The 57,479-nt window shown below is 67.6% G+C and carries 51 protein-coding genes (2 of these 51 running past the window's edge); 12 read left to right on the forward strand and 39 right to left on the reverse strand.

The window, feature by feature from the left end:
- The 3 genes in view from arsB to H4W27_RS10975 are tightly spaced (at most 60 nt apart) and all read left to right on the forward strand, a layout consistent with a single transcriptional unit that may run on beyond the window.
- On the forward strand, window positions 1-202 hold the 3' end of the coding sequence (gene arsB / locus H4W27_RS10965; protein ID WP_225939458.1) for an ACR3 family arsenite efflux transporter. Its footprint begins 905 nt before the window's first position; the window shows 202 of its 1,107 coding nt (coding positions 906-1,107); the start codon falls outside the window, past its left edge; it ends in the stop codon at window positions 200-202.
- A 60-nt stretch (window positions 203-262) separates the two neighbouring features.
- A complete protein-coding gene (locus H4W27_RS10970; RefSeq protein WP_192595962.1) occupies window positions 263-673 on the forward strand; it encodes an arsenate reductase ArsC in 411 nt (136 codons plus the stop codon).
- A 60-nt stretch (window positions 674-733) separates the two neighbouring features.
- Complete coding sequence (locus tag H4W27_RS10975) at window positions 734-1,696, forward strand: A/G-specific adenine glycosylase (RefSeq protein WP_192595963.1); 963 nt, start codon at window positions 734-736, stop codon at window positions 1,694-1,696.
- 55 nt (window positions 1,697-1,751) lie between these two features.
- Here the strand turns inward: H4W27_RS10975 and radA are convergent, their stop codons facing one another.
- A complete protein-coding gene (gene radA, locus H4W27_RS10980; RefSeq protein WP_192595964.1) occupies window positions 1,752-3,200 on the reverse strand; it encodes a DNA repair protein RadA in 1,449 nt (482 codons plus the stop codon).
- 142 nt (window positions 3,201-3,342) lie between these two features.
- Between radA and H4W27_RS10985 the strand changes: the two genes are divergently transcribed.
- On the forward strand, window positions 3,343-3,801 hold the full coding sequence (locus H4W27_RS10985; RefSeq protein WP_192595965.1) for a DUF3817 domain-containing protein: 459 nt from the start codon (window positions 3,343-3,345) through the stop codon (window positions 3,799-3,801).
- Between the two features lie 173 nt (window positions 3,802-3,974).
- On the opposite strand, the gene H4W27_RS10990 is transcribed toward H4W27_RS10985, so the two are convergent.
- From H4W27_RS10990 to H4W27_RS11080, 19 genes are all read right to left on the reverse strand, one after another.
- Window positions 3,975-6,491: an ATP-dependent Clp protease ATP-binding subunit gene (locus tag H4W27_RS10990; RefSeq protein WP_192596567.1), complete on the reverse strand. Its 2,517-nt coding sequence runs from the start codon at window positions 6,489-6,491 to the stop codon at window positions 3,975-3,977.
- Between the two features lie 168 nt (window positions 6,492-6,659).
- The gene (locus H4W27_RS10995; protein WP_192596568.1) at window positions 6,660-6,962 is read right to left on the reverse strand and encodes a histone-like nucleoid-structuring protein Lsr2; all 303 of its coding nucleotides are present in this window, start codon (window positions 6,960-6,962) and stop codon (window positions 6,660-6,662) included.
- A 223-nt stretch (window positions 6,963-7,185) separates the two neighbouring features.
- Complete coding sequence (locus tag H4W27_RS11000; protein ID WP_192595966.1) at window positions 7,186-7,395, reverse strand: hypothetical protein; 210 nt, start codon at window positions 7,393-7,395, stop codon at window positions 7,186-7,188.
- Window positions 7,396-7,473: 78 nt separating this feature from the next.
- Window positions 7,474-9,003: a lysine--tRNA ligase gene (gene lysS / locus H4W27_RS11005; protein WP_192595967.1), complete on the reverse strand. Its 1,530-nt coding sequence runs from the start codon at window positions 9,001-9,003 to the stop codon at window positions 7,474-7,476.
- A 67-nt stretch (window positions 9,004-9,070) separates the two neighbouring features.
- On the reverse strand, window positions 9,071-11,143 hold the full coding sequence (locus tag H4W27_RS11010; RefSeq protein WP_192595968.1) for a M13 family metallopeptidase: 2,073 nt from the start codon (window positions 11,141-11,143) through the stop codon (window positions 9,071-9,073).
- Between the two features lie 9 nt (window positions 11,144-11,152).
- Window positions 11,153-12,142: a pantoate--beta-alanine ligase gene (gene panC / locus H4W27_RS11015; RefSeq protein ID WP_192595969.1), complete on the reverse strand. Its 990-nt coding sequence runs from the start codon at window positions 12,140-12,142 to the stop codon at window positions 11,153-11,155.
- 43 nt (window positions 12,143-12,185) lie between these two features.
- Complete coding sequence (locus tag H4W27_RS11020; RefSeq protein WP_318782316.1) at window positions 12,186-13,112, reverse strand: Rossmann-like and DUF2520 domain-containing protein; 927 nt, start codon at window positions 13,110-13,112, stop codon at window positions 12,186-12,188.
- Complete coding sequence (locus H4W27_RS11025; RefSeq protein ID WP_192595970.1) at window positions 13,102-15,024, reverse strand: PH domain-containing protein; 1,923 nt, start codon at window positions 15,022-15,024, stop codon at window positions 13,102-13,104. Before H4W27_RS11025 ends, H4W27_RS11020 begins: the two co-directional genes overlap by 11 nt.
- An 8-nt stretch (window positions 15,025-15,032) precedes the next feature.
- On the reverse strand, window positions 15,033-15,545 hold the full coding sequence (locus H4W27_RS11030; protein WP_192595971.1) for a PH domain-containing protein: 513 nt from the start codon (window positions 15,543-15,545) through the stop codon (window positions 15,033-15,035).
- Window positions 15,526-16,080, reverse strand: coding sequence for a DUF3180 domain-containing protein (locus H4W27_RS11035; RefSeq protein WP_192595972.1), 555 nt, complete (start codon window positions 16,078-16,080; stop codon window positions 15,526-15,528). The genes H4W27_RS11030 and H4W27_RS11035 overlap by 20 nt, the downstream gene beginning before the upstream one ends.
- Window positions 16,077-17,039, reverse strand: coding sequence for a 2-amino-4-hydroxy-6-hydroxymethyldihydropteridine diphosphokinase (gene folK / locus H4W27_RS11040; protein ID WP_192595973.1), 963 nt, complete (start codon window positions 17,037-17,039; stop codon window positions 16,077-16,079). The genes H4W27_RS11035 and folK overlap by 4 nt, the downstream gene beginning before the upstream one ends.
- A 4-nt stretch (window positions 17,040-17,043) precedes the next feature.
- Entirely contained in the window at window positions 17,044-17,940 is an 897-nt protein-coding gene (gene folP / locus H4W27_RS11045; protein ID WP_192595974.1) for a dihydropteroate synthase, read from the reverse strand.
- 130 nt (window positions 17,941-18,070) lie between these two features.
- Window positions 18,071-18,709 carry a GTP cyclohydrolase I FolE gene (gene folE, locus H4W27_RS11050; RefSeq protein WP_192595975.1) on the reverse strand — a complete coding sequence of 213 codons (639 nt, stop codon included), beginning with the start codon at window positions 18,707-18,709 and terminating at the stop codon, window positions 18,071-18,073.
- Complete coding sequence (gene ftsH / locus H4W27_RS11055) at window positions 18,702-20,660, reverse strand: ATP-dependent zinc metalloprotease FtsH (protein ID WP_192595976.1); 1,959 nt, start codon at window positions 20,658-20,660, stop codon at window positions 18,702-18,704. Before ftsH ends, folE begins: the two co-directional genes overlap by 8 nt.
- Before the next feature lie 111 nt (window positions 20,661-20,771).
- Entirely contained in the window at window positions 20,772-21,323 is a 552-nt protein-coding gene (hpt, locus tag H4W27_RS11060; RefSeq protein ID WP_192595977.1) for a hypoxanthine phosphoribosyltransferase, read from the reverse strand.
- A 38-nt stretch (window positions 21,324-21,361) separates the two neighbouring features.
- Window positions 21,362-22,384 (reverse strand): tRNA lysidine(34) synthetase TilS, encoded by a 1,023-nt coding sequence (gene tilS / locus H4W27_RS11065; RefSeq protein ID WP_318782318.1) that lies wholly within the window; start codon window positions 22,382-22,384, stop codon window positions 21,362-21,364.
- Window positions 22,381-23,451, reverse strand: coding sequence for a zinc-dependent metalloprotease (locus H4W27_RS11070; protein ID WP_192595979.1), 1,071 nt, complete (start codon window positions 23,449-23,451; stop codon window positions 22,381-22,383). Before H4W27_RS11070 ends, tilS begins: the two co-directional genes overlap by 4 nt.
- Before the next feature lie 198 nt (window positions 23,452-23,649).
- Window positions 23,650-24,129 carry an inorganic diphosphatase gene (locus tag H4W27_RS11075; protein WP_192596570.1) on the reverse strand — a complete coding sequence of 160 codons (480 nt, stop codon included), beginning with the start codon at window positions 24,127-24,129 and terminating at the stop codon, window positions 23,650-23,652.
- A gap of 248 nt (window positions 24,130-24,377) precedes the next feature.
- Window positions 24,378-25,577, reverse strand: coding sequence for a DNA glycosylase AlkZ-like family protein (locus H4W27_RS11080; RefSeq protein WP_192595980.1), 1,200 nt, complete (start codon window positions 25,575-25,577; stop codon window positions 24,378-24,380).
- A gap of 228 nt (window positions 25,578-25,805) precedes the next feature.
- Between H4W27_RS11080 and H4W27_RS11085 the strand changes: the two genes are divergently transcribed.
- Together H4W27_RS11085 and H4W27_RS11090 are read left to right on the forward strand one after the other, a co-directional pair.
- Window positions 25,806-27,521 carry a carbon starvation CstA family protein gene (locus tag H4W27_RS11085; protein WP_192595981.1) on the forward strand — a complete coding sequence of 572 codons (1,716 nt, stop codon included), beginning with the start codon at window positions 25,806-25,808 and terminating at the stop codon, window positions 27,519-27,521.
- Between the two features lie 128 nt (window positions 27,522-27,649).
- The gene (locus H4W27_RS11090) at window positions 27,650-28,027 is read left to right on the forward strand and encodes a DUF427 domain-containing protein (RefSeq protein WP_192595982.1); all 378 of its coding nucleotides are present in this window, start codon (window positions 27,650-27,652) and stop codon (window positions 28,025-28,027) included.
- Between the two features lie 64 nt (window positions 28,028-28,091).
- Here H4W27_RS11090 and H4W27_RS11095 read toward each other — a convergent pair whose 3' ends face one another.
- A complete protein-coding gene (locus tag H4W27_RS11095) occupies window positions 28,092-28,952 on the reverse strand; it encodes an HAD family hydrolase (RefSeq protein WP_225939092.1) in 861 nt (286 codons plus the stop codon).
- 245 nt (window positions 28,953-29,197) lie between these two features.
- Here H4W27_RS11095 and H4W27_RS11100 point away from each other — a divergent pair, with 245 nt between their 5' ends.
- Window positions 29,198-30,400, forward strand: coding sequence for an aldose epimerase family protein (locus H4W27_RS11100; RefSeq protein WP_192595983.1), 1,203 nt, complete (start codon window positions 29,198-29,200; stop codon window positions 30,398-30,400).
- 22 nt (window positions 30,401-30,422) lie between these two features.
- On the opposite strand, the gene H4W27_RS11105 is transcribed toward H4W27_RS11100, so the two are convergent.
- Entirely contained in the window at window positions 30,423-31,802 is a 1,380-nt protein-coding gene (locus H4W27_RS11105) for an ROK family protein (protein ID WP_318782320.1), read from the reverse strand.
- 109 nt (window positions 31,803-31,911) lie between these two features.
- Here H4W27_RS11105 and xylA point away from each other — a divergent pair, with 109 nt between their 5' ends.
- Window positions 31,912-33,093 carry a xylose isomerase gene (gene xylA / locus H4W27_RS11110; RefSeq protein ID WP_192595984.1) on the forward strand — a complete coding sequence of 394 codons (1,182 nt, stop codon included), beginning with the start codon at window positions 31,912-31,914 and terminating at the stop codon, window positions 33,091-33,093.
- Between the two features lie 135 nt (window positions 33,094-33,228).
- Entirely contained in the window at window positions 33,229-34,674 is a 1,446-nt protein-coding gene (xylB, locus tag H4W27_RS11115) for a xylulokinase (protein ID WP_192595985.1), read from the forward strand.
- Window positions 34,675-34,814: 140 nt separating this feature from the next.
- Here the strand turns inward: xylB and H4W27_RS11120 are convergent, their stop codons facing one another.
- The 10 genes from H4W27_RS11120 to H4W27_RS11165 all read right to left on the reverse strand — a co-directional run bounded on the left by H4W27_RS11120 (window position 34,815) and on the right by H4W27_RS11165 (window position 48,389).
- Entirely contained in the window at window positions 34,815-37,181 is a 2,367-nt protein-coding gene (locus tag H4W27_RS11120) for a glycoside hydrolase family 3 N-terminal domain-containing protein (protein WP_318782321.1), read from the reverse strand.
- A 146-nt stretch (window positions 37,182-37,327) separates the two neighbouring features.
- A complete protein-coding gene (locus H4W27_RS11125; protein ID WP_225939093.1) occupies window positions 37,328-38,266 on the reverse strand; it encodes a carbohydrate ABC transporter permease in 939 nt (312 codons plus the stop codon).
- Window positions 38,266-39,177, reverse strand: a complete 912-nt coding sequence (locus H4W27_RS11130) for a carbohydrate ABC transporter permease (RefSeq protein WP_192595987.1) — start codon at window positions 39,175-39,177, stop codon at window positions 38,266-38,268. The genes H4W27_RS11125 and H4W27_RS11130 overlap by 1 nt, the downstream gene beginning before the upstream one ends.
- Before the next feature lie 84 nt (window positions 39,178-39,261).
- Entirely contained in the window at window positions 39,262-40,557 is a 1,296-nt protein-coding gene (locus tag H4W27_RS11135) for an extracellular solute-binding protein (RefSeq protein ID WP_192595988.1), read from the reverse strand.
- Between the two features lie 458 nt (window positions 40,558-41,015).
- The gene (locus H4W27_RS11140; protein ID WP_192595989.1) at window positions 41,016-42,323 is read right to left on the reverse strand and encodes an extracellular solute-binding protein; all 1,308 of its coding nucleotides are present in this window, start codon (window positions 42,321-42,323) and stop codon (window positions 41,016-41,018) included.
- A 53-nt stretch (window positions 42,324-42,376) separates the two neighbouring features.
- Window positions 42,377-43,780: a GntP family permease gene (locus tag H4W27_RS11145; RefSeq protein ID WP_192595990.1), complete on the reverse strand. Its 1,404-nt coding sequence runs from the start codon at window positions 43,778-43,780 to the stop codon at window positions 42,377-42,379.
- A complete protein-coding gene (locus tag H4W27_RS11150) occupies window positions 43,777-44,745 on the reverse strand; it encodes a 3-hydroxyacyl-CoA dehydrogenase family protein (protein ID WP_192595991.1) in 969 nt (322 codons plus the stop codon). Before H4W27_RS11150 ends, H4W27_RS11145 begins: the two co-directional genes overlap by 4 nt.
- Window positions 44,746-44,821: 76 nt before the next feature.
- Entirely contained in the window at window positions 44,822-45,778 is a 957-nt protein-coding gene (locus H4W27_RS11155; protein ID WP_192595992.1) for a sugar phosphate isomerase/epimerase family protein, read from the reverse strand.
- Window positions 45,779-45,885: 107 nt separating this feature from the next.
- The gene (locus H4W27_RS11160; protein ID WP_192595993.1) at window positions 45,886-46,662 is read right to left on the reverse strand and encodes a triose-phosphate isomerase; all 777 of its coding nucleotides are present in this window, start codon (window positions 46,660-46,662) and stop codon (window positions 45,886-45,888) included.
- Window positions 46,659-48,389: a dihydroxyacetone kinase family protein gene (locus tag H4W27_RS11165; protein WP_192595994.1), complete on the reverse strand. Its 1,731-nt coding sequence runs from the start codon at window positions 48,387-48,389 to the stop codon at window positions 46,659-46,661. The genes H4W27_RS11160 and H4W27_RS11165 overlap by 4 nt, the downstream gene beginning before the upstream one ends.
- A 143-nt stretch (window positions 48,390-48,532) precedes the next feature.
- Here H4W27_RS11165 and H4W27_RS11170 point away from each other — a divergent pair, with 143 nt between their 5' ends.
- Window positions 48,533-49,492: a sugar-binding transcriptional regulator gene (locus H4W27_RS11170; RefSeq protein ID WP_225939094.1), complete on the forward strand. Its 960-nt coding sequence runs from the start codon at window positions 48,533-48,535 to the stop codon at window positions 49,490-49,492.
- Window positions 49,493-49,514: 22 nt separating this feature from the next.
- Here the strand turns inward: H4W27_RS11170 and H4W27_RS11175 are convergent, their stop codons facing one another.
- The 3 genes from H4W27_RS11175 to serS form a co-directional block, all read right to left on the reverse strand.
- Window positions 49,515-49,991: a ribose-5-phosphate isomerase gene (locus H4W27_RS11175; RefSeq protein ID WP_192595995.1), complete on the reverse strand. Its 477-nt coding sequence runs from the start codon at window positions 49,989-49,991 to the stop codon at window positions 49,515-49,517.
- A 167-nt stretch (window positions 49,992-50,158) separates the two neighbouring features.
- Complete coding sequence (locus H4W27_RS11180) at window positions 50,159-50,662, reverse strand: Dps family protein (protein WP_192595996.1); 504 nt, start codon at window positions 50,660-50,662, stop codon at window positions 50,159-50,161.
- 113 nt (window positions 50,663-50,775) lie between these two features.
- Window positions 50,776-52,065 (reverse strand): serine--tRNA ligase, encoded by a 1,290-nt coding sequence (gene serS / locus H4W27_RS11185; protein WP_192595997.1) that lies wholly within the window; start codon window positions 52,063-52,065, stop codon window positions 50,776-50,778.
- A 75-nt stretch (window positions 52,066-52,140) separates the two neighbouring features.
- On the opposite strand from serS, the gene H4W27_RS11190 reads away from it, so the two are divergent.
- Window positions 52,141-53,355: a diacylglycerol/lipid kinase family protein gene (locus tag H4W27_RS11190; protein ID WP_192595998.1), complete on the forward strand. Its 1,215-nt coding sequence runs from the start codon at window positions 52,141-52,143 to the stop codon at window positions 53,353-53,355.
- Window positions 53,356-53,498: 143 nt separating this feature from the next.
- Here the strand turns inward: H4W27_RS11190 and pheA are convergent, their stop codons facing one another.
- Entirely contained in the window at window positions 53,499-54,515 is a 1,017-nt protein-coding gene (gene pheA / locus H4W27_RS11195) for a prephenate dehydratase (RefSeq protein ID WP_192595999.1), read from the reverse strand.
- Window positions 54,512-54,841: a rhodanese-like domain-containing protein gene (locus H4W27_RS11200; protein ID WP_192596000.1), complete on the reverse strand. Its 330-nt coding sequence runs from the start codon at window positions 54,839-54,841 to the stop codon at window positions 54,512-54,514. Before H4W27_RS11200 ends, pheA begins: the two co-directional genes overlap by 4 nt.
- A gap of 88 nt (window positions 54,842-54,929) precedes the next feature.
- Between H4W27_RS11200 and H4W27_RS11205 the strand changes: the two genes are divergently transcribed.
- Window positions 54,930-56,399, forward strand: coding sequence for an amidase (locus H4W27_RS11205; protein ID WP_192596001.1), 1,470 nt, complete (start codon window positions 54,930-54,932; stop codon window positions 56,397-56,399).
- Between the two features lie 99 nt (window positions 56,400-56,498).
- Here H4W27_RS11205 and H4W27_RS11210 read toward each other — a convergent pair whose 3' ends face one another.
- Both H4W27_RS11210 and H4W27_RS11215 read right to left on the reverse strand, forming a co-directional pair.
- Window positions 56,499-56,693 carry a CsbD family protein gene (locus tag H4W27_RS11210; RefSeq protein WP_192596002.1) on the reverse strand — a complete coding sequence of 65 codons (195 nt, stop codon included), beginning with the start codon at window positions 56,691-56,693 and terminating at the stop codon, window positions 56,499-56,501.
- A gap of 113 nt (window positions 56,694-56,806) precedes the next feature.
- Window positions 56,807-57,479 carry the end of a uracil-xanthine permease family protein gene (locus tag H4W27_RS11215; RefSeq protein ID WP_192596003.1) on the reverse strand. 704 nt of this gene lie beyond the right edge of the window, so the window shows 673 of its 1,377 coding nt (coding positions 705-1,377); its start codon lies beyond the right edge, outside the window — the gene reads right to left on this strand; the stop codon is at window positions 56,807-56,809.

Below are 57,479 nucleotides of genomic sequence, written 5' to 3' on the forward strand. Positions count from 1 at the left end.
GCTCGCCATCGCCGTGTCCATCGCCACCTTCGGCGCGACCAGCGGCCAGGCCCTCGCCGGCGTCGTGGGTCCGCTCATCGAGGTGCCGGTGCTCGTCGCCCTGGTCTACGTCGCCCTGTGGACCCGCCGGTTCTTCACCGGCTCGAACACTCCCGCCGCCCAGGAGAGCGCGATCGCCGGGGCCGCCCCCACCACGCTCTGACCCCCTTTCCCCGTCGAGATCGTCTGCCGCCGAATCACCCACCTTTCCAGGAGGAACGTCATGAGCACCGAGAAGCCCACCGTCCTGTTCGTCTGCGTCCACAATGCCGGCCGCTCCCAGATGGCCGCCGGATTCCTGCGCGAGATCGCCGGGGACTCCATCCAGGTCTTCTCCGGCGGCACCCAGCCGGCAGACTCCGTGAACAGCACTGCCGTCGAGGCCATGGCCGAGGTGGGCATCGACATCTCCAAGAACATCCCCGACAAGCTCTCGCCGTACACCGTGCAACAGTCTGATGTCGTCGTGACCATGGGCTGCGGAGACGACTGCCCGTTCTACCCGGGGAAGCGCTATGAGGACTGGAAGCTCGATGATCCGGCCGGTCAGAGCATAGAGAAGGTGCGCGTGATCCGCGATGACATCCGGGGACGCGTGCGCGAGCTGCTCGGCACGCTGAACGTCACGGTCTGATCCCACGCCGCGCCGCTGCTCGAGCCACGGCAGCCGCCGGGAGTCTCTAGACTCATGGCGATGAAAGCCGCCGCACCGAACCCTGCCTCCACCACGTCCGCACGCGCTGATATCAGCTTCACCCCCGAGCCCACGCTGGTCCATGATCGCGTGATCGAGTGGTTCGAGGAGCATGCCCGGACGCTGCCCTGGCGGGAGCCGGACTGCACCCCCTGGGGCGTGATGGTCAGCGAGATCATGCTGCAGCAGACCCCCGTGGTGCGGGTGCTTCCGCGCTGGCAGGAATGGATGCGACGCTGGCCGCGCCCGGCGGATCTGGCGGCGGCGCCGGTCGCTGAGATTCTGCGGGCCTGGGATCGGCTGGGCTATCCGCGCCGCGCGCTGCGTCTGCAGGCCGCCGCTCAGGCGATGGTGGACGACCACGGCGGGGAGGTTCCCGGCACCGCTGACGAGCTGCGGAGACTTCCCGGAGTGGGCGAGTACACCGCCGCCGCTGTGGCCTGCTTCGCGTTCAACCAGCCCGAGGTCGTGGTGGACACCAACATCCGCAGGGTCCACGCGCGGGCCTTCACCGGCCATGCCCTGCCGGGCAAGACCTACACCTCGGCGCAGCGACGACTGGCCCACGACCTGATGCCGGCCACAGCCTCTGACGACGGGGCCACGGCCTGCGCCTGGAACGCCTCGGTCATGGAGCTGGGCGCGCTGATCTGCACCGCGCGTGCTCCACAGTGTGAGGTGTGCCCGGTGGCGGACCTCTGCGCCTGGCGCACCGCAGGTTCGCCGGCGCCCACCGAGGAGCAGCAGACCAAGGGGCAGGCCTGGGCGGGCACTGACCGACAGGTGCGTGGGGCGATCATGGCAGCGCTGCGCACCTCGGCGGCGGTGCCGCGCGCGGAGCTCCTGGACGGGCTGGCGCTGCCCGAGGCATCAGCTCAGCAGCGCTCCCGGTGTCTCGATTCGCTGATCACCGACGGGCTGGCCGCACAGGCCGGAGACCGCGTCAGCCTGCCCGGAGCCTAGGTCCCGACCATCCGTGCCCGGCGGCGCTGCTCCGCTGGGCAGGGATCAGCTCGGCTCAGTCGGACTGGCCTGCGCCTGACTGACCTGCGCCTGACTGCCCTCCGTCGAGGACCAGGCTCAGCGCCTCGGTGAGCGATCCCACCTCGCGGATGCGCATGCCCTCGGGCACCGCCTCCTTCTCGGTCCCGGTGGACCGGCGCGGAACGATGGCGTGGGTGAAGCCCAGCCGCTGGGCCTCCTCCAGGCGCTGGCGCAGGCCGGGCACCGGGCGGACCTCACCAGCCAGACCGACCTCGCCGAAGGCCACGAACCTGTTCGGCAGCGGCTTCTCCAGCGCCGCCGAGGCCACCGCAAGCGCGATCGAGAGGTCCGCCGCAGGCTCGGTGATCTTGACTCCCCCGACCGTCGCCACATAGGCCTCCGACTTCATCAGGGCGGTCAGCTTCGCGCGACGCTGGAGCACCGCCAGGAGCATCGAGACCCGAGGAGAGTCCAGCCCGGAGACGGCGCGGCGGGGCTGGGCGGCCTGGGACTCGGCGACCAGGGCCTGGACCTCGGCGGTCAGCGGGCGTCGTCCTTCCAGCGTGATGGTGATGCAGGTGCCCGGCACGCGTTCGGTCATCGCGGAGACGAACAGCCCGCTGGGATCAGCCAGGGAGGTCAGTCCGTCCTCATTGAGATCGAAGCAGCCCACGTCATCGGTGGGCCCGTAGCGGTTCTTCACCGCGCGGAGCAGTCGCAGCCGCGAGTGCCGGTCACCTTCGAACTGACAGACCACGTCCACCAGATGCTCGAGCATCCGGGGCCCGGCGATGTTGCCATCCTTGGTGACATGTCCCACCAGGATGGTGGTCATGTTCTTGCGCTTGGCGGCCTCGATCATCGAGGCGGTGACCTCACGGATCTGCGTGACTCCCCCCGCGGCGCCGTCCACCTCCGCCGAGGAGAAGGTCTGCACCGAGTCCATGATGGTCAGCTGGGGGGAGAGCTTCTCGACCTGGCCCAGCGCCTGGCCCAGATCCGACTCGGCCGCGAGGTAGAGCCCGTCCGAGATCGCATCGATGCGCTCGGCACGCTTCTTGACCTGCGCCGCAGACTCCTCGCCGGTCATGTACAGCACCGGTGAGCCGGTGTGTGCGCGGGCCACGGCGGCGGCCACCTGGAGCAGCAGCGTGGACTTGCCGACACCGGGCTCCCCCGCCATGAGGATCACGGCACCGGGCACCAGCCCGCCGCCGAGGACTCGATCCAGCTCCCCGATGGAGGTGGGCCTGAACTCGGCCTCCGAGGCGTCCACCTCATGGATGACTCTGGCCGGGGCAGCGAGCTGGCTGGCCGCGGTCGTCCGGGCGGTGACCTGGCCCTTCTCCTGGACTGAGCCCCAGGCCTGGCATTCGGGGCAGCGTCCCACCCACTTGACGGTCTGCCAGCCGCATTCGGTGCATTCGAAGGCCGGGGACCCCTTGGAGCGGGAGCTGCTCCGTGCAGCGGTGCGAGTTGCCATGCCCCTACGTTACCGCCGGGCCATGACATGTTCCGGCGCATCCAGCGGGACGCCGTACGATGCTCGGAGCGGGGCTGCGTCGCACCTGACCAGGGTGATCGGCATCCTCGCGCCCCCCCCTGCCGCCCACCCCAGGAGACTCGTGTTCCGCTCCCCCAAGATCTTCTTCCGCGTGATGGCCTTCGCCGAGGCCGTCTCCTGGACACTGCTCATCGGTGGGATGATCCTGCGGGCCACCAGCGGCCTGGACGTCGCCGTGAGCATCGGCGGCGGCATCCACGGCTTCGTGTTCCTGGCCTACGCCGCCACCGCGGTGATCGTCGCGAAGAACCAGCGCTGGCCGGGCGGACCCACGGCGATCGCGCTGATCAGCGCCGTCATCCCCTATGCCACGGTGCCGGTGGACCTCTGGCTCAAGCGCAGCGATCGGCTCGACGGACCATGGCGCACCCGGGCCACGGCCGACCCCCGTGATCACAGCTGGCACGACCGCGCCCTGCGGGTGCTGCTGAACCGGCCCGCGCTCATCGGTGGTGCGCTGGCCGCCGTCGTCGTCCTGGTCTTCATCGCCCTGCTGGTGATCGGCCCTCCGGGCTCCTAGCCGGGGACGGGGACCTCGCGCCAGGTCCGGCAGGCTTCGGGTCCCCGGGAGGCCGTCTGCACGGCGGCGGACATGAGTGAAGCGCCGCCGGAAGATTCCGACGGCGCTTCACTCATCTGCGGCCCGGGGCCTGGCCTGGGGCAGATCCCCGTTCGGGGCCCGGACCGCGGGGATCAGCTCTCGATCGCGGCCGGCTCGTCTGCAGCTTCGATCTGGTCCTGCGGCTCGTGCCACTCGAAGGTGAGCTTGCGCTCGCGCCCTTCGCCCTCGACGCCGATCTCGATGCCTGCGCCGTGGGGGATCTCGCCGTAGAGGATCCGCTCGGAGAGCTCGTCCTCGATCAGGGTCTGGATGGTGCGGCGCAGCGGCCGGGCACCCATCGCCGGATCGTAGCCGGTCTCGGCGAGGAACACCCGGGCGGGCTGGGTGACCTCGAGGGTCATGGCCTGCTCGGCGAGCCTCGAGCGCAGACGGTTCACGAACAGATCCACGATCTGGACGATCTCCTCCTGCTTGAGCTGCGGGAAGACGATGGTGTCATCCACACGGTTGAGGAACTCCGGCCGGAAGTGCTGACGCAGCTCCTGGCTGACCGTGGCCTTCATCCGCTCGTAGTTGGTGGTGGTGTCTTCACTGGAGGTGAAGCCGGTCATCACGCCCTTGGAGATGTCCCGGGTGCCGAGGTTGGTGGTCATGATGATCACCGTGTTCTTGAAGTCCACCACGCGGCCCTGGGAGTCGGTCAGGCGACCGTCCTCCAGGATCTGCAGCAACGAGTTGAACAGATCCGAGTGGGCCTTCTCGACCTCGTCGAAGAGGACCACGGAGAACGGACGGCGCCGCACCTTCTCGGTGAGCTGCCCGCCCTCCTCGTAGCCGACGTAGCCCGGAGGGGCGCCGAAGAGCCGCGAGACGGTGTGCTTCTCGGAGAACTCGGACATGTCCAGGGTGATCATGGCCTCTTCGTCACCGAAGAGGAACTCTGCCAGGGACTTGGCCAGCTCGGTCTTGCCGACGCCGGTGGGCCCGGCGAAGATGAACGAGCCCGAGGGGCGGTTCGGGTCCTTCAGCCCGGCACGGGTGCGCCGGATGGCCCGGGAGAGCGACTTCACCGCCTCGTCCTGGCCGATGACCCGCTTGTGCAGCTCCTCCTCCATGCGGCGGAGACGATCCGACTCCTGCTCGGTGAGCTTGAACACCGGGATGCCGGTGGAGAAGGCGAGGACCTCCGCGATCAGATCTGCATCGACCTCGGCGATCTCATCATTGGAGCTCGACTTCCACGCGTCCTCCTTGGCCTGACGCTCATCGACAAGCTTCTGCTCCTTGTCGCGCAGGCTGGCGGCGCCCTCGAAGTCCTGGGCGTCGATGGCGGCTTCCTTCTCCCGCCGAACGTCCTCGATCTTCGCGTCGAACTCCTTGAGCTCCGGCGGTGCCGTCATCTTCTGGATGCGCAGCCGGGCGCCGGCCTCATCGATCAGGTCGATGGCCTTGTCCGGCAGGAAGCGATCGTTGATGTAGCGGTTGGCCAGCGAGGCGGCAGCTTCCAGGGCCTCCTCGGTGATGGAGACCTTGTGGTGGGCCTCATAGCGGTCGCGCAGCCCGCGCAGGATCTGCACGGTCACCTCCACTGAAGGCTCCGCCACCTGGATCGGCTGGAAGCGGCGTTCCAGCGCAGCATCTTTCTCGATGTGCTTGCGGTACTCATCAAGCGTGGTGGCGCCGATGGTCTGCAGCTCACCTCGGGCCAGCAGGGGCTTGAGGATGTTGGCGGCGTCGATGGCACCCTCAGCGGCGCCTGCTCCGACCAGCGTGTGGATCTCGTCGATGAACAGGATGATGTCTCCGCGGGTGCGGATCTCCTTGAGCACCTTCTTGAGCCGCTCCTCGAAGTCACCGCGGTAGCGCGAGCCGGCCACCAGGGATCCGAGGTCAAGCGTGTAGAGCTGCTTGTCCTTGAGCAGCTCCGGGACGTCTCCGTTGACGATGGCCTGGGCCAGGCCTTCGACGACGGCGGTCTTGCCGACACCGGGCTCACCGATCAGCACCGGATTGTTCTTGGTGCGGCGGGAGAGCACCTGCATCACGCGCTCGCGCTCGTAGTCGCGGCCCACCACGGGGTCCAGCTGCGCTTCACGCGCGGCGGCGGTGAGGTTGCGCCCGAACTGGTCGAGCACCACCGAGCCTGCGGGGGTGCCCTCATTCGAGCTGCTCTGTCCGACACCCGCGCCGGCCTTCTCCTGATTTCCACCGGAGTAGCCGGAGAGGAGCTGGATGACCTGCTGGCGGACCTTGTTCAGGTCGGCGTTGAGCTCCACGAGGACCTGGGCTGCGACACCCTCGCCCTCGCGGATCAGACCCAGCAGGATGTGCTCGGTCCCGATGTAGTTGTGGCCCAGCTGGAGCGCCTCGCGCAGCGAGAGCTCCAGGACCTTCTTGGCGCGCGGGGTGAAGGGGATGTGACCGCTCGGCGCGTTCTGGCCGGGACCGATCTTCTCCTGCACCTTCTCGCGCACTCCGGTCAGTGAGATGTCCAGCGACTCAAGGGCCTTGGCCGCGACACCCTCACCTTCATGGATGAGACCGAGCAGAATGTGCTCGGTTCCGATGTAATTGTGGTTCAGCATGCGTGCCTCTTCTTGGGCAAGCACAACCACGCGCCGGGCGCGATCAGTAAATCTCTCGAACATAGCCACAGACACTCCTAGCGTTGGTGCTCTGCCTCAAGGCTACGGGCCTTCAGCGGCCCCGTCGCCGCTGTTCGCCATAGGGGAAAGTTCCGTCCGACATGCGTGGAGCCCGGGAGCAGCGCGATGCTGCTTCCGGGCTCCACGCGTCACGGCGAGGGTTCGCGGGACCTATCGCTTCTTGGCGTTGCGGTAGGCCTCGACGATGTCGCGGTGCAGACGACCCCTGCTGGAGACCTGATATCCGTTCTTCACGGCCCAGTCACGGATCTGGCGCGCTTCGTTCTGGGGTGAGGGCGGAGCGATCGCCCGGCCCTTGCGGATGTATTTCTTCAGCGTCTCGCGCAGCTCTCTCGCGTGGTCATCACTGAGATCTATCTCATAAAACCGGGAGTCCAGGCCGAATGTGACCGTCTCCTTTGCTTCGCTTCCGTCAAGATCATCGACGAGAACCACTTCTACCTTTTGGGCCATTTCAAACACCTCACTGCTCACTCACACGCCGGGAGTCAATCGAACTCATCTCTTTCGGCGCTTTTCGCACGGCGACAGACCAAGAACGATCTATGTATCTCTGAGTATTTCAAGAAATACAATTGACGGTCAAGCTGGAAGCATTCAGGGTTTTCCCAGCTGGGAAGATATTTTCGACCGGCGACCTGGTTGTTCAACCCGCACGGTCAGGGCGGATTCTTTTTCAGTGCGGACTCGCCGAGGAGGCCGCCGGCCCCTGCCGGGTCTCGTGCCGGCGCTCCCCGGCCTGGTGAGAGGCGTCCTCGCGCACCTGCGCCTCGGCCGCACGCTCACTGCGATCGGCGCGGAAGATGGCGCGCATCGCCATCCAGAAGACCAGACCCACCCCTATCGAGGGAGCAAGAACTTCAAAGTATGTCCAGAAGTTTTCCATTAAATTCCTTGCTTACATTCAGGTTTTATCTCAGATGAGCGGCGGTCAGCGCCAGGCTACACCCCCACGGGGGAAGCGTCAGCCCTGCGCCTCTGGCTTCAGGAGCGGGAACAGGATCGTCTCGCGGATGCCTGCTCCGGTGAAGAGCATCACCAGTCGGTCGATGCCGAGGCCGATGCCACCCATCGGCGGGGCGCCGTACTCCAGGGCCCGCAGGAAATCCTCGTCGTGCTGCATGGCCTCGTCGTCGCCGGCGGCGGCCATTCGAGACTGCTCCACGAGACGCTCGCGCTGCAGCACCGGGTCGACAAGCTCGGAGAAGGCCGTGCCGCGTTCCATGCCTCCGATGACCAGGTCCCAGGCCTCGATGACCCCGGGCTTGTCACGGTGGGCCCGGGCGAGCGGCTGCGCGGCGGGTGGATAGTCGCAGACGAACGTCGGCTGGATCAGCTGCGGCTCCACGATCTCGCCGAAGAGCTCGATGACCAGCTTCTGCGCGTCCCAGTCCGGGTCGACGGAGACCTCCTGGGACTGCGCGATCTCGCGCAGCTGCTCCGCAGGGGTCTCGGGAGTGATCTCCCGACCCACCGCCTCGGACAGCGCCGGGTAGACGGAGAGCCACTTCCATTCGCTGTCGAGATCGATGACGCCCTGCTCGGTCTCGATCTGCCGGCTCACGCCCGCGGCATCTGCCGCGCGGAGAATCATCTCGCGCATCCGTTCGGCCATCACGTACATGTCCGCCCACGCCTCGTATGACTCGAGCGTGGTGAACTCCGGGGAATGGGTCGAGTCCACCCCTTCATTGCGAAAGACCCGACCGATCTCGAAGACCCGATCGATGCCGCCGACCACGGCGCGCTTGAGGTAGAGCTCTGTGGCGATGCGCAGCGTCATGTCCTGATCAAAGGCGTTGAGGTGCGTTTGGAAAGGACGCGCCTGTGCGCCGCCATGGATGAGCTGGAGCATGGGAGTCTCCACCTCCACGTAGCCGTGCCCGTGAAGGGTCTCGCGGATGGAGCGGGTCACGGCGGCGCGCTGATAGACCATCTGCCGTGCTTCATCCCGGACGATCAGATCCGCATAGCGCTGGCGGACCCGGGTCTCCTCATTGAGCTCTGCGTGCAGCACCGGCAGCGGGCGCACCGACTTGGACGCGATCTCGAAGGAGCTCGCCATGATGGAGAGCTCTCCGCGGCGGGAGGCGATGACCTCCCCGGTGATGCGCACATGGTCCCCGAGATCCACCAGGGACTTCCACTGGGCGAGCGCCTCCTCCCCGATCTCGGCCAGTGAGAGCATGGCCTGGAGGCGGGTGCCGCTGCCGTCGGGGCCGCCCTCCTGTAGCGTGGCGAAGCACAGCTTGCCGGTGTTGCGCACGAACATCACGCGTCCGGCCACCGAGACGATCTCTCCAGTGGAGGCGCCCGGCTCCAGCTCGGGGAAGCGCTCGCGCACCTCGGTCAGCGAGGCGGTGCGCTCGACCGTGACCGGATAGGGCTGGATCCCGCCTTCGAGCAGGCGCTCGCGCTTGTCCAGACGCACAGCGCGCTGGTCGTTGTTGTCGATGTCTCTTCTGCCGGCTGGGGCGGGATTCTGGTCAGTCACAGTCGGTCATTCTACGTGCCTCGACCCGCCGCCTCTCAGCACTGCCCGCTGCGGCTGCTCGCCGCGGCTACCAGATCGTGACGCGCTCCTGCTCAGGCAGGTACATTCCGTCGCCGGGCTGGGTGCCGAACGCCGCGTGGAAGGCATCGAGGTTCTTGACCACCTGGCTGGCGCGGAACTCGGCCGGGGCGTGCGGATCGATGCTGATCAGCGTGACGGCGCGCTCCGGACGGGTGAGGTTGCGCCACGCCTGCGCCCAGGCGAAGAAGAAGCGCTGATCCGCGGTGTAGCCCTCGAGTTCGGGGGCTTCGATGCCCTGCTGATCCAGCCACAGACGATAGGCCTTGTGCGCGATGCCGAGACCGCCGAGATCCCCGATGTTCTCGCCCAGAGTCAGCTCACCGTTGACGGTGTGCTCCGGGGCCTGGGAGGGGGATAGTGCGCTGTACTGGTCGACGAGCTTCTTCGTGCGCTCCTCGAAGGCCTCCCGATCTGCCTCGGTCCACCAGTTCTGCAGCGAGCCGTCTGCTCCGTAGCGGGATCCCTGATCATCGAAGCCGTGGCCCAGCTCATGGCCGATGACCGCACCGATGGCACCGAAGTTCTGGGCCATATCGCGTTCCGCAGAGAAGAACGGGGGCTGGAGGATCGCGGCCGGGAAGCAGATGACGTTCTCCAGGGGCGAGTAGTAGGCGTTGACCGTCTGCGGGGTCATGTGCCATTCCTCAGGGTCCGGGCCATCGTCGAGCTTGGCGATGTCCCGGCGCCATTCAAACTCGGCCGCACGGCGGACATTGCCCACCGCGTCGTCGGAATCCACCTCGACGCTGCTGTAGTCGATCCAGCGGGAGGGGAAGCCGACCATCGGGGTGAATGCATCCAGCTTCTCCAGCGCCCTGGCCTTGGTGTCCTCCCCCATCCAGCTCAGCGCGCTGATGGACTGCCGATAGGCCTCGATGAGGGCGGCGATCAGGTCATCCATCGCGGCGCGAGCCTGCTCCGGGTAGTGCCGGGCGACGTAGATCTGGGCCACGTCCTCACCCAGATTGGCATTGGTCAGCGCCACCCCGCGCTTCCAGCGCTCCTTGAGCTGCTGCGCCCCGGAGAGCTTCTTGGAATAGAAGTCGAAGTTCTGCTCCACCAGCTCGCCGTGCAGCAGCGGCGCGGCCCAGCGGATGAGCTGCACGCGCAGCCAGAGCTTCCAGGTCTCCAGCGGCCGCTCCATCAGGACGGTCTGCATGCCGGGGAGCGCGTCGGGCTGCGCGAGCACCAGCTGTTCGGTGTGCCGCGGCTCCAGTCCCCACCCGGCGAAGGCCTCACGCAGCAGGGGCATCAGCGCCCGCGACTCGGTCTCGGTCACTAGGTTGTAGCGCTTCTGCGCGTCCCTGGTGGTCACCTTGTCCCAGTGGTGCTCCGCGATGGAGGACTCCAGGCCGACGACGGCGGCCGCCGCCTGCTCGGCATCCTCGACTCCGCTGATCTGCAGGATGTGCACCAGATAGTCCTGATAGGCGCTGAGGATGTCCGCGAGCTTCTCCTCGCGGTAGTAGGACTCATCGGGCAGACCGAGGCCGGACTGCATGATGTGCCAGAGCATCCGGGTCGGGTCTCCCGCGTCCCGCATGGCGCCCGCCACGAAGATGCCGTCCACTCCCTGACGCTGCCAGGCTGAGGAGAGCCGGACCAGCTCTTCGACGCTGCCCACGGCGTCGAGCTCCGCGAGCATCGGTTCGATCGGACTGAGACCACGGCGCTCAGCGGCCCCGGCATCCATGAATGCGGCGTAGAACGCGCCGATGCGGGACACGATGGCCGGGTCCGTGGCCTCCCCGCCGGTCAGATCCGCTTCGGGGAGCACCGTGCCGTTGGTCCCTGCGCCGTCGTCTGCGCGAGCGGCCGCCTGTTCCAGGATCTCGCGCACATCGGCCTCGGCCTTCTCGCGCAGCTCGTGGAAGGATCCGTACGCGTCCATGTCCGCAGGGATCTCGGCGGTCTTGAGCCATTCGCCGTTGACGTGCTTCTGCAGGTCATCCTGCGGGCGCACGCTGTCATCGATGTAGGGAAAGGAACTCGCGGCGCTGGCAGTGCTGGGGATCGTGCTGGGGGTCGTGCTGGCGGTCGTGCTGGCGGTCTCAGTCATTGACTCAGCCTACTCCGGAGGCGCTGCGCTGCTCATCTCGGCTGTGCTCGCGGGACGCAGCACGGCGTTGTCGATCAGCCGCACCGGACCCACCCGGGCGGCGATGAGCGCCAGCGCCTCGCCGCGGAGCACCCCCTGCTCGTCCTGCAGCGGCCCGCCGGGCGCGATCTCCTGGAGCGACGCAGGGTCCAGCACCACCAGGTAGTCCAGTTCCAGGCCCTCGGCGGAGGTGAGCTCGGCGACCTGATCAGCCAGACTGAGCGGTCGGCCCGAGGCGGCCTCCTCGACCAGGTCCGACAGTGCTGCCGGCAGCGCCAGGGCGGCGGCGTAGTCCTGCTCCTGAAGACGCCGGTTGCGGCTGGACAGCGCCAGTCCGTTCGCATCCCGGACGATCGGCACGGTTCTGATGGTCACCGGGAGGTTCAGGTCCGCCACCATGCGAGTGATGATCGCGACCTGTTCGGCGTCCTTGGCGCCGAACCAGGCATGCAGCGCCGCCGGGGCAGGAGCGGCCATGATGTTGAGGAGCTTGGCCACCACGGTGACCACGCCGTCGAAGTGTCCTGGGCGCGCGGCCCCCTCCCAGCGGCGTCCCAGCTCACCGGCGCTGACGCTGACCCGAGGAGACTCGGGGTAGCCGGGGTACATCTCCTCGATCTCGGGGGCGAAGATGAGGTCCGCCCCGTGCTCTGCCAGCAGAGCGACGTCCCGCTCCGGCGTGCGCGGATAGTGGAGGTAGTCGGCGTCGTCGTCGAACTGCAGCGGATTCACGAAGATCGAGGCCACCACGATGTCCGAATGTCTCCGCGCGGCATCGATCAGCGCGGCGTGGCCCGGGTGCAGCGCCCCCATGGTGGGCACCAGCCCGATGACCGGCGCCCGGTCCCCGGATGGGCCGTGGGTGCGGTGGGCGCCGTGGGTGCGCAGATGATCAGCCACGGCATCTGCGAGCGCCGCTCGGAAGGCCGCCGCAGTGGTCAGGACGATGGGTTGAGTCACCGCAACAGTCTAGGACCGCGGACTCCCGCGCAGCTGGTGCGGGTCAGTCCTCGAGGGTGTCGAGCAGTTCGGCGGCCTTCGCCGCGGAGATCAGTCCCCGGTCCAGGGCGCGCTGGGTGGTCGCCCGCGCCATGGTCAGATACGCGGTGCGGATGTCGGCGGGCAGCTCGGAGGAGGCCAGAAGCTGCGCATGGTGCCGGACCGTCCCCACGTCGCCGCGCGCCACCGGGCCGGTCAGCGCTCCCTCCCCCGAGGCGAGCGCGTTGTCCAGCGAGGCCTGCATCAGGGGACGCAGCACGGTCTCCGCGTGGTCCACACCGATCCGGTGCAGCATCTCGGCAGACTGTCCGGTGATCGTGTTCAGGTGGTTCGAGGCATGCGCAAGAGCGGCGTGGTAGGTCAGCCGGTCGGCCTCTCGGATCACCACGGGCTCGCCGCCCATCTCCACGACCAGGGCCTGGGCGATGGGCAGCACGGGGCCCGGCGCGGTCACCCCGAAGGCGCAGGTGTGCAGCTTCTGCAGATCCATGCTCAGACCGGTGAAGGTCATGGCGGGGTGGATGGCCAGACCGATGGCCCCGCGGGCCTGGGCCGGGGCGAGGACCTCGGTGCCGAAGCGCCCGGAGGTGTGCACGATCAGCTGGCCGGCCTGAATGTGCCCGGCCTCGGCCAGTCCGGAGACGAGCTCCCCCAGCGCGTCATCGGGGACTGCCAGCAGCACGAGTTCCGCGCGGCGCATGATCTCCGGAATCTCCAGCACCGGGACACCGCCCAGCAGGGACTCGGCGCGCGTCAGCGAGTCCTCGGAGACTGCATGGACCCCGATGATCGAATGCCCGGCACCGCGCAGCGCGGCCCCGAGCACCGCACCCACCTTGCCGGCAGAGATGATCCCGACGCCGAGGCGGCCCTCCCGCTGGGAGGGCGGCAGCTCCGCCGCGTAGGGATCGACGGGCTGCTCAGCGCTCACGGGGATGCGGCTCCTGTTCGAGGGGGCGTGTGGAGGCGGGTTCCGCCGTTGGGACGGGCCCCCTCTGGTCCGGCTGATCGGGCGCGATGGCCTCTGCGGCCTTGCGCTCGAACTCCTGCAGCTCCTCGGGGCGCATCCAGTGGTTGCGATCGCTGTAGCGCCTGGCCTGCGCCGCCTGGTCCGATTCGTAGGCGAAGAGCTCCTGCACCGCGTCCAGGTCCTGGTTCTTCAGTCTCGCCTGAAAGGGCCCGGCGGGAGAGTGGATGAAGACGTCAGCCACCCGGCGTCCGCGCTGCAGCGGCCCCTGGTGCATGCTCAGCGACTGGATGCGCTCATGCGGGATCATGGTCAGTCGGCGTGCGGCCCGCCCGTCCCGGAACATCAGCGCCGCGGGCGTGGTGCGGAATCCGCGACGACGCCGCACGAAGGGGTCGAACAGCCGGGCTCGGCGGGGCACCTCGGTGAAGTCGAGCTCGGTGCCGCTCTCCAGCAGTCCGGCGGTGAAGACCTCCTCAGGGTTCTCCACCTGCAGATCAGGGAACATCTCTGCGGCCGTGGCCATGACGTCCTCGAGCCTGCCCACCGGCAGCAGCACGGAGCGCTTCTCTCCGATTCCGTAGCCGGCCACGGTGACCACGATCCTGAACCACTTGAAGGGACGCCACAGGACCGGCTGCTGGATCTGCAGCGCCTGGACACGGCCTGGCGGGATGGTCTGATTGGTGGTCTCGAGCAGCCCGTAGCGGATCCGCAGTCCCGCGCTCGTGGCGATGGAGGTGAAGCCGAAGCCGGAGCTGAACTGCTGGTAGTAGATCGTCAGCGCGGCGATGCCCATGGGGATCGCCGCCGGGAGAGACGCTGCGACCAGTGCCGGCCAGATCTCGCCCAGACCTTCGTCGGGGGTGAAGGAGGCGGTGACAGCACCGGCGACGATCGCGACCACGCCGATGATGATCAGCACGCAGAGAAAGACGGTCCCCCAGCCGCTGAGCACGGAACCGATCAGCCGCCCGGTCGGGACCTTGGCGATCAGCCGGTCCTGGCTGGCAGCGGACCCCATGGACGGGGAATGCGCAGCGGCGGGTCGCAGCGGGTCGGTGCCGGAGTCGGTGCCGGAGTCGGTGAGGGGGTCGGTGCGGGGGTCGGTGCGGGGGTCCCCGACGTCGGCGGCTCCGACTTCCTGAGCTCCGCCGGACCCCGTGGATCCGGTGGACAAGTCCGATTCCGCGGTGTGTCCGGAGGGCCGGGCCGCATCTGCGGCGACGCCGGAGGCCCGGTCCATGATCTCGGCGCGCAGCTCTTCAGCCTGGGCCTTCTTCAAGAACGCCAGGGTGGCAGCGGTGCCGTCGCCCTCGGCCACCTCGAATTTGAGCTCTGCCAGTCCGGTCAGGCGTGCGAGCAGCGGCTGACGCAGGTCCACTGCCTGGACACGATCGATGCGTGCCTGGCGGTGCTGTCGCACGAAGACGCCGGACTTCACCATCACATGCTCGGTGGTGATCTTGTAGCGCGTGAACCACCAGGAGAGCACGAAGCTGCCGAAGATCAGCAGGATGATCAGCAGCGCACCCAGTCCGCCGAGGATGAACGGCGTCGGGTTCGCCGAGACATCGCGCTGGATGTCCCCGCTCTGGAATGCCTGCCAGGCATCAGCCCACATCTGCCAGTTGTAGCCGAAGATGATGCCCGGGATCGCGACCACGGTGACCCAGCCGCGCACGAAGGGGCTCAGCGGATGCACCTTGGTCCAGCTGGCGTCGAACCAGCGCTCGGGCTCGCTGTCCTGCCGGCCGGCCGAGTCCTGGGCCGAGCCCTGGGCCGGCGGCTGCGCAGCGGTGCGCTGCTGGCCAGGGTGCTCGTGGCCGGAGTGCTCGTGGCGGGGGTCTGCTGGATCCGTGGGCTCGTCGCTCATCGGTGGGCTCACAGACCGGCCAGCCGGGCCTGGCCGCGGAGGGAGAGCTCTTCCCGCAGCCGCGCGCCCTCTTCGCGCGAGGCGCCGGGGATCACGGCGTCGGTGGCCGCGGCGGCGGTCTTCAGCTGGACTGTGCACAGCCCGAAGCGGCGCATCAGAGGGCCAGCCTCGATGTCCACGTACTGCAGCCGGCCATAGGGCACCGCGACGACTCGCTGGAACAGGATCCCGCGGCGGATGAGCAGGTCATCGGCACGTTCGTGATAGCCGATGGCCCTGATGCGGCGTGGGATCAGCCAGAGGTCCAGCGCCGCCCAGCCGACCACGACGGAGCTCACCAGGATCTCGATCCAGCCCGGGATGTTGCCGATCACGCCCAGGGCATCGAGCACGATGGGCGTCGCCACTGCCGCCAGAGTGATCACCCAGCCGATGATTCCGGTGATGAACTTGACGGTGATGTACCGCTCGTCCACCCGGGTCCAGGTGACACCTGTGGGATCAATGGGTTCCGCGGGCATAGCCCTCCTCTGGTATCGGTCCGGTGCTGCGCCTGGGCTGTCCACGCTTCGCCTCGTCATCACCGGGAGGATTCTCATCCGGAGGTATCCGGCAGAGCAGCTCGACGATGAATCCTATGATCACCCAGATCACGCCCCCCGTGATCATCAGAAGGGATGAGTTCACTGTAGGCGCCGTCAGCGAGGCCGCAGGAACCAGGTCCATGAGGATGCCCGCGTGCCACCCGGCGATCAGTGCCCCCGCATAGGCACCGGCCTGGCCGGCCGCGACGACTCTGACAGCCTGCAGCGGATGGAGCCGGCGCGAGGTCCGGTGTCCCTTCTCGGCGGCGGCTGCGATCTGACGCTGGTCTCGCCAGACCAGCAGACCCAGGGTCAGGAGGATCGCCGCGATGCCCAGCAGCGTGATCAGCGAGGTGCGGGGAAGCACCGGGGAACCGAGACCCTCCGAGACCATGAGCACCGTGGCGAGGAAGCCCGCGAGCGCCGCCGCCGCGGCGATGAACAGCAGCCACAGCGGTCGCAGCCGGCTCATGGCTTCACCTCCACGCGCTGCACGGCGGAGGCATCGGCGGCGCGCTCCGCGAGCTCGGTCACCGGCACGCCTGCGAGGGTCGCCTGCGGATCCATCCACGTCCAGGGCACCAGCACGAAGCCGCGCTGCTCGGCCCGCGGGTGGGGGATCTGCAGCCACGGCGTGGAGACCTGCGCCTCGGCGTAGCTGATGATGTCGATGTCCAGGGTGCGCGGGCCCCAGCGGACCTCGCCGTTCTCCGCACCGCGTACCCGGTGATGGGCATGCTCGACCTGCTGGGTCAGCCGAAGCAGAGCCTCCGGGCTCAGTACGGTGGCGACCTCGATCACCTGGTTGAGGAAATCGGGCTGCCACGGCGGGCCGCCGACGGGACGGGTGCGCGCCAGCGGTGAGGTCGCCACCACGCGCAGTCCGGACTCGCGCTCGAGATCAGCCACTGCGGAGGACAGGGTCCGCGCGGAGTCACCGAGGTTGGAGCCGAGGGCGAGGACGGCGCGCACCTCTGCCGCGGGAGCCTGCGCGGCCTCCCAGGGGCGCAGCGCGGAGAGCGCGGGGATTGCGTGCCACGGGTCCAGGTCTGAGCGGCTGCGGCGCGCGGTCACGGAGACGTCCTGGAAGCTCTGGGTCAGCGGGGCCTGCGGCTTGTGCACGGTGATCTCGGCGGCGAGCAGGCGATCATCGCTGCCCAGCACCTCCCGGGCGAGGTGATCGGCCAGCGTCTCGATGAGGTCGAAGGGCTCACCGGTGATGGCTGCTTCGATCAGCTCCGCGATGCCGACGTAGGAGACCGTGTCGGCGAGCTCATCGCTGCGGCCCGCGGCACGGAGGTCCAGGGTCAGCTCAGCGTCGACCCGGAAGGGCTGACCGTCGCGCTTCTCGAAGTCGAAGACCCCGTGGTGACCGATGGCGGTGAGGCCGGTGAGACGGATGGTGTCGCTGGAGCTGCTCCTGCTGGGCATGCCCCTAGCTTCTCAGCTTGGAGATGACTTGCACAGCATCTCGGCTGCCCTGCACGTCATGGACCCGGACCCCCCAGGCCCCGGCCTGGGCCGCCAACGCCGAGAGCACCGCCGTGGCGTGGTCCCGTGGGTGGGCCAGCGGGTGGGCGGCCCCGGCAGCGGCGGCATCGCCAGAGCCAGCGTCCGGTTCCCGGCCGCCGGTCGGCTCGCCCACCACGGAGCCGAGGAATCCCTTGCGGGAGGCGCCGAAGAGCACGCGGTGCCCGAGCCGGACGAAGCTCTCCAGCTCGCGGATCAGCTCCCAGTTCTGCTCGTGGGTCTTGGAGAAGCCGATGCCAGGGTCCAGGATGATCTGCTCGCGGCGCGCCCCGGCGGCCAGATACCGCTCCCGCAGCTGCAGCAGCTCATCGATGACGTCCTCCACCAGTGAGTCATACACGGTGAGTGAGGACATGGTCTGAGAATCGCCGCGGTTGTGGGTGATGACGATCTGCGCCCCAGTCTCGGCGATCAGCTCGGGCATCGCCGGCTCGGTGAGCAGGCCGGAGACATCATTGATGATCAGCGAGCGCGGATCCGCCCCGGCCTCGTCCGCGCATTTCAGCGCGGCCAGCGCCGTGGCCGCGCGACGGGTGTCCACCGAGACGCTCATCCTGCAGCGCAGCAGCTCCCCCAGCACCGGGAGGATGCGACGCTGCTCCTCCTCGGCGGGCGTGGGCCGAGCCCCGGGGCGGGTGGACTCGCCGCCGACATCGATGATCTCGGCGCCGAGCTGCGCCATCCGCAGCGCCTCGGTGACAGCGGCGACGACGTCGGGCGACCCGGCGCCGTCGTCGAACCGGCCGCCGTCGGAGAAGGAGTCCGGGGTGAGGTTGAGAATCCCCATGATGGTGGTGGGCATCTGGCTCTCGCTTCGGTGTCGCTGAAGTGCTGGTCGCTGAAGTGCTGGTCGCTGAACTGCAGGCTGGATCTCGGGAAGGCTGGGCTTCAATTATGCCCCCAGCTCAGGCTCTGTGGGAGGTCGACGGCGGCTAGTTCGGGCGCCCGTGCAGCATCAGGCTCATCGCCTCGGAGCGGGTGGCGGCGTCGCGGAGCTGGCCGCGCACTGCGGAGGTGATGGTCCGCGCGCCGGGCTTGGAGACCCCGCGCATGGACATGCACAGGTGCTCGGCCTCGACGACGACGATCGCGCCGCGCGGGCAGAGATGCTCCATCAGCGCCTCCACCACCTGTGTGGTGAGCTGCTCCTGCACCTGGGGGCGCTTGGCGAAGATGTCCACCAGCCGGGCGAGCTTGCTCAGGCCGGTGACCCGGCCCTCCGGTGAGGGGATGTAACCGATGTGGGCATGCCCGAAGAACGGCACCAGGTGGTGCTCGCACATGGAGTAGAACGGGACGTCACGCACCAGCACGAGCTCCTCGTGACCGATGTCGAAGGTGGTGGACATCAGCTCGGCGGGATCCTCGCGCAGCCCCTGGAAGGCCTCCTCATAGGCACGGGCCACCCGCGACGGGGTGCCCCTGAGCCCGTCGCGCTCCGGGTCCTCCCCCACGGCGAGCAGGATCTCCCTCACCGCCGCCTCGATCCGGGGCAGGTCCACGGCTCCGGTCACCGGCGCTGGGGGGCTCAGCGGCGATGCCGCGGAGCCCGCTGACGGATGCTCAGTCATCTGCACCCTCGCCGAACCGGCGTTCGGGGTCCCGCTCGTCCTCCGGCACCACCTCGGAGGTGATGGTCACCGGGCGCCCCGGGGAGGACTCCCAGACCTGCCGCACCGGACGCTTGACCACGTCGGTGAAGATCGCGGCCACCTCCTTGGCGTTGAGGGTCTCCACGCGCAGCAGCTCCTCGGCGAGCCGGTCCAGCACATGGCGATTCTCATGCACTGCGTGATAGGCCTCGTCGTGGGCCTCGTCGATGATCGCGCGGACCTCGTCGTCAATGACCGCGGCGAGCTCCTCGGAGTATTCCTTGCCGTTCGACATCTCGCGTCCCAGGAACGGGCTGGTGTCTCCGGTGCCGAGCTTCACCGAGCCGACCCTCGCGCTCATCCCATACTCGGTGACCATCTTGCGGGCAGTGTCGGTCGCCTTCTGGATGTCGTTCGCGGCGCCGGTGGAGGGGTCCTGGAAGACGATCTCCTCGGCCACGCGCCCGCCCATGGCGTAGGCGATGGTGTCCAGCAGCTCGTTGCGGGTGGTCGAGTACTTGTCCTCCTCGGGCACCACCATGGTGTAGCCCAGGGCTCGACCGCGCGGCAGGATCGTGATCTTGGTGACCGGGGCCGAGTAGTTCAGTGCGGCCGCCACCAGCGCGTGTCCGCCCTCGTGATACGCGGTCACCCGACGCTCGTGGTCCTTCATCAGCCGGGTGCGCTTCTGCGGTCCGGCCATGACCCGGTCGATGGCCTCGTCGATCGCGCGGTCGTCGATCAGGTCGGCGTTGGAGCGCGCGGTCAGCAGAGCGGCCTCGTTGAGCACGTTCGCCAGATCCGCGCCGGTGTAGCCCGGGGTCTTGCGGGCCACCGCCTTGAGGTCCACGTCATCGACCATCGGCTTGCCCTTGGCGTGGACCTCGAGGATCGCGCGTCGCCCGGCGAAGTCTGGGGCCTCCACGGGGATCTGGCGGTCGAAGCGGCCGGGACGCAGCAGGGCCGGGTCCAGCACATCCGGTCGGTTGGTGGCGGCGATGACGATGATGTTGGTGTTGGCGTCGAACCCGTCCATCTCCACCAGCAGCTGGTTCAGCGTCTGTTCGCGCTCGTCGTTGCCGCCGCCCACGCCGGCGCCGCGCTGGCGGCCCACCGCGTCGATCTCATCGACGAAGATGATGGCCGGGGCGTTCTCCTTGGCCTGCTTGAAGAGATCGCGCACCCGGGAGGCGCCGACGCCGACGAACATCTCCACGAAGTCTGAGCCGGAGATGGAGTAGAAGGCGCCTCCAGCCTCGCCTGCCACGGCCTTGGCCAGCAGGGTCTTGCCCGTGCCGGGGGCGCCGTAGAGCAGCACGCCCTTGGGGATCTTCGCGCCCAGGCGCTGGAACTTCTCGGGCTCGGAGAGGAACTCCTTGATCTCGTGGAGCTCCTCCACCGCCTCCTCGGCGCCGGCCACGTCGCTGAAGGCGACCTGCGGCATGTCCTTGTCGAACATCTTGGCCTTGGACTTGCCGAACTGCATGACCCGGGAGTTCCCACCAGACATGCGGCTGATCAGGAAGATGAACAGCAGCGCGATGATCAGGAAGGGGATCATGAATCCGAGCATGGAGAGCAGCCAGTTCGACTGCTCCGGCTCGTCGGTGTAGCCCTCGAGGTCGGCCTCGGCGATGGCCTCGACCACGGTCTCCGCCCGAGCGGTGGAGTAGAAGAAGTGGACGACGTCGCCGACCTCCTCCCCGTCCTGCTCGTAGGGGGAGGCCAGGTTCAGATCGACCCGCTGGTCCCCGTCCTCGACCGAGGCCTCTTCGACCTCGCCCTCGGCGAGCAGCTCCATGCCGATGTTGGTGTCCACCCGCTGCCCGTTGGCCGAGGAGGAGAACATCATCGGCACGACGAGCACCAGCAGCACCACCGCCAGGACGATCCAGAACAGTGGCCCGGTGAAGATCTTCTTGAAGTTCATGCAGCTCCGTCAGACGCAGATGTGCCTAGCCGGCGTTGGGTGCTAGGGCCTCTAAAGGTACTCGGGCTCGACGGCGCGCGGGTCACCGCTCAGGCGACTTTCGCCGCCAGCTCACTGGTAGACGTGCGGAGCAAGGATCCCGACGCAGTCGAGGTTGCGATATTTCTCGTCGAAGTCCAGGCCGTAGCCGACCACGAACTTGTTCGGGATGTCCATTCCCACGTACTTCACATCGATGTCCACCTTCACCGCCTCCGGCTTGCGGAACAGGGTGCAGATCTCCAGCGAGGCGGGCCCGCGGGACTCCAAGTTGGTCTTGAGCCAGGACAGGGTCAGCCCCGAGTCGATGATGTCTTCGACGATGAGCACGTGGCGGTTCATCAGATCGGCGTCGAGGTCCTTGAGGATCCGCACCACCCCGGAGGACTTGGTGCCGGAGCCGTAGGAGGACACCGCCATCCAGTCCATCGTCACATGGGACTGCAGCGCGCGGGCCAGATCGGCCATGACCATGATCGCGCCCTTGAGGACTCCGACCAGCAGCACGTCCTTGTCTGCGTAGTCACGATCGATCTGCGCGGCCAGTTCCCTGATCTTCGCGTCGATCTCTTCCTTGGTGTAGAGCACCTCGGTGAGATCTGTACTGACATCCTGAGCGTCCATGGGCGGTGTCCAGCTCCTTATAGATGGTCTCGCGTTCCTCAGTTCAGGCGTGGAACGATGACAAGTTTCCCATAGTCCGCGCTCTCGCGCGTGCCACGGTGCGCGCTGAGGCGCCCTTCCAGCTCCACGGGCCCCGCAGATCCCTGGGCGAGGAGCAGCTTCTCGACCGCACCGAGTCGTTCATAGGAGGGAGTGGCGCCCCCCGCGGCGACGACGGCGAGCGCGATCACTCGGCGGCGGATCGCCGGCGGCGCCCGGTGCAGCGCCGCCAGGTCCATGCGCAGCTGGCCCTGGGCTCCGGGATCCTCGAGCAGGGCGGCGAAGACCTGCTTGGCCTCCTCCTCCAGGTATGCGGCGTCCTCCGCGGCGATCTGGGCGGTGCGGGCCAGCGACTCGCGGATGGATCCGCTGAGCTCGGCCTCCAGGAAGGGAAGGATGCGGGTGCGGACCTTGGAGCGCAGAAACTGTGGGTCGGCATTGGCGGGGTCCTGCCAGGGCACCAGCTGCGCATCGGCGCAGATCTCCTCAGTGTCGGCTCGGGTCAGGCCCAGCAGCGGACGGCGGAAGGGACCCCGGGTGGCGGGGATCCCTGCCAGGGTGCGGGTGCCGGAGCCGCGGGCCAGGCCCAGCAGCACCTGCTCCGCCTGATCGTCGCGGGTATGGGCGAGCATGATCCGGCTGGCTCCGGCCTCGGAGCGCGCCTGCGCGAAGGCCTGGTAGCGGGCCGTGCGTGCGGCGGCCTCTGGACCGACCCCGGAGCTGGGGTCCACGGCTGCCCGCAGCGAGACCAGCGGGGCCAGGCCCAGGGTTGCAAGCTGGGCCAGCGCCGTCGCGGTGACCTGTTCACTCTCCGGGTGCAGCTGGTGATCCACGACGACGGCGCCCACCCGGGCCTGTGCCAGCGGACCGGAGCTGCGCTGGTGGTGGTAGGCGGCGGCGACCGCGAGCGCCAGCGAATCGGCGCCTCCGGAGCAGGCCACCAGAGTCAGACCCTCGGGGTCCAGCATCGCCTCCACGGCGCGTCGGGCGCGGTTGACCGAGTCCGGTCGGCGCGGGCTCACACCAGCCCCATGCGCTCGATCCATTCCTGCGGGTGGTGCAGCTCCTGCTCGGTGGGCAGGTGCTCGGGAGACTCCCAGATGATGTTGAAGGAATCCATGCCCACGGTGTCGACGATGTGGCCCACGAACTTCTGGCCGTCGCGGTACTGGGCCGCCTTGGCGTCGAGCTGCAGCAGCTTCCGGATGAAGTTCTCCAGCGGGGTGCGGGTCTTGCCGCGGGCCTCGAAGCGCCGGCGGATGGTCTTCACGCTCGGCACGATCGAGGAGTCGACCCCGTCCATGATCACGTTGGCATGACCTTCGAGGAGGCTCATCACGGCAGTCAGATGGGACATGGTCTCCCGATCCTGCGGAGTCTGGATGACCTCGATGAGCCCCCGGCCCTTGCGCACCTCGGAGATGATCTCGCCCAGACGCTCGCCGAACCCTGAGGCCATGCCCATGGTGGAAGAGCTCAGCTGGGTGATCTTGGACCTGAGGTGATCGGCCAGCCAGGGGGCCGCGGCGAACTGCACGCGGTGGGTCTGCTCATGCAGGCACACCCACAGGCGGAAGTCTTCGCGGACCACATTGAGCTCGGTGCTGATCTCCACGATGTTCGGTGCGACCAGGATCAGTCGATTCTGCCCGAAGGGGTCGAACTGGCCGAGCACATTGGCGGAGAGGAACGACAGCATCGCCCCGAGTTCGGCCCCGGCGAAGGAAGATCCGAAGACCTGGGCGCTGGAGCCTTCTCTGCCCAGCTCGGGCTTCTGCTCCAGCACGACCTCTAGGGCCGGCCCCAGCAGTGTCCGGAAGCTCTGCAGGTTGGCCCTGGACCAGCTGGCGCGGTCCACGACCAGGGTCTCTGCGGGATCGGTGCCGAGGTTCTCTGCGGCGGCGAGCCCGGTGATGCGGTGGACGTGGCCCACCGCCTCGGCGGCGGCACGGCGCAGGGCCGCGACCTCCTCGGCGACCTGGGCGGGGGTGAACCGGGGGCCCGCGGGGGCCAGCTTGGCCGCCGTCGTGCCGGCGATGTCCCAGTTGATCATCAGATCGCCTGCGTGAGCCTCGGAGATGCTGTTCATCGCTCCATCACATCACAACAGCCTCGGTGCCTGCGCGGATCCCTCGCCCCGGGATGGCGGGGCGGTGGGGTCGCGGGGCGGCGGGCGAGGGGGTGCCGCCGGGCAGGAACACATCGAGTGGGCGATATGCGGGAAGAATCCGGTCGAAGACGACCGGAAACTCCCTCAAATCGCCCACTCGATGAAGATGGAGCCGGATCAGCCCTTGAAGCGCTCGATCGAGCGGGTCAGCTCGGCCTCGGCCTCTTCGCGGCCGGCCCAGCCCTCGATCTTGACCCACTTGCCCGGCTCGAGGTCCTTATAGCGGGTGAAGAAGTGCTCGATCTCCTTGCGGGTCCACTCGTCCACGTCCTCGAGCTCCTGGATGTGGTCGAAGCGCTTGTCCTTGGGAACGCACAGCAGCTTGGCGTCTCCACCACCGTCATCGGTCATGTTCAGCACGCCCACCGGCCGGGCCTCGACGACGACGCCGGGGACCAGGTCCACGCCGGGGATCCAGACCATCGCATCGAGCGGGTCCTCGTCCTCCCCCAGGGTGTCGTCGAAGTAGCCGTAGTGCGTCGGGTACTGCATCGGGGTGAACAGCACGCGATCGAGGCGAAGACGGTGCGTCTCATGATCGATCTCGTACTTCACGCGAGAGCCTGCGGGGATTTCGACGGTGACATCGTGAGTCAGGGCCACGGGTCCTCCTAGGATTTGGGCATCGGATTTGAGCATCGGATTTGAGCATCGGGGTCGAGCGTCGGGACTGTGTTCTCAGGTGCGCCGCGCACGCTGTGCGGCTCCGTGCGCCGAGCACCCGCCGGGGGCGGGATCGGGCGCATCCATCTCTGGGGCAAGCGTACACATTCTGGGAACCGACCGGACCGGCGACGGGTCGAGACGCGGGTGCCGGGTCGAGGGGTCGAGGCGCCGGTGCCGGCTCAGGTCGAGGCAGCGGTCGGAAGCTGGACCTGCGTGCCCAGCTGTGCCGCGAGGGTCCGGGCACCGGCGGCGGCGCGGGCGGTCACCGTGCGGTGGCTCTGCCCGGACTCGGCGAAGATTCGGTTCACCTGCAGGGTGTCTCCGACCCGCTGGACATCCACTCTGCCCACCAGCTCGGTCCCGGAGAGGACACCCATCACGTAATGCCCGTAGACGCGCTTTCCGCGGGGGACATAGGCCTCAAAGGTGTAGTCGAAGTCCAGGATCCGCCGCGCGCGGCCGCGATCGCGCAGCAGCGGGTCGAAGGGACCGATGAGCCGCGCCTGGGCCGCCGGGCCCGCGCCGAGACTCGCCGGGACCTGGGGCATGTCCTCGAGCAGCTGCGGCAGGCAGTAGGCGGTGTCCTTCCAGCCCGTGACGCGCAGCGGGACCAGCTCCGCGAGCTCGACGCCCAGGGCGGCGTCTGCGGCGGCGAGGTGGTAGTGGTGCGCGAAGTCCGCCACGGTCATCACGGCCAGGGTTCCCGCGGCGCGGCGGGCCAGCGCTGCACGCAGCCGATCCGGGGGCAGATGCTCGGCCTCCCGGACTTCGGGGGGCAGGGCTCGCTCGGGCAGGTCGAAGAGGCGCACGATGCCGTTGCGCGCGGTGATGACCAGCTCTCCGGTGCGCACCATCAGTTCTGCGGCCTGCTTGATCTCTGACCAGTTCCACCCGGTGGTCCGCGCCGCTCCCAGCGCGGATTCGATGGTGCCGATCTGTGCTCCCCCGGGCCGGGCGGCGACCACCTCACGGATCTGTTCCCGGATCCCGGGAGCGAATCGGTCCCCATGGGTCGCCTGCACACGCTCTCTGCGCAGCTGCAGCAGCGGCCAGTCCTCCAGCGGGAAGAGGCAGGCCACCTTGGTGAACGCCTCGAAGGAGACCGGGGAGCCGTGCAGCGGGGCGCCGGCGGGCCAGAGCGAGGAGTCGACCGCCTCGGCCCGGTGACGCCGGGGGAGCCGGGTCAGCGTGGTCAGCCGCTGGGCGGTGGACACCCGGGTGAGCGGATCGAGCTGGATCAGTCCGATGCCGCGCAGCACCTCGGCGGCCGTCCCGTAGGAGTCTTGCCCCGCGGGGGTGGGGATCCGCTGCGCGTGGACCACCGCGGCGCGGACCCACTCCGGGCTGACAGTCACTGGCTGCAGACGGGATCGAGGCATCTGCTGATCCTATCGAGGCCTCCGCCGGAGGCTGAGCGGGACGCCGCGTCGGCACGGCCCGCGTGCGGGCATGTCAGCGAGGCCCTCGTGCGGGCATGTCAGCACGGCCCGCGCGGGCATGTCGGCGGTGTCGCGGGCCCCTGTTCCTGCGTACCATGGCGTGCACCACACGTTTCTGCCCCACCCCGCGCCTGCGCTCAGCCGGCGCCCCTCAATGAGGAGGAGAAGATGGACGGACTCAACTCCCTGGTCATCGCCATCATCGGCGTCGCGATGATGCTCGCCGGCTATTTCTTGTATTCGCGCTTCCTGGCCAGGAAGGTCTATAAGCTCAACGCCGAGTTCAAGACCCCCTCGCACCAGTTCAACGACGGCGTGGACTTCATTCCGACCAACCGCTACGTGCTCTGGGGCCACCATTTCACCTCAGTGGCCGGCGCGGCTCCCATCGTGGGCCCGGCGGTCGCGGTCATCTGGGGCTGGCTCCCGGCCTTCCTGTGGGTCACGATCGGCACCGTGTTCATCGCCGGGATGCATGATCTCGGCGCGCTCTGGGCCTCGCAGCGCAACCGCGGCCAGTCCATCGGCACCCTCTCCGGACGCTATATCAGCGCCCGCGGCCGCAACCTCTTCCTGGTGGTGGTCTTCCTGCTGCTGCTCATGGTCGTGGCGGCCTTCGCCGTGGTGATCTCCAACCTGCTGGTCTCCCAGCCGGGATCGGTCATCCCGACCTGGGGCGCGCTGATCGTGGCCCTGCTGGTCGGTCAGGCGATCTACCGGTTCCGCTGGAACCTTCTGGCAGTGACGATCGTGGGCGTCATCGCCCTCTATGGACTGATCGTGCTGGGCAACTCCTATCCCATCGAGCTTCCGGAGAGCACCTTCGGCCTGGCACCGAACGGGGTCTGGATCGTCGTGCTGTTCCTCTACGCCGGGATCGCCTCGCTGCTGCCGGTGTGGGTGCTGCTGCAGCCGCGCGACTACATCAACGGGGTGCAGCTGTTCATCGGACTGGGCATCCTCTACGGCGCCACGCTGATCGCGACCCCCACGATCGTGGCGCCCGCCATCAACACGAATCTGCCCGAGGGCACGCCGTCCATGGTGCCGCTGCTGTTCGTGACGATCGCCTGCGGGGCGATATCCGGCTTCCACGGCACAGTGGCCAGCGGGACGACCTCGAAGCAGCTCGACAGGGAGTCCGACGCCCGGTTCGTCGGCTACTTCGGCGCCGTGGGCGAGGGACTGCTCGCTCTGGGTGCCATCATCGCCACCACCGCCGGGTTCCAGACCCTGGCCCAGTGGGAAGAGGTCTACGCCTCCTTCAACGACAACCCGGTCGGGAACTTCGTGGAAGGCGGCGCGACCATCGTCAACGCCGGCCTGGGCATCCCGGAGGGACTCTCGGCCACCATCCTGGCGACCATGGCCGTGCTCTTCGCGGCCACCACCATGGACACCGGCGTCCGCCTGATGCGCTTCGTGGTCCAGGAGATCGGCGAGCTGGCCAAGGTGCGAATCGGTGTCATCTCGGCCACGCTCATCGTGATCGTCATCGGCGGCGGCCTGACGTTCTCGCAGGGCGCCGACGGTTCGGGCGGCATGCTGATCTGGCCGCTGTTCGGCACCACCAACCAGCTGCTGGCCTCGCTGACCCTGGGCATCATCGTGGTGATGCTGATGAAGAAGAACCGCCCGTTCCTGCCGGTGCTCATCCCGATGGCCTTCGTGCTGGCGATGAGCTCCTACGCCGCAGTGGTCCAGGTGTTCAGCTTCTTCACCGAAGGAGAGTGGCTGCTGTTCACGCTCAACGTCATCATCATCTTCGCCGCGGTCTGGGTCCTCGCCGAATGCATCATGTCCATGAAGCGGGCATGGCGCGGGGAGAAGGAGCCCGAGGACGATGTGGCGCTGACCGAGGATGAGAAGCTGCCGCTGCGCTAGTCCTCGCCCCATCGAGTGGGCGATCTGAGGGACTTTCTCCGGCGCTGGCCGCCTGGAGATCCCGCAGATCGCCCACTCGATGCCGTTGGAGCGGAATGGCGCGCACGGCGGCGTGGTTGTCCACAGACATGAGCGAGAAATTGGTCCTCCACCCAGGTCCCGAGCACCCCATCAGCGTCACCGCCAGCGCAGAGCGCGTGACCGTCACAGCGCGTGGAGTCATGATCGCGGACACACGTTCTGCCCTCGTCCTGCGTGAGCAGGGGTACCCGATCGCCTACTACATCCCCCGCGCCGACGTGGAGATGGCGCAGCTTCGGCAGACGGAGCATGAGACGTACTGCCCCTATAAGGGCGAGGCGCACTATTTCACGGTGCTCTCCGCCGACGGTGAGCTCACGAACGTGGTCTGGACCTACGAGGACCCGCACAAGGCCGTGGCCGAGATCAGAGACCACCTCGCGTTCTATCCTGACCGGGTGGAGGTCACGGCGGGGCCGCAGTGAGCCCGCAGTGAGGCGGGACTGACGCCGGACTGGTCCGCAGGCCGCCCGCGAGGAGCGGCTGTTCTCAGCGCTCGAGCACGCGCTGAAGCACGGAGACGAGCCCATCCTGCTCCACGGGCGCGGTGACCTCGTCGGCCGCGTCGATGACCTCCTGGGGCGCCTGGCCCATGGCTACTCCGCGGGTGGCCCAGCGCAGCATCTCGATGTCATTGCGGCCGTCTCCCACGGCCACTGTGTCCGCCGCGGGGACCTCGAGCCGTTCCCGCAGGACCTCCAGCGAGGATCCCTTGCTGACTCCGGCGGCGGCGATGTCCAGCCACGCAGACCACCCCACCGAATAGGTGACCCCCTGCAGGCCGATGTCCTTCACCGCCTCGGTGAACTCCTCAGCGGTGGAGTCGGTGGAGTTGACGACCAGGCGCACGGCCTCGGCGCTCTTCATCTCTTGGAAGCTGACGCCGCGGGCGTCCAGGCCGAAGGACATGTCCTCGAAGCGCTCGGTGGAGAGGAAGTCCCCGACAGAGGTCTCGATGGCATAGCGGGCGTTGGGCAGCCGCGCGACCAGGGCGTCCAGGGCTGGAGCGGGGTCGAAGATCCGCCGGTCCAGCACCTCGTAGCCGTCTTCGAGCGTGGCGTCGATCCGCACGGTGACACCGCCGTTGCTGCACACCGCGTAGCCGTGCTCGATGCCGAAGGTCTCCACCACCGGCAGAGTGGCCGGCAGTGACCGGCCCGTGGAGACCACGACGGTATGACCCTCGGCCACCAGCGCGCGTCCGATCTCCTTGACGGCGTCGGACATCCGTCCATCGTGATGGACGATCGTCCCGTCCACGTCCAGGCACACCATCTTCTTCCCCTGGGCATGGGAGAAGCTGCCGCCTGACCCCGCGGCGGGGATTGCGAATTCTTCAGAAGCTGTCATTGCAGATATATTCATCGTCTTCACACTCGTTCGAAAGGGTAACCGACCATTATGCCTCATCGGTCAGTCTCACACCCTCACCGCGCCGCACCCCCGCGCAAAGAGGTCGAACTATAGCCTTTTGGGTAGTGTTGGCCTACATGTAACTTTCCGTCTCTTCATCACAGTCCGTCCGGTCCTCAGCCTGGTCAGGACGGTGGCTGGCAGACGCGGAGGACTGCGACGCTTCACAGGAGGCACCAGATATGGACGCGACGAACTCGGTATCCATCACCGGCGGCGGATACACGGCAGAGATCAGCCTCCTTGGCGGTCAGCTGCTGGGTCTGCGGCACCATGAGGACGAGCTCGTCGTTCCCGCAGACCACAACACCGAGGGAGCCTTCGCAGGCGCCGTGCTGGCACCCTGGCCCAACCGGACTCAGGGCGGGACCTACTCCTATGCGGGCCGGGACTACACGCTGCCGGTCAATGAGGAGGCCACCGGTGCCGCAATCCATGGACTCATGTTCGACCTCCCGCTGCACGTGCAGGCGCACAAGGACTCTGAGGTCCAGCTGCAGGGAACCCTGGAACCCTCCGCGGGCTACCCCTTCGGACTCGACATCGCCCTGATCTACCGGGTGACCTCCGACGTCGGCCTCACGGCGACGCTCATGGCGCGCTACAGCCCCGCCGACGAGCACGCGCTCCTCGCCGAGGAGTCCCAGGCCTCCGCCGCCGAGGCCCAGGAGCACGAGGAGACCGCCACCGAAGCCGATGCCGGTGCCGATGCCGATGACGAGACCAGCGCCGGTGAGGAGAACGACGCCGAAGCCGATGCTGACGACGAGGCCAGCGCCGGCGATGAGGGCAGTGCCTACGGCGAAGGCGCGGCGGACGACGATGTCGACGCCGATCACGAGAGCAGCGCCGATCACGAGGGCAGCGCCGATGCCCTCGCCGCAGCGGCTGATGACAGCGACTCGGAGCAGGCCGGCACACCGGCCGGCCCGCAGACGGCTCCCTTCGGCGCCGGCTTCCACCCGTACCTCACCGCAGGCGGGGCCTCGCTGCGCGAATGCCGCCTGCGCCTGCCGGCCCGAACGATGCTGACGACCTCCGCCGACGGCGGGGTCACCGGGCGCACAGCCGTCACCGGTGATTTCGACCTGAGCAACGGGCCGCTGCTCTCCGGGCGTCGGATCGATCACGCCTTCACGGATCTTCCGGAGGAGGGATGGACCGCAGAGCTCATCCACGGGCCCTCCGGCCTGGTCGTCCGGATGATCGCGGACTCCCCCTGGGTGCAGGTCTACACCGGCGAGCAGATCGACCGCGCCGGGGTGGCGGTCGAGCCGATGAGCTGCCCGCCGAATGCGCTGAACTCCGGTGAGGACCTCGTCCACCTGGTCCCCGGCGAGTGGTTCCGGATGGGCTACAGCATCGAAGCCATCCGCATCGACTGAGCTCGGCCGGACTTCTCCGGGCTCAGAGCGGCTGCGGGACCCACTGCAGCGGGGCGTCCACCACGCAGCGCATGGCTCGCAGCGCGCCGCCGGTGGCCGCGGGCGCGGGCTGTCCTGCAGTGGTGCGCACGCGGAAGGTGCTCCACTGTGCGGAGAGCACCCGGGAGTTGAGCTCCTCCTCGATCCGCGGACGCAGCATGTCTGCCAGCGGACCGTAGACCCCGCCCAGCACGATGTCATGGACGTCCAAGAGGTTCATCGCGCCGGCGAGTGCCACGCCGAGCGCCCATCCGGCACGGTCGATCGCTGCGCAGGCGGTGCGGCCGGCGTCGTCATCACGCTGACTGCGGGCCACCAGCTCTTCAGCTGTTGCGGTGTGGTCCATGTCCGCGGCCGCCAGCAGCGAGCGCTTGCCGGCATAGGTCTCCAGGCATCCGAGCGCCCCACAGCCGCACTGCGGGCCCGCGGGCTCCACCGAGATGTGGCCGATCTCTCCCGCCCAGCCGTGCTGCCCCACGTCGACCACCGATTCGATGACCACTGCGGCGCCGATGCCCATCTGGGCGGAGACGTAGAGGAAGGTCTGTTCCTGCTGGTCAGCGGCTGCCAGCTCCTGGGCCACGGCCAGCGCGGCGAGCTTGGCCTCGTTGGCGGCGTGGATGAAGCCTCCGAAGACCTCACGATCCTCGCCCACCAGCAGCGGCACAGCGTCCACTCCGCGCCAGCCCAGGTTCGGTGCCAACACCAGAGAGTGCTCATCGGCGCCGATCAGCCCCGGCAGCGCCAGCACGGTGCCGACCACTGTGGCGCCCCGGGCCTCAGCCGCACGGGCCACCCGGATCGCCATCGAACCGGCCCGCGGAAGGACCTCCTGGGGATCGGAGCCGCGGAAGTCGCCGTCGATGATCTCCTCGGCCAGAGTCTCTCCGGTGAGGTCCAGGACTCGTGCCGCCATGAAGTCCACACTGATCTCCACACCGAGACCGGCCAGGGTGGCGCGGGCGGGGTGCAGCGGGACGGCGGGACGGCCGCGGGAGCCGCCCCCGACCACAGGTGATCCTTCGCGGATGATTCCCGCCGCCAGCAGGTCATCCACGAGTCGGGAGACGGTGGAGCGGGTCATCCCGGTGCGCAGTGCGAGGTCGGCGCGGGAGAGCGGCTCCACGGCGGAGAAGATCTCTTCGGTCAGCAGCAACAGGTTGGACTCGCGCAGCGTCTCCTGGCGCGCGCCAGGACGTGAGCTGTGGGCGGGCGCGGCCCCCTCGATCCGTGGTGCACGAGCGTAGCCTGAAGGTTCGGTCCCCGAGCTGCGACCCAGGCGCGCCAGCGAACCGCGCGAGGTCACGCCGAAGGCGGTGCTGGGCCTCGGTCCGGTCCTTCTGCTGGAAGTGTCTTGGGTCACGGACTTGATCTTAGCCCCAATACGATTTAGGTTTCATCTAGAAACAAAATGAGTGCCGGGTCACAGCTCTCCCGGTGCACCCCGGAACTACCCCTTGCAGGAGGCCCCCATGGCGTCGACGCCAGCATCAGACTACAAGCTCTCCTTCGGTCTCTGGACCGTCGGATGGACCGCCCAGGACCAGTTCGGCTCGGCCTCGCGGCCCGAGTTCGAGCCATGGGAGTACCTGCCCAAGCTGAAGGAGGCCGGAGCCTCCGGCGTCACCTTCCATGACGACGACGTCGCCCCCTTCGGCACCGACGACTCCGAGCGGGAGAAGTACTTCAGCCGCTTCAAGGACGTCGCCGATGAGGTCGGCCTGAAGGTCGAGATGGTCACCACCAACACCTTCTCGCACCCGGTGTTCAAGGACGGTGGACTCACCTCCAATGATCGCTCCGTGCGCCGCTTCGGCCTGCGGAAGCTGCTGCGCAATGTGGACCGCGCCGCTGAGTTCGGCGCCGAGACCTTCGTCATGTGGGGCGGCCGCGAAGGCGCCGAGTATGACGGTTCCAAGGATCTCTTCGCCGCGCACGAGCGCTACGCCGAGGGCGTGGACACCATCGCCAGCTACATCAAGGACAAGGGCTACGATCTGCGCATCGCGCTGGAGCCCAAGCCCAACGAGCCCCGCGGCGACATCTTCCTGCCGACCATCGGTCACGCGCTGGGCTTCATCGCGAAGCTCGAGCATGGCGACATCGTCGGACTGAACCCGGAGACCGGCCACGAGCAGATGGCCGGGCTGAACTTCACCCACGGCATCGCACAGGCGCTGTGGGCGGGCAAGCTCTTCCACATCGACCTCAATGGTCAGCGCTCCATCAAGTACGACCAGGACCTGGTCTTCGGCCACGGCGAGCTGGCCTCCGCGTTCTTCACCATCGACCTGCTGGTCAACGGCTTCCCCGGTGGCGGGCCGAAGTATGACGGCTGGCTGCACTTCGACTACAAGCCCTCCCGCACGGACTACGTGCAGGGCATCTGGGACTCCGCGAGGGCCAACGTCGAGATGGTCACCATGCTGGCCGACAAGTCCAAGGCATTCCGCGCGGACCCAGAGGTGCAGGCGGCGCTGAAGGCCTCGGGCGTCTACGAGCTCGGCGAGCCCACGCTGGCCGCCGGAGAGTCGCTGAGCGACTTCCTCGCCGACACCTCCACCTACGAGAAGTTCGACGTGGACAAGGCGGCGGAGCGCGACTACGGCTTCGTGAACCTGAACCAGCTGGCGATGAAGCACCTGATCGGCTGATTCTCAGCTGAGCTTCGCCCGTGGCCGGTCGCCCCAGTGTTCTGGGGCGGCCGGCCACCGCTGTGAGATCCTCTTGAGCGTTCCTGACCCACCCCGAGGCGGCCCTGACGGGCGGCTTCAAGAAAGGAGACTGCGGTGCCCACACTCGTCGCAGGAATAGATTCCTCCACCCAGTCCTGCAAGGTCGTCATCCGCGACGCCGAGACCGGAGCACTGGTGCGCACCGGCTCCGCCAAACATCCGGAGGGCACCGAGGTCGCCCCCGCCGCCTGGTGGGACGTCCTTCTGCGCGCCATCGAGTCCGCCGGCGGACTCGCCGATGTCTCCGCAGCGTCGGTGGGCGGTCAGCAGCACGGGATGGTCGCCCTCGACGCCCACGGCGAGGTCATCCGGGATGCGCTGCTGTGGAACGACACCCGTTCCGCCGATGCCGCCGCCCAGCTGATCGCCGAGCACGGGGGCGGATCCGAGGGCGCGGCCGCATGGACGACCATGACCGGCTCGGTGCCGGTGGCCTCGCTGACCGTGACCAAGCTCCGCTGGCTGGCCGATGCTGAACCGGAGAACGCCGGACGCGTGGCCGCCGTCGCACTCCCCCATGACTGGCTGACCTGGAAGCTCTCCGGCTCCACAGACCTCAACGACCTGGCCACCGATCGCTCGGATGCCTCGGGCACCGGGTACTTCGACACGGCCGCGGGCACCTACCGCCATGACCTGCTGGCCCAGGCGCTGCGGATCAGCGAGGCGTCCGCGAGGGCCATCATCCTCCCCCGCGTCTGTGGTCACCGGGAACAGGTGGGCACCGGCGATGCCGCACGGGGCTGGGGCCACCTGGTCCTCGGCCCGGGGGCCGGGGACAACGCCGCGGCCGCTCTGGGACTGGGCATGAGCACCGGCGACGTCGCGATCTCGATCGGCACCTCGGGCGTGGTCTCCGCCGTCTCCCCCCGGCCGATCCAGGATCCCTCCGGGATGGTCACCGGCTTCGCCGACGCCACCGGCGAGTTCCTGCCGCTGGCGGTGACGCTCAACGGCTCACGGGTCATGGACGGCGCCGCGCGCATGCTCGGGGTGGACCACGACGGCCTGGCCGAACTTGCTCTGGCCGCCGAACCGGGCGCACATGGTCTGACCCTGGTGCCCTACCTCGAGGGAGAGCGGACCCCGAACCTGCCCCACGCCACCGGGTCCTTCGTGGGACTCACGCTGGCGTCGATGAACCCGCAGGATGTGGCCCGCGCCTCCGTGGAGGGGCTGCTCTGCGGTCTCGCCGACGGACTGGAGGCGATGACCTCGCTGGGCGTTCCGGTCCAGTCCATCAAGCTCATCGGTGGGGCTGCCCGCTCCGCAGCCGTGCAGCAGATCGCACCCGCGATCTTCGGCCGCGAGGTCCAGGTGCCCGCCCCCGGCGAGTACGTGGCCGATGGTGCCGCCCGGCAAGCGGCATGGGTGCTCTCGGGTGCGGCCGAGGCGCCGTCCTGGACCACCGTGGAGTCTGAGACCATCAGCGGCACCCCCACTCCAGAGGTGCGCGAGACCTATGCTGCCCGCCGGTCGCTGATCGCCGAGAAGCACTGATGTCCTGATCCGCGCCAGCGTCCAGCGGTTCGCAGGCCGTGGCGACACACAGCCTGCAAGACACACCGCCGCCAAGACACAGAGAGCCCCCGCCATCGACTTGGCGGGGGCTCTCTGTCTCAGTGGGACGTGCGGAGCGTCTAGCTCACGGTGGCCGGAGTGGTCAGCACGCGCTGGCCCTGGATCTCCCGGACGGCTCCGGTGAGATGCAGCTCAGTCTGCAGCGGCAGGTCCCCCACGGAACGCCCCGCCCAGAGATCGATCGCACCGGGCTCCACGATCCGGCGATGGTCCACGCCGGTGAAGGAGAAGCGGTCCGCGTGGACCTCGAAGGTCACCGTGCGGCTCTGGCCGGGATCCAGCTCCACCTTGGCGTAGCCGAGCAGCTGGCGCACCGGGCGGGCCACGGAGGCCACGCGGTCGCCGAAGTAGAGCTGCACGACCTCGTCGGCCGGGCGGGCGCCCGTGTTGCTCACCGTCACCGACACCTGTGCTGCGCCGTCCACGGCAAGCTCGGCGGCCGAGACTGAGAGCTCCGAGTACTCCACCGTGGTGTAGCTCAGCCCGTGGCCGAAGGGATACAGCGGCGTGGGGTCGAGGTTGGAGACGCCCTGGCTGTTGAGTCCGAGCGGGGCGGCGATGTAGCCGCTGGGCTGGCCTCCCGGATGCACCGGGACGCCGATGGGGAGCCGTCCGGTGGGCTCGATGGCTCCGCTGAGCAGATCCACGATGGCAGGTCCGCCCTCCTCGCCGGGGAAGAAGCCCTGCACGACGGCGGCGCAGCGCTCGGCCAGCCCGCCCAGCGCGTAGGGACGTCCGGAGATGACCACGAGCACCACCGGGGTGCCGGTGGCCAGGACGGCCTCGACCAGCTCGTGCTGGGCCCCGGGGAGCCTGAGGTCCTCGACGTCACAGCCCTCGCCGGAGGTCCCGGCACCGAACATGCCGGCGAGATCGCCCACGGTCACCACGGCGATGTCCGCCGCTGCGGCCGACGCTGCGGCCTCTGGGATCTGGCTGTCGTCGTGGGTCACGATCGGCGAGCCATAGCTGTAGGTGACCTCAGCCTCGGAATAGGTCTCGCGCAGAGATTCCTGCACCGATGGCATCGGCACGCCGATTCCCTTGTGCGGGAAGGTGCCGGCGGGGTATTTCGCCAGCACGTGGTTGGGGAAGGAGTAGCAGCCCATCATGGTGCGCGGCTCATCGGCGGAGGGCCCGACCACGGCGATCCGCTTCGCCGCCTGGGAGGCGGGGCTCAACGGCAGCACGCCGTCGTTCTTCAGCAGCACCAGGGACTTGGCGGCCACCTTGCGGGCCAGGTCGCGGTTGCCCGGGGAGTCCAGGTTCACCGACTCGTCGATCGCAGGGGACCAGTCGGCGTCGTCGTCACCGCGGTCGAGGAGACCGAGCTCGGCCTTCTGCCGCAGCACCCGGCGCACGGAGGTGTCGAGCACCGACTCCTCGAGCAGTCCGTCGCGGACCTGCTGGGGCAGGGTGCGGTAGCCGCCGGTGTGCGGAAGCTCCACATCGAGACCGGCGGTGATGGCAAGTCGGGCGGCCTCCGCCTGATCGGCGGCCACGCGGTGCATCTTCTCCAGGAAGGCCACGGACCAGTAGTCGGCGACCACAGTGCCCTCGAAGCCCCACTGTTCGCGCAGCACCTCGGTGAGCAGCCAGTGGGAGGCGGCCGGAGCCTCGCCGTCGATGTCGGCATATGAGTTCATGACCGATCCGACTTTTCCCTCCCGCACGGCAAGTTCGAAGGGGTAGAGGATGAGGTCGATCAGTTCGCGGCGACCCATGTGCACCGGGGCGTGGTTGCGCGCCGCCCGAGACGCTGCATAGCCGGCGAAGTGCTTGAGCGTGGCGATGATCCCGGCCGACTGCAGACCCTTCACATAGGCGGTGGCGAGGGTGCCGATCACGTAGGGATCCTCACCGATGGTCTCCTCCACTCGGCCCCAGCGGGCGTCGCGGACCACGTCGAGCACCGGGGAGAGCCCCTGCTGGACACCGGTGGCGGCCATGTCCGCACCGATCGCGGCGGCCATCTCCTCGATCAGCTCGGGGTCGAAGGTGGCTCCCCAGGCCAGCGACGTCGGATAGACCGTGGCCTGATACGCGGTGTAGCCGGTGAGGCACTCCTCGTGGGCGATCGCGGGAATGCCGAAGCGGTTCGCCGCCACCACCGCTGACTGGCGTCTGCGCAGATCTGCGGCGCCTTCGGACACGGAGAGTGCCACCGTGCCATAGGTGCGGGTCAGGTGACCCTCGCCGTCGATGATCTCGGACTCGAAGGGCAGCTTGCCGGAGGACATCGCGTCCTCCATCGGGGCGACCTCGCCCTGAGCGTCCTTGTCCTCGCGCATCTCCCAGTGCGAGCCGAGCTGGGAGACCTTCTCCTCCAGCGTCATCTCCGCCAGCAGCGCATCTGCACGCTCCTGCGCCGAGAGCGACGGGTCGTTCCATGGGCCTGTGATGCGTTCGGGGGTCTGCTTGCTCACGTATGAACTCCTTGGTTTGTCAGCGCAGCGGAGCTGCCGTCTTCGTTGCAGGCGCAGCGTGGCTGCCGTCTTGATTGCAGGCACAGCGAAGCTGCCGATCTCCAGATCGACAGCTTCACCGTGGGGTCAGCAGGTTGAGCCGACGGTCACTTGCCGAAGCCGGCAGTCAGACCGGCGACGATATGTCGGCGGGCGAATATATAGACCACCAGCAGCGGCAGCGCGGAGAGCACGACGGCGGCCAGGGTGGCCGGCACGTCGATGCCGAACTGGCCGCTGTACTCCCACAGGGACAGCGGCAGCACGCGCACATCGCTGCTCTGGGTGAGCACCAGTGGGAACAGGAAGCTGTTCCACACCTGCAGGGCCTGGTAGATGCCCACGGTCATCAGGGCCGGCTTCGCCATGGGCAGCACCAGGGAGAAGAGGATCCGCCATTCACCCGCCCCGTCGACCTTCATCGACTCGAAGAGCTCTGCCGGGATGTCGCGGACGAAGTTCACGATGATGAGCACACTCAGCGGGATCGCGAAGGCGATCTGCGGCAGGATCAGCGCCCAGAGAGTGTCATAGATGCCCAGCTGCTGGATCAGGTAGTACACCGGGATGATCGTGGCCTGCACCGGGATCGCGATTCCGAGCAGAATGATCTGGAAGAGGCGCTTGCCGCCCAGGGTGGTCGAGCGCGTGATGTAGTACGCCGCCATCACCGAGACCGAGAGCACCACGGCCACGGTGGAGAGCGTCACGATGACCGAGTTGCTGAAGTAGTGCAGGAAGTCGTTCTGCAGCACCTTGATGAACGGTGCGATCGTGGGGTTCGTCGAGGGCAGCAGCTGGTTGCTGGCTCGGAGGTCCTCGCTGGTGCGGAACGAGGTGATGAAGATGTAGTAGATGGGCAGGATGATGACCGCCAGCCAGAGCCAGCCGCCGATCCCAGCGAGGATGTTCGGCTTCTCCCCGGGGGCGCCGGTGCGTCGGACCTTGTTCTGCTTGATGTCGCCCCGGTCTGCTCCCGGCACCTCGGCAGGGACGCCTTTGCCGGCCTCGGGGGTCGCTGACTGTGTGCTTGCTGCGTGGGTCATCATGCGCCTGCCTTGTCGCTGTCCATCTTGGAGGAGCCCGAAAGGACGTTCAGCAAGAGGGAGAGGGTCAGTCCGATGGCTACGAGGATCACCGCGATGACCGAGGCGTAGCCGAGGTTGTATGAGGCGAATCCGGTCACGTACATGTCCAGAGGCAGGATGCGCACCGCATCAGCAGGCTGTCCCCCGGTGAGCACGTAGATCAGATCGAAGTAGGTGAGCGAGCCGACCAGCATCAGCGTGGAGGAGGTGATGATGGTGTAGCGCAGCTGCGGCAGAGTGATGGAGAAGAACTGCCGCAGGCGGCCTGCCCCGTCGATGGTGGCGGCCTCGTACATGGACGCCGGGATCTGGCGCACTCCGGCCTGATAGAGGAGGCCGTGGAAGGGGACGAAGCACCAGCCGACCACGAAGATCATCACCCACATGACCAGATCCGAGTTGGCCAGCCAATCATTGGGCAGCCACTCGAAGGGCAGTGCCGCAGAGAGTCCGTAGTTCGGAGAGAACAGCGACTGGAAGGTCAGACCCACGGCCACCGATGAGAACAGCAGGGGCAGGAAGTAGAGGACCGCGAGCAGGGCGCGGTAACGCTGCTGGCCTGCCATGAAGACACCGAGCAGCAGCGCGACGGGCGCCTGGAAGAGGTAGGAGCCCACGACGAACACGAGGGTCAGGCTCAGCGCGGTCCAGGTGAAGGGACGGTCGAAGAGGACTGCCGTCCAGTTGCTCAGCCCCACCCAGGTGGGGGAGCCCAGAACGTTCCACTCCATGAAGGAGATGACCACGACGCCGATGAGCGGGATCAGGGCGAATATTCCGAAGAAGAGGACAGCGGGCACTGCCATCAGGAACGAGGGTCCCTTGTGGCCCAGCCCGGAGGCCTTGCTTCGAGCAGCGGTTTCAGTCATGAGCTCGATTCAGATTCTTGTTGAGGGGAAAGACGATCGGTTCGGGGCGGCCGAAGGTGGCCGCCCCGAACCGATCTGGGGCCGTCAGAGGGAGTTCATCGCCTCGACGAACTCCTCGGGGGTCATGTCCCCGCGGAGGATCTGGGACAGGTTGTCCGTCAGCGGCTGGGCCACCTCGGGTGCGACTGCCTGGTCCCAGGAGAGTTGGAAGTTGTTGGCCTCGCCGACCAGCTCGCTGGAGAATTCGAGGAACTCAGCGTCCTCGGTCTCAGCGATCTCTTCCTCGATGTCGTTGAGCGGCGGCAGCGAGCCGGCCTCAAGCATCGCGTCCACGGTCTCCTCGTTGTAGAGGTTCTCGCTGATGTAGTCCGTGGCGATCTGCTGCTCCTCCTCCGAGGCGTCAGCGGAGACCGACCAGAAGTTGGCGGGGTTGCCCGTGATGTTCGACGGATCGCCGGCACCGTCTTCCAGGGTGGGGAAGGAGGTGAAGCCGAAGTTGCCCGACTCGGCGAACTCGGGGAAGTCCTGGTTGATGGTCGCGTAGACCCAGGAACCCTGCAGCAGCATGGCGGCCTGGCCGTCGGCGAGCAGCTGGGCGTCCTCGTTCTGATCGGCGGTGACGGAGTTGTAGGTGTCGATGTAGCCGCCGTTCTCGCCCAGGTCCTGCATGGTCTCCAGAGCGAACAGGATGGACTCGTTGTCCCACGCGCCCTCCTCACCTTCAACGACTGCCTGGAAGACCTCTTCGCCGCCGTGGCGGTCGGTGAGGTACTGCAGCCACATCAGTGCCGGCCAGACGGAACCGCCGGCCAGGGAGAAGGGAGCGACGTCGTTCTCGTTGAACACATCGATGGCCTCCTCGACCTCGGCCCAGGTCTCAGGGACCTCGAGGCCGACTTCGTCGAAGACTTCCTGGTTGTAGTACATGACGACCGGCTGCACATCGTTCAGCGGCACTGCGTAGGTGCTGCCGTCGACCTGACCGTTCTGCCAGACCGACTCGAAGACCCGCTCCTCGAGGTCCCCGGTCTCCCCGGTGAGATCCATGATGGCGTCCTGCTCGGCATACTCCAGGAGCGCGCCGCCGGCCCAAGACATGATCAGGGTCGGAGCTTCCCCGGAGCCGACCGCGGTGCGGATCTGGCCCTTATAGGAGTCGTTCTCGATGCCCTCGACGTCGATCTGTGCATCTTCGTTGGATTCGTTCCAGCGGTTGAAGTCCTCTTCGATGGCGGGCCAGCCGCCTCCGGTGAGGATCCAGGCGTTCGCCTCGGCGTCGCCGCCACCGTCTCCGCCACCGTCTCCGCCGCCACAGGCCGAGAGGGCCAGGAGGGAGGTCACGCCGAGGCCTGCTGTGGCTACTCGAGTTGTTCTACGCATCGTTGCGTCCTTTCTCATCAGGGCGAGCTCCGGCTCTGTACCGGTACATGGCCAAGCGCTCTGCATCACTCCGGATCGGCCGGGTGGGGAGGCTCAGCGGCACAGGGCCGAAGTCCAAACCAAATCCGTGTCTGGAAAGCCCGGAGTGAGCTGGCGCAGACTGTGATCTGGATTTCGTCTTGCCGTAAGACTAAATAGCCGCTGGGTGTGTGTCAAGACACAACAGATGACCGGCGTCACGCTGGTGCAACACGGAGAACCCGGGTGAGGAAACACCGAGCACCCCGGTGCAGGAGCACGGAGAACCCTGGTGCGGAAGCACCGAGAACCCTGGTGCAGGGGCACGGAGAACCCTGGTGCAGGAGCACCCCAGGCGAGGTGGTGGTTCTGGTCGCGGGGCCCGATCGCCAGCGCAGTGCGCGCCGACCGGGCCCCGCTGCAGAAGCGGCTCAGCAGGCTCAGTCGGTGGGCTGAGTCTCGTTCATGTTGGCCGCGAACTCCTCGGGGGTGATGTCCCCGGCGAAGATCTGGCCCAGGTTCTCCAGCAGCGGACGCTCCTGACTCGGGTCCACGGCCTGGTCCCAGGAGAGCTGGAAGTTGGGAGCATCCTGGACGATGCCGTAGGCGAAGCTCAGGAACTCAGGGTCCTCGGTCTCGGCGATCTTGTCCTCGAGGCCCTTGAGCGGGGGAATGTTGCCGGTCTCGAGCATGCCGTCGACATACTCGTCGTTGAAGAGCCACTCTGAGAGGTAATCGACGCCTGCCTGCTGCTCCTCCTCGGTGGCATTGGCGGAGACGGACCAGAAGTTGGCGGGGTTGCCGACGATGCTGTTCGGATCCCCCTCGCCGCCCTCGATCTCCGGGAAGGTGGTGACGCCGAGGTTGCCGGACTCCATGAACTCCGGGCTCTCCTCGAGCAGACGGGAGTAGACCCAGGAGCCCTGGAGCACCATGGCGGAGAGACCGTCCGCGACCAGGTGGGCGTCTTCGTTGTTGTCCGCGACGACCGAGGCGAAGCCGGGGTCGAACGCCCCTGCCTCGACGAGTTCCTGGCAGCGCTCCAGGGCTTCAATGATGGCGGGGTGCGACCAGGCATCGGGCTCTCCGGCAACGACTGCATCGAAGGCTTCGGGGCCTCCGATGCGGTCGGTCAGGTAGGAGGCCCACATCAACATGGGCCAGAGGGAGCCTCCGGCGAGGGAGAACGGATGCACACCCTCCTCCTGGAAGACCTCCACTGCTTCGAGCAGCTCGTCCCAGTCGGTGGGCACCTCGATGCCGGCGTCGTCGAAGACCTCCTGGTTGTAGTACATGACCACGGGCTGGACGTTGTTCATCGGCACCGCGTAGGTGGAGCCGTCGACCTCGCCGTTGGCCACGACGGATTCGATCAGGCCCTCGCGCAGCTCTTCGGTGTCTTCGGTGATGTCGGCGACATAGTCGCCCTCGACATACTCCAGCAGACCGCCGCCGGTCCAGCCGACGATCAGCGTGGGAGCCTCGCCGGAGCCCACCGCCGTGCGGATGCGGTCCTTGTAGATGTCATTGGCGAAGCTCTCGACGGTGAAGGCCTGATCGGGATTCTCCTCGTTCCAGGCCTCGAAGTCCTCCTCCACGACGTTCCAGACGCCGCCGTTGAGCACCCAGGCATCGGGCTCTGCGGAGCCGGAGTCTCCTCCGCCATCGCCGCCGCCGCAGGCTGAGACTCCGAAGAGTGCCCCTGCTGCCAGAACTGCAGTGCTGAGTCTTGCTTTTCGTCCCCACATAGAAATCGTTCCTTTTCTCATCAGTTGCGAGTTGTCGTGCATTACGTGGACCCTCATGCTGCGATGGCGTAGACGCCCCAGCTGAGGAAGAAGGCCATGAAGCCGATGGCGGTGGCCATGACAGACCAGGTCTTCAGGGTCGTGATCGTGTCGAAGCCGCAGAAGCGACCCACCAGCCAGAATCCGGAATCGTTGAAGTGCGAGAAGGTGATCGAGCCCGCCACGATGGCGACCACGAGGGCGGCGAGGGCAAAGCCGTCAAGTCCCAGCTCCATGACACCGGGAGCCATGATTCCGCCCGCTGTAGTCGCGGCCACCGTCGCTGAGCCCTGCGCCACGCGGATGACCACGGCGACCAGGAAGCCCGCCAGGATGACCGGCAGCCCCATCGCGTCCAGGCCCTCGGCGATGGAGCCGCCGATTCCGGTGGCGGTGAGCACGGCGCCGAAGGCTCCGCCGGCACCAGTGATCAGGATGATCGAGCAGACCGGCGCGAGCGCGTTGTCTATCAGGTCAGACATCGCGTCGCCGAGTCCGCCCGAGCCCCTGCGCGGCTTGATGAAGAGCAGGTACATCGCGGCCAGAGTTGCGATCAGCAGCGCCACCGGTGTGGGGCCGATGAGCTGGGACAGCGCGTAGCCGAAGCTGTCCTCGCTGATCCGCCCATCAGCTTCCAGCGTGTTGGACAGTGCGTTGTAGAAGATCAGCGCCAGCGGCAGGAGCAGCGCGAAGATGACGGTGCCGAAGGCGGGCCGCGCATACTCCTCGGTGACCCTGGACTCGCCGAAGAGGTTCGGGACCGGAAAGTTCGGGTAGCCCTTGGCCATCACCAGTCCGAGGCGGTAGCCAGCGAAGTACCAGGTGGGGATGCCCACCATCATGGCGACGATCAGCACCAGCCCGATGTCTGCGCCCATGACCGTGGCGGCCGCCGTCGGCCCGGGGTGGGGCGGGGTCAGCGCATGCATCATCAGGAATGCACCGATGGAAGGCAGCACATAGAGCATGAAGCTGCCGCCGAGCCGCCGCGCCACGGTGTAGATCACCGGCAGCATGACGATGAATCCTGCGTCGAGGAAGATCGGGAAGGCATAGAACAGCGAGGCCACGGCAAGGGCCAGGGGCGCTCGCTTCTCCCCGAAGGTCGCGAGCATCTTGTCCGCCAGCACCTGAGCGCCGCCGGAGATCTCGACCAGACGTCCGAGCACAGCGCCGAAGCCGATGAGCAGGGCGACGTTGCCCACTGTGGTGGAGAAGCCGTCGACCACCACGGAGAGGACGTCGCCGACCCCGATGCCGGCCGCCAGAGCGGTGATCAGCGAGACGATGATCAGCGAGAAGAAGGCGTGGAGCTTGACCTTCACGATCAGCACCAGAAGCAGGATGATGGAACCCAGCGCCAGGGCCAGCAGGGCCGGGGTGGGCAGCTCGAAGGCGAGCGTCAGGTCATCTGTCACTTCTTGCCCTTCGGTGCTGGGCCGAGCTCGCGCAGCAGATCACCCATGCGGGCGTAGGCCTTGTTTCTGTAGGCGATCACCGCGGCCTTGGTCTCCTCGTCGAAGTCCCCGGTCCATCCCTTTCCGTTCTTGACGCCATGACGGCCGGCGTCGACGTTCTCGGCGAGCAGCTTCGGGGGCGCCAGGCGTTCCCCGTAAGCCTCGGAGAGAGTGCTGAAGCCCTTGGCGTAGACATCGAGTCCGGCCTGGTCGGCGATCGCGAAGGGACCGAAGAAGCCGAGCCGGAATCCGAAGGTGGTGCGCACGACCGTGTCCACGTCTTCTGCGCTCGCGATCCCTTCCTCGACGACTGACGCCGCCTCCTTGAGCAGCGCGTACTGCAGGCGATTCAGCACCATGCCGGGCGTGTCCGCCACCTCAGCACCCTCGCGACCTGCCCGGGCAAGGAGATCCTTGACGGCCTCGACCACGTCCGGCCTGGTGGCCTCGCCGGAGACGAGCTCGACACCGGGGATGAAGGGGGCCGGGTTGGAGAAGTGCACGGTGAGGAATCGTTCGGGGTTCTTGACCGCCGAGACCAGCACATGCACAGGAATGGTGGAGGTGTTCGTGCCGATGATGGCGTCTGCACGCGCGTGCTGCGAGATCTTGCCCAGCACCTCGCGCTTGACCTCGGGAGACTCAAAGACGGCTTCTTCGATGAAGTCGGCGTCCGCCACGGCCTCTTCCAGGGTCCGGCCTGCGGTGAGGTTCTTCTTGATGGTCTCGGTGGAGCCGGCTTCGTACAGGCCCTGGTCCTCAAACTCCTGGGCCTCGTGGAGCAGTCGGGCGAGCCCCTTCTTGGCGGCCTCGACGTCGACGTCGACGATCTCGACGCTCAGGTCCGCCAGTGCGAGGGTCTGGGCGATGCCGCCGCCCATATATCCTGCGCCGACGACGGTCACGGTGTTGATGGTCTTAGCCATGGTTCTCAGGTCTCTTTCGTCAGATGTGGTTCGCAATGGTGTCTGTGGGATGTTCACGGGATCCTCCCCGCGGGCCTCAGGCCTGGTCGGCGCGGGACGCGGCGAGGAGCGGACTGCTCTCGGCCGAGGTGAGGATCTGCTGGATGTAGTCACGGTTTTCGGCGCAGACCCCGATGGAGTCCGACCCGTAGTGCTCGCAGCAGAACGGGCCGGAGTAGCCGAGCTCCAGTGCGCGGCGGATGATCTTGCGGTAGTTGATCAGGCCGTGCTTCAGCGGCATGGGCGCCGAGGAGTATCCGCCGACCGCCGGATCCTCGTCTCGGGTGTAGTTCTTGATATGCCAGAAGTTTGCATGTGGGAGCACCTTCTCGAACATCTCTTCATATGCCGGCATGGGGCGATGCAGCCGGATGAAGTTGCCGAGATCAGGGTTGAGGCCCACGGCTGGGTGGTTGACGTCCGCGTGGAATGCCACGGCCTCATCGGCAGTGCCGAGGAAGGTGTCCTCATACATCTCGAGGCTGAGCTCAATCCCGTTGGCCTGGGCGTGGTCACCGAGCTCGCGGATCCGCTCCACGGCCAGCGGACGCAGTGCGGGATCATCGTGGTGGCCCTCCGCGAGCCAGAACCAGAGCGCGTTCTGCTGCTCCGGGGTCAGCGCCTGCATGAATCCAGTGTTGACGATGCTCGCTCCGAATTCGGGGGCGATGTCGATCAGCCTGTGGGCGTCGGCGAGATTCGCCTCGCCATGCTCGCGGTCGATGACCGAGTTGCGGGTCATCGAGATGGAGGAGATCTTCAGGCCCTCGTCGGACAGGACCTGCTTGAACTCCCCCAGGCGCGGAGCGGAGAGCTTCTGCAGGGGCAACCAGGCGTCGGTGGGGTCGATGTGATCGAACCCGAGCTCACGCATCTGGCGCAGACAGTCGGACCAGTAGGTCGCTGTTGCCTGCCAGACCGGAACTCCCTCAGAGGTCTTGCCTCCGAAGGCGAGCATATTGCCGGCGATGGGCCATGTGGCTGCTGTGAACATTTGTTCCCTTCAAACGTGCGTGCGAGGTTCATACTTGAGCACTTCACTTCGTGTGTCAAGCGTCACAGGGTGCTGAGACGCTTCCAGAGAGCCCGGATCGGCCGGGTCTAGGGGTTTTCGGGTGCTGCGGCGACTTCCAGCAGCTCGAGATATCCCGACAGGGTCCACGCCGATCGTCCGACGAAGAGCCCGTTGACGCCCGGGATGCCCAGCAGCTCGGAAGCGTTCCCGGGCGTGACCGAGCCGCCGTAGAGCAGGGCCTCTGTACGCCCTCCGTACTCGTGGGCGAGGACATCGAAGGGCTCGCGCAGCTCGCCGACCTTGGCGGGACGGCCCTGTGCGCCGATGGCCCAGATCGGCTCATAGGCGATGATCACGCGGCTCATCTGCTCCACGGTGAGCGCACTGAGGGCCCCCCGGGTCTGGTCCAGCAGGAAGGTCGCGGTCTTGCCCGCCTCGCGGATCTGGGTCGATTCACCGATGCACAGCAACGGCGTCAGTCCATGGCGGACTGCCGCCTGAACCTTCCAGCTCGTGGTCTCCACGGTCTCGCCGAAGTGTTCTCTGCGCTCGAAGTGACCGATCTCGATGAGCGTGGCACCTGCGTCCTTGACCTGCGGGATGGAGAGCTCTCCGGTCCAGGCTCCGCTGTCCTCCCAGTGCGCGTTCTGCGCGCCGATCCTGATCCCGCCGGCCATGTTGGCCAGGGGGCCCATCTCCTCGGTGACGGCAGCCAGCGCCGTGGCGGGGGGAATGACGAATGGCTGCACCCGGTCCAGCATCTCGCCGCGATCGCTCAGCTCTGCCCTGAGCCCGCGGGCGTAGGCGCGCGCCTGACCGATGGTCTTGTTCATCTTCCAGCTGGTGCCGATCCAGCGCCTCATCGGGATGCCTTCTTCAGGTGCTCGGCCAGGGCCTCCATCAGCAGCGCGAAAGAGGTGGCACCTGGATCAGGGGTGCCCAGTGATTTGTCCCCCAGCACGCGGGAACGACCAAGCCTCGCCCGCAGCTCCGCTGTCTCCGCTGCCGCACGGGTGGCCACGCCGGCGGCGGATGTCAGAGCGGAAGGCAGGTCTGCACCGCCCTCGAAGCGTGCCTGCAGCTCCGCAGCGAAGGGCGCCGCCGCGTCCACCATGGTCTTGTCTCCGAGCTTGGCGCCCCCGAGGCGCTGCACGGCCTCCACGGCGTTGAGCAGCGCCTCGACTCCAGCTGCGGCGTCCGCGCTGGCATCGTCGGAGAGTGCCCGTCCGGCGGCCGTGAGCGCCGACCCCCAGAGCGCCCCGGAGGTGCCCCCGGCCGATTCGGCCCAGGCTGTGCCCGCGTGGACCAGCAGCGTCCTGGCCCCGGCGCCGCGGTTGAGCGCTTCGCGTCCTGCCTCCACGGCTCCTCGGCTGCCCAGGACCATTCCCTGTCCATGGTCGCCGTCGCCGGCCACCGCATCCAGGCGGCCGAGCTCGTCCTCATGCTCGGCGCAGACGCTTTCGAGCAGCTTCACGATCTCGTGGAGCGAGGCTGCCAGGCTGCGTGACTCCGCAGTCGCGGTGGGCACGGGCTCCGCGCCTGGTGTGAAGAACTCAGTCCGGGTCGCGTGCTCGTTCTTCGCAGGCAGCTCGCGGAGGTCTCCTCGGCGATAGGCGGGGGTGTCGACGGGGGCGGTCCAGTGTCGCTCAAGCTCCTCGTCGAGGAACACCAGGGTCAGGGACAGTCCGGCCATGTCCAGGCTGGTGACGAACTCCCCCACCTCGGGCTGGATCGGGGTCAGTCCGGCATCGTCGAGCCGCTCGGCGAGTCGGCCGTAGACCACAAAGAGCTCCTCGTACTTGACTCGCCCCAGTCCGTTGAGCACGACGGCGACACGACCGGTCCGATCCTCGGGCACCTCTTCGAGGATGCCTTCGAAGAGCAGGTCCGCGACCTCGCGGGCGGTCCCCATGGCGAGGTCACGTATCCCGGGCTCACCGTGGATGCCGAGACCGACGCCCATCGTGGACTCAGGCACGTGGAAGAGCGGGTCCTGAGCACCCGGCAGGGTGCAGCCGTCGAAGGCCACCCCGAAGGACCTGGTCGCATCATTGGCCTTCCACGCGATCCGCTCCGCCTCGTCGAGATCCGCACCGGCTTCGATGGCGGCGCCCGCGATCTTGAAGACCGACAGATCTCCCGCAATGCCTCGACGGTCGCGGTGATTCTCCCTGCTGTTCGAAGCAATGTCGTCGCTGACCCGGATGATGCGCACGTCGACGCCCTCGGCGCGGAGCTTCTCTGCGGCGGCGCCGAAGTGCAGCACGTCGCCGGCGTAGTTGCCGAAGCCCATGAGGACGCCCCCTCCGTTCTCCGCGTTGCGCGCCACCGAATAGACCTGGGAGGCCGAGGGCGAAGAGAAGATGTTGCCGCAGGGCGCACCGTGGCCCATGCCCGGTCCGACCCATCCGGCGAAGGCGGGGTAGTGCCCGGACCCGCCACCGATCACCAGCGCCGGCTGGTCCCGGGGAGTCTCTGTGCTGCGCACGACACCACCGTGCACAGCGGAGACGTACTGGGGGTTGGCCGCCGCGAAGCCGAGCACAGCCTCGTGCGAAAAATCAGATGCGGAGTTGAGCAGGTAAGTCATGGCAGTCCTCGTGATCCCGGATCTGCACGCCGTCGCCGGCCGTACAGATGTTCGCTGACATATGTGCTGGGGCCACACTAGAACAGATGACGTGATCAGCACCACTTGCCGCGGGGAGTCGGCCGGGCGGATACGATGGCCCGATGAAGGCAACAGAGGTCACGGAGGAGGAGACGCCGGGCACGTCAGAGCTTGAAAGGCTGTACCGGGCGGCGCAGCTCTACTACGAACAGGGCGCCACACAGGCAGAAGTTGCCGAGCAGCTGAAGGTCTCTCGACCCTCGGTCAGTCGCATGCTGGCGGAGGCTCGGGGGCAGGGAATCGTGGAGATTCGCGTGCATCGCCCCGTCTCCACCGGCATGGACGAGCTCAGCGAACGGCTGAAGCAGAAGCTCGGCGTGGATGAGGTCCACCTGGCCCCGGGCGACCAGTCCCAGCGCGTCGGCCTGGGCCTGGGGCCGATGACACGGCAGGCTCTGGCGGGGACGAAGCTGCGTGCGGGCGATGTCCTGCTTCTGGCCTCCGGGGAGACGACCTACGCCCTGGCCCAGCAGCGGCTGGGGGACTTCTCGGGCGTGGTCATCGCCCCGACGGTGGGCGGCCAGGCTGAGCCGGACCCGTGGCACCAGACCAACGAGGTGGTGCGCGCGTTCGCCGCCACCTCGGGCGGCTACCCGCACTATCTCTTCGCACCCTCCATGCCGTCGCCGGCATTGCTCTCAGCTCTTCAGGATGACCCCGGCTACCGCCAGGTCGTCGCCGACTGGAACTCCGCCAAGGTGGCACTGGTGGGCATCGGCGCTGCACCCCTCTCCAGAAACTCCATCGCACAGTCCGTCCCGCGCCATCATCCGAACCTGGCGAAGTCGATCGGGGACGTCTGCCTGGCGTTCTACGACCCGCAGGGCAACGAGGTGACCTTCCCGGGGAGCGAACGCATGGTCAGGGTTCCTGGCCAGACGCTTCGGGCCGTGCCGACGCGGATCGCGGCAGCTGTCGGTGCCCACAAGGCGCCCAGCATCATTGCAGCCGCCAGCGCAGGATGGTTCAACATCCTGGTCACCGACGAGTCCACCGCTCGAGCGGTGGACCGGCGGCTCTAGCCGGGACTGATCGCGGAGCCGATCAGCCGCAGCTCCCGGTGTCCTCATAGCGAGTGATCGCGCCGACCTTCGCGGCGGAGGCGCTCGCGGGGTCAAACTCGTGTTTGAGCCATTCATCAGTGAGCTTGCGAGCCAGCTCCTGGCCGATCACGCGCTGACCCATGCACAGGACCTGGGCGTTGTTCGAGAGCACGCCCCGCTCCACGGAATAGGCGTCATGGGCAGTCACGGCCCGAACACCTCTGACCTTGTTGGCAGAGATGGCGACGCCAAGGCCGGTGCCGCAGAGCAGCAGTGCCCGATCGGCCTCTCCGGCCACGATCTTCTCCGCCGCAGTCACGCCGATGTTCGGATAGGCCGTCTTGTCGGCGTCATCGCCGACGCCGACATCGATGACCGAGGCCACTCGGGGATCCGCCTCCAGATGGGCCTTCAGCACCTCCTTATAGGCGAAACCGGCCTCGTCACTGCCGATGACGATTCGAAACTGACTGCTCATGGGGACTCCTCAACTCGTACCAGGGTTCAGATGCAATGCTACGGGGCGTAGAACAAACGTCAAATACAAATGTTCAGCACCTGAGGCGGGAGAAACAGAAGAGCCCGCCCTCGACACTGGGCTCAGTGCAGAGGGCGGGCTCTTCGAGGTTCGAGAACCTCAGTGGATCAGGAGGCTGCGCCCGCCTTGTCCAGGTGGGAGCGGATGAACCACTGGAAGAGCTCCAGCGCCTTGGTCTGGCCGATGAGCAGGTCCTCGGTGATCGGATCCAGCTCGCCGACCTTGTTCAGCACGTCGCGGTGGTCGCCGATGACGCCGTCGTAGACCTTTTCCAGCTCGGCCAGATGCGTGGTGCCATCGGCCTTGAAGAGCGGGTAGTCCTCCCAATGGCGCTTGGAGACCAGCTCTCCGCTGAGTCCCGAGGGTGATCCGCCCAGGGTGGCGATGCGCTCGGCGACCTCATCGGCGAATCCACGCACGACCTCGGTCTGCGGGTCGAGCATCTCGTGGATGGCGATGAAGTTGGGGCCCACGACGTTCCAATGGACGTGCTTGAGGACCAGGTGAAGATCGTTCAGCGCGTACAGGCGGCTCTGCAGCAGACCGGCGATCTCGTGGCCGTTCTCCTGCGCAAGACCTGGTGCGGTGTAGTCGGAGTACTTCTCAGTCATGTCACACTCCTTGTGCTGTTGATGCATGAGCGCTGTTCGGCGCGGACACTGTTGATACTAGTGATTCATAAAAGGGACCGCCAGGCAGTTGAGCCTTACCTCAGTTGCGAGGATCAGGCCGGCGGTGTCATCACTTCCATGCCGCCGAGGTAGGGACGCAGCGCTTCGGGCACCCGCACGGTGCCGTCGGCCTGCTGATGGTTCTCCAGGATCGCCACGAGCCAGCGCGTGGTGGCGAGGGTCCCGTTAAGCGTGGCCACCGGCCGGGTGGGTCCCTTGGAGCCGTCTGTCTTCAGCGTGCGCTCGCGGATGTTGAGCCGGCGCGCCTGGAAGGTGGTGCAGTCTGAGGTGGAGGTCAGCTCGCGGTAGGTGGACTGCGAAGGAACCCAGGCCTCGCAGTCGAACTTGCGGGCGGCAGAGAGACCCAGGTCACCGGCGGCGATGTCGACCACCCGATACGGCAGCTCCATCTTCTGCAGCATCTTCTCCTCCCAGGCCAGGAGGTTCGCATGCTCGGCTGCGGCATCCTCGGCCGAGCAGAAGATGAACATCTCCAGCTTGTTGAACTGATGCACCCGCAGGATTCCCCGCGTGTCCCGGCCGTGGGATCCGGCTTCTCGCCGATAGCAGGTGGACCAGCCGGCGATCCGCTCCGGTCCTGCGTCGAGCTCCAGGATCTCGTCGGCGTGGTACCCGGCGATCGCCACTTCGGAGGTGCCCACCAGGTAGAGGTCGTCGCGCTCCAGGCGGTAGATCTCGTCGTCGTGCTCCACATCGAAGCCGGTGCCGGCCATGGTCTCCGGGCGCACCAGGGTGGGGGTGATCATCGGGGTGAAACCGGCCTCCACCGCCTGGTCCAGGCCCATCTGCATCATCGCGAGCTCCAGCCGGGCACCGATCCCCTTGAGGAAGTAGAACCGGGCACCGGAGACCTTGGCCCCGCGCTCCATGTCCACTGCGGCCAGTGATTCGGCCAGCTCCAGGTGATCCCTGGGGGCGAAGCCCTCGGCCGCGAAGTCACGCGCCGAGCCCTCCTCGCGCAGAACCACGAAATCGTCCTCTCCGCCTGCGGGGACACCGGCGCGGACGAGGTTCGGGAAGGCGCCCTGCAGGCGACGCAGCTGATCCTCGGCCTCACCGGACTCGGCCTCGGCGGTCTTCACCTGCTGAGAGAGGTCCTTGACCTCCGCGAGCAGCTGCTGCTTCTGCTCCCCGCTGGCCTGGGCGACCTTCTTGCCGAAGGCCTTCTGCTCTGCGCGCAGGGTCTCGAAGCGGGCGATGGCTGAGGTGCGAGACTCCTGGGCGGCGATGAGCGCATCCACTGCGGCTTCGTCAGCCTGGCGTGCGCGCTGGCTGGCCCGGTACGTCTCGGGATTCTCGATGAGGTCCTTGATGTCGATCACCGCCCCAGCCTATCGCCACACCGTCCCCACCCCGTGCCCCCAGTGTCGCCAGCCGCCGCCAGTACACTGCCCTTGATGACTACCGACACGCTCAGCACACTTCTCTGGTTGGCCCTCGCCGCTGCAGCGATCCTGCTGATCGCAGTGATCTGGCTGAGCGTCGCTCAGCAGAGGCTCCGGCGCAGCAACGCGGAGCTGACCCGCGACCTCGAGCGCACAGCCGTGTCCCACTCCCCTGCGGAGCACGCTCCCGGACGCCTGGTGGCGGTGGTGGTCAACACCACCAAGGATTCTGCCGACGACGTCGTGCGGCAGATCCATTCCACGTGTTCCCGTGCAGGCATGCCCGCGCCCCTGGTGATGGCATCCAGCGCGGAGGATCCCGGTCACGGGATGACCCGCCGGGCGTTGGAGGCGGGCGCCGCCGTCGTCGTCGCGGCAGGTGGAGACGGCACGGTCCGCGCTGTGGCCGCAGAGCTGGCCGGCACCGAGACCGCGCTGGGCATCGTGCCGCTGGGCACCGGCAACCTGTTCGCCCGCAATGTGGGCCTGCCCTACCACGACCTCCGCGCCTGCGTGGACGAGGCGATCCATGGCCGCAGCCACCGCGTGGACACCCTGGATCTGGTCCTGGAACGTGTGGGGGGACGCAAGGAGGAGGAGATCTCCCTGGTCATCGCCGGCGGCGGCCTGGACGCTGAGGTCATGGGCGACACCCGGGAAGCGCTGAAGCAGCGTGCCGGCTGGCTCGCCTACGGCGAGGCCGGACTGCGTCACATCGTCGGCGCCCGGTCCAGCGTCACCGTCCAGCTCGACGACGGCGCGGCCCAGTCCCATAAGGTGCGCTCGGTCCTGCTGGCCAACTGCGGGTCACTGCAGGCGGGCATGCTCCTGGTGCCCTCCGCCGAGTTCGATGACGGACATATGGACGCGGTGCTCTTCACCCCGCGCCATGCCCTGGACTGGGCCCGGATCTTGGCCAAGACCGTCACCCGCTTCGCCGCGGACATCCCGGTGATGACCGTGCGCCAGGCCAAGCGGGCAAGGATCACGATGACCGAGCCGATGCCCTTCCAGATCGACGGCGACGCCGTGGGTGAAGTGGTCAGCGTCGCCGGCACGGTGAACGCTCACGCGCTGAAGGTCAACGGAGTCACCGTCCGGGGGGTCCAGGAGCTGCGTGGCGAGGACTCCCGCGCGGAGCATGACGTCGAGGCCGAGCCGAAGGCGGCGCAGCCGGACGGGCCCGTGCTGACCGAAGGCCGGGTCACCAAGGAGCCCCGGGCCTGATCCCACTCACCCGGCTCCCACCCTCGGCTGCGCCGAGCGCGGGTCCCCCGCCGGGCTCCCTTACGCGTGTCTCAGCGAGCTGATCCCGCTCACCCGGCTCCCACCCTCGGCTGCGCCGAGCGCGGGTCCCCCGCCGGGCTCCCTTACGCGTGTCTCAGCGAGCTGATCCACGCGGAGGCGGCGGTGAAGGCGGCGTCGGAGACTTCGGCGGTGGTCTGCTGTGGCTTCTCGTCGGCCCGCGGATAGGACCCGAGGAAGCGGATCCCGGGCGCTATGCGGTGGATTCCGGCGAGCGCGTCGGCCACACGAGCCTCGTCGATGTGACCTTCGAGGTCGATCGAGAAGTAGTACTCGCCCAGGCCGTTGCCGGTGGGCCGGGACTCGATGCGGCAGAGATTGACTCCCCGGGTGGCGAAATGCTCCAGCAGCTCCATCAGGGCTCCGGCCCGGTCCTGCGGCAGCGGGATCATGATCGTCGTCTTATCCGCCCCCGTCATCGCCGGGATCTCACCCGGGGGCGCCACCAGCACGAACCGGGTCACCGCCCCGCTGACGTCCTCGATGCCGCGTGCCAGCACATGCAGGCCCAGCTGTTCCGCCACCAGCGGCGAACACACGGCGGCCTCGGCCTCGGCCGGCTCGGCCAGGAGTCCGCGGGCCGCAGCGGCCGTGGAGGAGGCCGGGACGAACTCGGCACCTGGGACAGCGGACTCGGCCCACCGCCGGACCTGGGCCCAGCCGTGGGTATGCGTGGAGATCGTGCGGATCTCCTCCGGGGCGATCGGCGCGGCGGCGGCCAGCACGAAGCTGATCGGCACCAGGGCTTCACGGACGATATGCAGCTGATGAGCCACAGAGATGGCATCCAGGGTGGCTGTGACCCCGCCTTCCACGGAATTCTCGATGGGGACCATTGCGGCGTCGACCTCATGCGACTCCACCATGTTCAGCGCGGTCAGCACCGATCCGGCCGGCACTCGCTCGGCTCGTGCCGCTCCCGGGACCTGCAGGAGCGCCGCTTCGGTGAAGGTCCCTGCAGGACCGAGGAAGGAGTACCGCGGAGCACGGGCCTCACTGTGGGTCTCGCTCTGGGTCTGACTCTGGGTCTGAGTCTCACTGTGGGTCTGACTGCGGGTCTCGCTCTGGGTCTCTGTGTTCATCGAACCCGCGGCTCCTCGCCGGTTGAAGATTCCAGCGGTCGGCCCGCGACAAGCCACCCGTCCATGCCGTCTGCGACGAAGACGGCCGAGTAGCCCTGCCCGGTCAGCCAGCTCGTGATCTGCACGGATCTCCCACCCGTGCGGCAGATGACGTAATAGTCCTCGTCCGGATCCAGCTCGTCCTGGAACCGAGCAGGGATCTCGCCCACAGGGATGTGCAGTGCGCCCGGGGCATGCCCCTCGGCGAACTCGTAGTCCTCACGGACGTCGAGCAGCGCGGCGTCGGCGGGGACATCTGCGGCACGAACGGTCTCGAAGTCCGACATTTCCGAGCCTCCTTCAGAGCGGGTCGATCAGGTCTGGTGCGTCCTCAACACTAGCGCCTGGCCGGATCTGCGCACATAGAGTGAGCCCATGGGACACTCCGCTGATCCAGCCCTTTTACCTTCCGCCGCCCAGATCCGCAGCGACTTCATCGCCGGCGAGGTCAGCGCAGTCGAGATCATCACCACTGCGCTGACCTCCGCGGCGACCCAGTCCGCCCTGGGAGCCTTCATCCACGTCGATGCGGAGTACGCGCTGCGCCGCGCGGAGGAGATCGATCTGGTGCGGGCCGCCGTGCTGGACGCGCGCAGCGGCAGCTCACGCACCGCTGCCATGGCTGAACTCTCCGGGCGGGCTCCTCTGCTGGGGATGCCCACCGGGTTCAAAGACCTGGTCCACGTCGCTGGAATGCCCACCACGATGGGAACTGCGGCCCTTCCCACGACCATCCCCGGTCGCGATGACCCGCTGGCCCGGCGGGTGCACTCCGCCGGGGCGATCAGCCTGGGCAAGACCCAGGTGCCCGAGTTCGGTCTTCCCTGCTACTCGGAGAACGAGCTCGCCGCCCCAGCCCGGAATCCTCTGGCTCCGGAACGCACGCCCGGAGGATCCACGGGAGGCGGGGCCGCCGCAGTGGCGTCCGGCATGCTGCCGATGGCACCGGGCAACGACGGCGGTGGTTCGGTCCGGATCCCCGCGGCGGCATGCGGACTGATCGGTCTGAAGCCCGGACGTGCGCGTCTTCCTGATGACCGGCAGCAGACAGGCGTGCAGAACCTGGCGGTCTCAGGTCCGATCGCTGAGTCTGCAGAGGACGCCGCGCTGCTCTTCGACGTGATGGCCGGACACCGCTTCGAAGCCGGCGCCTCGGGGCTCCCTGCCGGGCGCGCGATGCATGCGGTGGACCAGGCGCTGCGGCGCGGGCTGGCCCCGCTTCGCATCGGTGTGACCACGGAGTCTCCATTCTCCCCGGAGCTGGACATCGTGCTCCAGGAACCGGCCGTGGAGGCGCTGGAGCAGGGTCTGAGGGCTCTGGCGGGACTCGGCCACGTCGTCCAGGGGAGCAGCCACTGCACCGGAGCGGACTCGTTCTGGCCGGCCCGCTATCACCAGAACTTCCAGACGCTGTGGACCTCTCGGCTCGGGCAGCTGGATCTCCCGGCCGATCAGGTGGCGGCGATGACCCCGCTGACCCGGTACTTCATCGAACACGCCGCGGCCCGCCCGGCCGATCAGACGCAGAAGGCCATTGCGGCGCTGGAGGACTTCGCGGTGCATGCGGACGCTCTCCTGGGGCCCTGGGACATTCTGGTCACGCCGATGCTCGCCTATGCACCGCCGAAGATCGGGTGGTTCACCGGATTGACGCCGGAGGAGAACTACCGGGAGCAGTGCCGCTTCACGCCCTTCAGCTCAGTGGTCAATGTGATGGGGCTGCCCGCGATCAATGTGCCCACACACACCGACGCCGAGGGCCTCAGCTGGTCGGTCCAGCTCATCGGTCGCAGCGGCTCTGAGGAGCATCTCCTGGCACTGGCGGCCACCATGCTGCAGGGCTGAGCCGGACACAGCAGCGCCGGACCCGACGTGCACGGACCCGGCGCTGTGAGGGAACTTCTCGAGCCGCCCGCCGTGAGCGGGCCGCTGGTCAGAGGCAGGTCAGTTCTTCATGCCCTGGACGAAGCCCTTGACGCTGTCCTTCGCATCCTGGGCGGCATCCTTGGCCTTCGCCTGGGTCTTCTCACTGCTGCCTTCAGCCTGGGTCTCCTTATCGCCGGTCAGCTTGCCAAAGCCTTCCTTTGCGGAGCCGCTTGCTTCTTCGGACTTGTTGTTCGTCTTGTCATCGAGTCCCATGGGTGACTCCTTTCGTCGGCGGACAAGTCCCTCGTCACGCTACAGACCACACTGTGCCCTGTCACTCAGAAGTAGGATTTTTCAGGGAACTCCCAGTGAACTGTTCCCGGGTCTTAATCCGCGTGCGTTCCGCCCGGATCTTGGTGCCTGAGGTCTTCCGCGTTGACCGGAGTGGCCAGTGCCCCCTCGTCCTCGGTCGAGAAGCCGACGTCGGTGCCGCGCAGTCGAGCGATCGCGCTGAGCACGTGGTGGATCGCCAGGGCGGCGAAGCTGCCCAGTGCGATGCCCTCGAAGACGATCTCCCCGAAGACCATGGTGAAGTTGGCGACGGCGATGATGAGCGGCACGCCGGCCACGGCGAGATTGATGGGGTTCGCGAAGTCCACGCGGTTCTGCACCCAGATGCGCACCCCGAGGACGCCGATCATCCCGTACAGCACGGTGCCCGCCCCGCCGAGGACGCCCACGGGGACCGTGGCGATGAGTGCGCCGAACTTCGGCAGCAGCGCAAGCAGGATGGCGAAGAGACCTGCCACCCAGTAGGCCGCGGTGGAATACACGCGCGAGGAGGCCATGACTCCGATGTTCTCGGCATAGGTGGTCGTCCCTGAACCGCCTCCGGCGCCGGCGAGCATCGTCGCGGCGCCATCGGCGATCAGTGCCCGTCCGGTCATCGGATCCAGGTCCTGCTTCGTCATCAGCGCCACGGATTTCACGTGCCCCACGTTCTCTGCGACCAGGACCAGGATCACCGGGATGAACAGGCCCAGCACCCCGATGTGGAAG

Origin of the sequence: Nesterenkonia lutea (assembly GCF_014873955.1) — a bacterium.
GTDB classification, from domain to species: domain Bacteria; phylum Actinomycetota; class Actinomycetes; order Actinomycetales; family Micrococcaceae; genus Nesterenkonia; species Nesterenkonia lutea.

Coding starts and splice junctions, on each gene's coding strand:
- H4W27_RS11000 (WP_192595966.1), bottom strand. CDS start 7,395: ATGGAAAACTTCTGGACATACTTTGAAGTTCTTGCTCCCTCGATAGGG.
- H4W27_RS11090 (WP_192595982.1), top strand. CDS start 27,650: ATGAGCGAGAAATTGGTCCTCCACCCAGGTCCCGAGCACCCCATCAGC.
- H4W27_RS11035 (WP_192595972.1), bottom strand. CDS start 16,080: ATGAGCCGGCTGCGACCGCTGTGGCTGCTGTTCATCGCCGCGGCGGCG.
- H4W27_RS11160 (WP_192595993.1), bottom strand. CDS start 46,662: ATGAGGCGCTGGATCGGCACCAGCTGGAAGATGAACAAGACCATCGGT.
- H4W27_RS11080 (WP_192595980.1), bottom strand. CDS start 25,577: ATGCCTCGATCCCGTCTGCAGCCAGTGACTGTCAGCCCGGAGTGGGTC.
- H4W27_RS11175 (WP_192595995.1), bottom strand. CDS start 49,991: ATGAGCAGTCAGTTTCGAATCGTCATCGGCAGTGACGAGGCCGGTTTC.
- H4W27_RS10970 (WP_192595962.1), top strand. CDS start 263: ATGAGCACCGAGAAGCCCACCGTCCTGTTCGTCTGCGTCCACAATGCC.
- H4W27_RS11200 (WP_192596000.1), bottom strand. CDS start 54,841: ATGTCGGACTTCGAGACCGTTCGTGCCGCAGATGTCCCCGCCGACGCC.
- H4W27_RS10975 (WP_192595963.1), top strand. CDS start 734: ATGAAAGCCGCCGCACCGAACCCTGCCTCCACCACGTCCGCACGCGCT.
- H4W27_RS11165 (WP_192595994.1), bottom strand. CDS start 48,389: ATGACTTACCTGCTCAACTCCGCATCTGATTTTTCGCACGAGGCTGTG.
- H4W27_RS11030 (WP_192595971.1), bottom strand. CDS start 15,545: ATGCCCGCGGAACCCATTGATCCCACAGGTGTCACCTGGACCCGGGTG.
- radA (WP_192595964.1), bottom strand. CDS start 3,200: ATGGCAACTCGCACCGCTGCACGGAGCAGCTCCCGCTCCAAGGGGTCC.
- folP (WP_192595974.1), bottom strand. CDS start 17,940: ATGCCCACCACCATCATGGGGATTCTCAACCTCACCCCGGACTCCTTC.
- H4W27_RS11190 (WP_192595998.1), top strand. CDS start 52,141: ATGACTACCGACACGCTCAGCACACTTCTCTGGTTGGCCCTCGCCGCT.
- ftsH (WP_192595976.1), bottom strand. CDS start 20,660: ATGAACTTCAAGAAGATCTTCACCGGGCCACTGTTCTGGATCGTCCTG.
- H4W27_RS11010 (WP_192595968.1), bottom strand. CDS start 11,143: ATGACTGAGACCGCCAGCACGACCGCCAGCACGACCCCCAGCACGATC.
- H4W27_RS11210 (WP_192596002.1), bottom strand. CDS start 56,693: ATGGGACTCGATGACAAGACGAACAACAAGTCCGAAGAAGCAAGCGGC.
- H4W27_RS11095 (WP_225939092.1), bottom strand. CDS start 28,952: ATGACAGCTTCTGAAGAATTCGCAATCCCCGCCGCGGGGTCAGGCGGC.
- H4W27_RS10990 (WP_192596567.1), bottom strand. CDS start 6,491: ATGTTCGAGAGATTTACTGATCGCGCCCGGCGCGTGGTTGTGCTTGCC.
- H4W27_RS11085 (WP_192595981.1), top strand. CDS start 25,806: ATGGACGGACTCAACTCCCTGGTCATCGCCATCATCGGCGTCGCGATG.
- pheA (WP_192595999.1), bottom strand. CDS start 54,515: ATGAACACAGAGACCCAGAGCGAGACCCGCAGTCAGACCCACAGTGAG.
- H4W27_RS11150 (WP_192595991.1), bottom strand. CDS start 44,745: ATGGCTAAGACCATCAACACCGTGACCGTCGTCGGCGCAGGATATATG.
- folE (WP_192595975.1), bottom strand. CDS start 18,709: ATGACTGAGCATCCGTCAGCGGGCTCCGCGGCATCGCCGCTGAGCCCC.
- H4W27_RS11140 (WP_192595989.1), bottom strand. CDS start 42,323: ATGTGGGGACGAAAAGCAAGACTCAGCACTGCAGTTCTGGCAGCAGGG.
- H4W27_RS11070 (WP_192595979.1), bottom strand. CDS start 23,451: ATGAACAGCATCTCCGAGGCTCACGCAGGCGATCTGATGATCAACTGG.
- H4W27_RS11130 (WP_192595987.1), bottom strand. CDS start 39,177: ATGACTGAAACCGCTGCTCGAAGCAAGGCCTCCGGGCTGGGCCACAAG.
- H4W27_RS11180 (WP_192595996.1), bottom strand. CDS start 50,662: ATGACTGAGAAGTACTCCGACTACACCGCACCAGGTCTTGCGCAGGAG.
- H4W27_RS11125 (WP_225939093.1), bottom strand. CDS start 38,266: ATGACCCACGCAGCAAGCACACAGTCAGCGACCCCCGAGGCCGGCAAA.
- H4W27_RS11135 (WP_192595988.1), bottom strand. CDS start 40,557: ATGCGTAGAACAACTCGAGTAGCCACAGCAGGCCTCGGCGTGACCTCC.
- hpt (WP_192595977.1), bottom strand. CDS start 21,323: ATGGACGCTCAGGATGTCAGTACAGATCTCACCGAGGTGCTCTACACC.
- H4W27_RS11100 (WP_192595983.1), top strand. CDS start 29,198: ATGGACGCGACGAACTCGGTATCCATCACCGGCGGCGGATACACGGCA.
- H4W27_RS11025 (WP_192595970.1), bottom strand. CDS start 15,024: ATGAGCGACGAGCCCACGGATCCAGCAGACCCCCGCCACGAGCACTCC.
- H4W27_RS11170 (WP_225939094.1), top strand. CDS start 48,533: ATGAAGGCAACAGAGGTCACGGAGGAGGAGACGCCGGGCACGTCAGAG.
- xylA (WP_192595984.1), top strand. CDS start 31,912: ATGGCGTCGACGCCAGCATCAGACTACAAGCTCTCCTTCGGTCTCTGG.
- folK (WP_192595973.1), bottom strand. CDS start 17,039: ATGCCCAGCAGGAGCAGCTCCAGCGACACCATCCGTCTCACCGGCCTC.
- H4W27_RS10995 (WP_192596568.1), bottom strand. CDS start 6,962: ATGGCCCAAAAGGTAGAAGTGGTTCTCGTCGATGATCTTGACGGAAGC.
- H4W27_RS11155 (WP_192595992.1), bottom strand. CDS start 45,778: ATGTTCACAGCAGCCACATGGCCCATCGCCGGCAATATGCTCGCCTTC.
- H4W27_RS11205 (WP_192596001.1), top strand. CDS start 54,930: ATGGGACACTCCGCTGATCCAGCCCTTTTACCTTCCGCCGCCCAGATC.